Below are 56,735 nucleotides of genomic sequence, written 5' to 3' on the forward strand. Positions count from 1 at the left end.
CGATCCTCGCGGCGGTGCCGCCGTTCGGCGAGCGGATGCGCGTGCTGTCGCTGAAGGAGCGCTTCGAGCCGAGCGAACTCGGCATCGTCACGCGCCGCAGCAGCACGTTGAGCGACGCCGCGCGCTGCTTCATCGACTGCCTGCTGCAGACGATCCGGCGGCATGCGCGGTCGGCGCGGAAGGAGGATCTCGCGTTGTTCCGCACGCTCACGCTGCTGATCTGACCTGACGACGAATGGCGCCGGCGGGAATCGCGAGGACGCCATCAAAACCGTCACGCATTTTTCCGGCTGACTACCCTTCCCGTTCCCGGAGGCGGCCCGCCGCGCCGCGCCCCCGGGAATCATCCCGTATACCTCCGCATCACATTGTTCTATACTGCCCCCCAGTATCCGGAAACCACCTGCCCCATGCCGCATTCCCCCGAAGAAAAGAAACGCGTCCTGACCCGCGTGCGCCGCGTTCGCGGGCAACTGAACGCGCTCGAGCAGGCGCTCGAGGAGGGAGCAGACTGTGGTCCGATACTTCAGCAACTGGCTGCCATCCGAGGCGCGATCAACGGCGTGATGGCCGGCGTGCTCGAAAGCCATTTGCGCGAGGAATTCACCCAGCTCGCGGACGCCCCGCGGCCCTCGTCCGGATCGATCGACGATATCGTGACCCTCGTTCGGTCCTACTTGCGCTGACCGATGCAGGATCGTCGACGTCCGATCCATTCGATGATTTTTTTACTAGGAATGCCATGAAATCACGTGCCGCAGTTGCGTTCGAGGCGGGTAAGCCGCTGCAGATCGTCGAAATCGACGTCGAACCGCCCCGCAAGGGCGAAGTGCTCGTCAAGATCACCCATACCGGCGTCTGCCACACGGACGCCTTCACGCTGTCGGGCGACGATCCCGAAGGCCTCTTCCCCGCCGTGCTGGGCCATGAAGGCGCCGGCATCGTGGTGGAAGTCGGCGAAGGCGTGACCAGCGTGAAACCCGGCGACCACGTCATTCCGCTCTACACCGCCGAATGCGGCGAGTGCCTGTTCTGCAAGAGCGGCAAGACCAATCTGTGCGTGTCGGTGCGCGCCACCCAGGGCAAGGGCGTGATGCCCGACGGCACCACGCGTTTCAGCTACAACGGCCAGCCGATCTATCACTACATGGGCTGCTCGACGTTCAGCGAATACACGGTCGTCGCCGAAGTGTCGCTTGCGAAGATCAACCCGGACGCGAACCCGGAGCAGGTCTGCCTGCTGGGCTGCGGCGTCACGACCGGCCTCGGCGCGGTGAAGAACACGGCCAAGGTGCAGGAAGGCGACACCGTGGCCGTGTTCGGCCTCGGCGGCATCGGTCTCGCGGTGATCCAGGGTGCCAAGCTCGCGAAGGCTAGCCGCATCATCGCGATTGACACCAACCCCGGCAAGTTCGACCTCGCGCGCGTGTTCGGCGCCACCGACTGCGTGAACCCGAAGGATCACGAAAAACCCATCCAGCAGGTGATCGTCGAAATGACCGGCTGGGGCGTCGACCACAGCTTCGAGTGCATCGGCAACGTCAACGTGATGCGCGCCGCGCTCGAATGCGCGCACCGCGGCTGGGGCCAGTCCGTCATCATCGGCGTCGCGGGCGCCGGCCAGGAAATCTCCACGCGCCCGTTCCAGCTCGTCACCGGTCGCCGCTGGCTGGGCACGGCATTCGGTGGCGTCAAGGGCCGCTCCGAACTGCCGGGCATGGTCGAGGACGCGATGGCCGGCGCGATCCAGCTCGCACCGTTCGTCACGCACACGAAGCCGCTCACCGGCATCAACGAAGCGTTCGACCTGATGCACGAAGGCAAGTCCATCCGGACCGTCGTGCATTTCTGAACCACGCGCAACGAGACCGGCTGCAGCAACCGGTCTCGTTGCGTGAAGCCGCCGCCGGCAAGCAGCGATGCTTGCCGGCGGCGTCGCATGCGCCGAAAACATCGCCAGTCAGACCACGGTCACCGCCACATCATCCGCTGCCACGCGCGCAATGCGCGTCTGCCGCTGCGTCCTGCGCTCCCGCTACCGATCCGCCGACGCGCCAGCGTCAATCCTGTCGACCGTCCGCACGCGGCGAGATCAGGAACGGCGCATAGTGAACCGCGTACGCCACGAACGCGACGATCCAGCACGCGCCCGACATATCGAGCCAGACCGCGTACGGTACACGCGGCATGAGCGGCCCGAACACGCGAATGACGGCCGCACCGATCACCAGCCAGTAACACAGCTGCTCCCACGGGCCCGCGACGAGCATGCGCCCCGTGTGGCCGAGCGCCGTGCGCGTGATCATCGCGATGATCGCGCCGCCGATCGCGCCGACGGTCAACGCATGCACGGCGAGCGAGTGCACGACCACGCCGGCGAACGATAGCGCGAGCAGCACGAAGCCGACCGGAATCCACAGACAGGACACGTGCAGGATCCACACGATCGGCCGCTTGCCGACACGCCACGAATGCCATCCTGCGAGGCGCCACGCATGCAGCACGGCGGTGGCGAGCGCCGCGACGATCAGCAGCGTGGCGGGCGCACCGAGCGCATCCGCGAACAGCGTCAGCGCGACCGCCGGGGCCGCGAGCGCGTCCACGATCCTGAAGCGGCGAATCGTGAACCCGGGAATCGCGTTCATCGTGAACATCGGCACGATGCGTCCGGTGATCACCGCGACGAAGAACACGACCAGCCCCGTCGCCGCGTACGCGGTACGCAGCGCGAGATCGGCCCGCCCCGTCATCACGGCTGCATGGAACAGCACGTTCAACGCGCCGAACAGCAGCAGCGCGACCGGCAGGAACACGTTGTGCCGGTTCTTCGCCGAAATCAGCACGCGCAACAGCACGACGGCCGTCACCGGCAGGAACAGCGAATCGACGACGGCCGCAAGCGTCGCCGGCCCCGACCAGACGAGCACGCGTCCGGCCAGCCAAAGCAGCCACAGCGCCGCGAGCGCCGGGCCGCGCAGCGTTTCGCGCGACGTCCAGGCTCGCGTGGCGGTCAACAGGAAGCCGACGACGATCGCGGCGACGAAGCCGAAGATCATCTCGTGCACATGCCACATGAGCCCCGTCATCGCGCCGGCACGCCCGGCAACGGGGGCGCCGTGCCAGGCCGCGAGCCACACCGCGACGGCCATGCTCGCGAACAGCGCGCCGGTCAGATAGAAAGGTCGCAGGCCAAGCTGCAGCAACGGCGGCGTATCGGGCGCCGACGGGGCCCGCATCGGTTCGCTGATCTTCATGTGCGCTCCGGCTATCGAGGATGACGTCATTCATCCTAGCGCCGTGACGCGCGAGAAGGGGGCGTGCCCCTACGCGGCGCGGTGGCATCGTCCGCGTTCATGACATGCGTCAAGCTCGCGCTTCACGCCTGTGCCAGACTTGCACCCGCGAGCCTGCGTTGCGGCTGCCCCGTCAGCAGCGCACGCGCCGCATCCGGAGCGTGGCCGACGGCGATTCCCCGAACGCGCGCTTGTAGTCGATCGCGAACCGCCCGAGGTGCGCGAAGCCCCATTTCAGCGCGATGTCCGTCACCGACGCGAGCCCCGGTGTCGCATCGTCGCTCAGTTCGTCGCGCACATGTTGCAGACGCAACTGGCGCACGAATGCCATCGGCGTGATGCCATGGCGATTGCGGAATCCGGCGAACAGCGTGCTCGGGCTGACGCCGGCGAGTTCGGCGAGCCGTTCGATCGTCAGCGGCTCGTCGAGATGCGCGCGCACGTATTCCTCGACGCGCCGCACATAGAACGGCGCGAGCGGTGCCGGCGCGGGCCGTGTGCCGTTGCGTGCGCTGTTCGGCTGGCCGTACAGCAACAGGTTGAACAGCGTCGATTCGAGCTGTTCGAACGCGAGCGGATGGCGCAGCGGATGCCCGTCGGTTGCGATCGCGTCGGCCAGCATCGGCAGCATTTGCGCGAGGCACGCGCCCTGCTGCGACGACAGGCTGAATTCCGGCTCGAACTCCACCGGCACGCGCCGCTCGCCGCCGAAATGCCGCTGCGCATGCCGCTCCATCACCTCCCGCTCGATGCGCAGGATCACTTGCGGGCACGCCTCGCCCCACCGCATCCGGAGCGACAGCGTCGGCGACAGCAGCGACGCGGTGTCGGGCGACGACACGAAACGCGTCGCGCCGCATTCGATCTCGGCGTCGCCGCGCAGCGGAATCTGCAACAGATAGAAGTGCTCGAGCGGACCCGGTTCGATCGACACCTCGCCGCCGTAGTCGAGCAGATTCAGCGACAGATTGCCCCAGCGCGCATGGTGCATGCGGCTGTGCAGCGCGTGCGAAGCGCCGGTCAGCGTGAGCCGATGCGGCTTGAACACGTCCGCCACCCGCGCTCGCACCTCGTCGACGTCGTTCGACTGCAGCAGCAGCGTGTCGTGATTGAAACAGGCGGCCTCGCCCAGCCAGCCCGTTCCGGAAAATTGCCCCATCGAAGTTCTCCCGTCGTGCTTGATCGCACCTGCGCTGTGCACGCGTTCCCGATTCCGGGGAAGCCCGTCGCACGATCCGGATAGCGTCCGGAGTATCCGGACAGTCCGCCTCGTTACACTACGCAAGCCCTGCGCACCTGACGCAAGAAGCGGACCGCTCACGCATCGTAGAAAACTGCGCGGGCCTTCCGCATCCGCACATACCCGCAGTGCGCCGCGTTCCGGCCCCGGCGCGGCGGGCCGAACCGCAGGTTTCCGGAATTCGCGGATACCGGCCGAAGAAAGCGGATAGAAACGCGCGTTTCGTCCGCCAATACTGGGCCCATGCCAGTCACGAACAGAATGGAGGGACACATGCAAGGACGACACATCGAGATCCCGTCGCCGGACGGCGGGACGTTTCGCGCATACCTGAGCACGCCGGCCGGCGGCACGGGGCCGGGCATCGTGCTGTGTCACGAGATCTTCGGCGCGAACGCGACGATGCGCGACGTCGCCGATTATTACGCCGAGGAAGGCTACACGGTGCTCGTGCCCGACCTGTTCTGGCGCCAGGCGCCCGGTGTCGAACTCGGTTACTCGACGGCCGACTTCGAGCGCGCGATGGCGCTGTACCGCGAGTACGACGAAAACAAGGGCGTCGAGGACGTCGCCGCGGCGCTGGCCGTGCTGACGCAACGGCCGGAATGCACCGGCCAGGCCGGCGTGCTCGGCTACTGTCTCGGCGGCAAGCTCGCCTATCTCGCCGCATGCCGGCTGCCGAACGTGGCCGCCGCCGTCAGCTATTACGGCGTGGGGATCGAGCACGCGCTCGACGAGGCCGCGCATCTGCGCGGCCGGCTCGTGCTGCAGATCGCCGCGCAGGACCGCTTCTGCCCGCCCGACGCGCAGCAGCGCATCGCCGCCGCGCTGGCGGGGCGCGACGGCGTCGAGGTATACGTTTACCCGGGCGTCGATCATGCGTTCGCGCGCATCGGCGGCGATCATTTCGACAAGGCGGCCGCCGTCATGGCGCACCAGCGCGCGATCGCGGCGTTCCGCGCGGCGCTCGGCCCGCACTACGACCTGTCCACACTGTGGGAAGAACACCTCCGGCACGAATTCGACACGCGCAACGTCGACGCGACGATGGCCACGATGGTCCCGCAGCCTTACGTGAACCATATTCCGACGCTGACGGGCGGCGTCGGCTACGACGAGCTCAAGCGCTTCTACACGCATCACTTCGTGCATGCGAACCCGCCGGACACGACGATCACGCCGATCTCGCGCACGGTCGGCGCGAGCCAGATCGTCGACGAACTGCTGTTCTGCTTCACGCATACGACCGAGATCGACTGGATGCTGCCCGGCGTCGCGCCGACCGGCAAACGCGTCGAGATTCCGCTCGTCGCGATCGTCAAGTTCCGCGGCGACAAGCTGTATCACGAACACATCTATTGGGACCAGGCGAGCGTGCTCGTGCAGATCGGCCTGCTCGACGCGGCCGGGCTGCCCGTCGCCGGTGTCGAAACGGCGCGCAAGCTGCTCGACGAAACCGTGCCGTCGAACGGGCTGATGCAGCGCTGGCACGACAGCGCGTGATGGCCGACGGATCCGCAGGCGGCGCGCCGAACGCACGCCGCCTTCACACAATCATTCCAGGAGACACCCCATGACTGCCCTTGCTGGCAAAGTCGCGATCGTCACCGGCGGCGCCACGCTGATCGGCGCCGCCGTCGCGCAGGACCTGAGCCGCGCCGGCGCGTGCGTCGCGATCCTCGATCTCGATGCGGAAAACGGCGCGCGCGTCGCCGACACCCTCGGCGAACGCGGGACGTTCATCGCGACCGACATCACCGACGACCGCGCGATCGAACGTGCGGTGTCGGCCGTCGCCGAACGCTTCGGCTCGATCGACCTGCTGGTCAACCTGGCCTGCAGCTACGTCGACAACGGCATCCAGGCGTCGCGCCGCGACTGGCTTGCGGCAATGGACGTCAACGTCGTGTCGGCCGCGATGCTGGTCAAGGCCGTGCATCCGTACCTGACGCGGCGCGGCGGCGGCGCGATCGTGAACTTCAGTTCGATCTCCGCGCAATGCGCGCAGACCGGCCGCTGGCTCTACCCGACCTCGAAGGCCGCGATGCGCCAGCTCACGCGCAGCATGGCCATGGATCTCGCCACCGACCGGATTCGCGTCAACTCGGTGTCGCCGGGATGGACGTGGTCGCGCGTGATGGACGAGCTGACGCACGGCGACCGCGCGAAGACCGATCGCGTGGCCGCGCCGTTTCATCTGCTCGGCCGCGTCGGCGATCCGTCGGAAGTCGCGCAGGTCGTCACGTTCCTGTGCAGCGACGCGGCGAGCTTCGTGACGGGCGCCGACTACGCGGTGGACGGCGGCTATTCCGCGATGGGCCCCGAGCAGGCGGTGCCGGCGATTCCGCGGCTGGCCGAGTAGCCGAAAGTCGTTTCTCCCGGTTCATATTCCGGCTCAAGTAATTCGTTATACGAAGGATTTCATCATGAAACGCATCGCTATCGTCGGCGCCGGCCAGTCCGGCCTGCAACTCGCCTTCACGCTGCTCGACCAGGGTTATCACGTCACGCTCGCGACCAACCGCGACGCGGAACAGATCCGGGCCGGCAAGGTCATGTCGAGCCAGTGCATGTTCCATACCGCGCTGCAGATCGAGCGCGATCTCGGCCTGAACACCTGGGAAGAAGCGTGCCCGTCCATCGAAGGCATCGGCGTCGCGGTACCGCATCCCGAAGGCGGCGGCCGCAAGGCGATCGACTGGTCGTCGCGGTTGACCCGCTACGCGCAATCGGTCGACCAGCGCGTGAAGATGGCCGACTGGCTCGACGCGATCCGGCGCCGCGGCGCGGACGTGCGCATCTGCGACGTCGGCGTGCCGGAGCTCGAGGACCTCGCGCGCAGCCACGATCTCGTGCTGCTCGCGGCCGGCAAGGGCGAAATCGTGAACCTGCTGGGCCGCGACGACGCGCGCAGCGCGTTCGAGCGCCCGCAACGCGCGCTGGCCCTCACCTACGTGAAAGGCATGACGCCGAGCCAGCCGTATTCGCGTGTGCGCTTCAATCTGCTGCCCGGCATCGGCGAATACTTCGTGTTTCCCGCGCTGACCACGACCGGCCCGTGCGAAATCATGGTGTTCGAAGGGATCCCCGGCGGCCCGCTCGACTGCTGGGCCGACGTGAAGACGCCCGAGCAGCATCTCGACCGCAGCCTGTCGTTCCTGCAGCAGTACGTGCCGTGGGAATTCGAGCGCAGCCGCGACGTCGAGCTCACCGATCCGAACGGCACGCTGTCCGGGCGCTTCACGCCGACCGTGCGCAAGCCGTTCTTCCGCCTGCCGTCGGGCCGCACCGTGTTCGGCATGGCCGATGCGGTGGTCGTCAACGATCCGATCACCGGCCAGGGTTCGAACAATGCGGCGAAATGCGCGAAGGTGTACGGCGACGCGATCCTCGCACGCGAAGGCGAGCCGTTCGACGAAGGCTGGATGCACGACACGTTCGAACGCTACTGGGCGTATGCGCAGCACGTCGTGCGCTGGACCAACTCGCTGCTCACGCCGCCGCCGCCGCACATCCTCGAGCTGCTCGGCGCCGCCGGCCAGCTGCCTTCGCTCGCCGCGACGATCGTCGACGGTTTCGACGATCCGCGCCAGTTCGCGCCGTGGTGGTTCGACCCGTCGGCCTGCGCGGCGCTGATCCGCGAACACGCCGCACGTTCGGAGTAAACGCCATGGACACCACCGCTTCCTGCCATCCGGCCCTCGACCCGCAGCAATTGCGCGCCGCGTTCGGGCAGTTCCCGACCGGCGTCACCGTGATCACCACGCGTTCGCCGGACGGGCGCAAGGTCGGCCTCACCGCCAATTCGTTCTCCTCGCTGTCGCTCGACCCGCCGCTCGTGCTGTGGAGCCTGCGCAAGGTCGCGCCGAGCCGTCCGGATTTCGTCGCGGCCACGCACTTCGCGATCAATATCCTCGCGCACGACCAGATCGAGCTGTCGCGCCGTTTCGCGACCCCGAGCGCCGACAAGTTCGACGGCGTGCCGCACGTGGACGCCGATGCGGGCGGCGTGCCCTGCCTCGACGGCGCGAGCGCGCGTTTCGTGTGCCGCCATGTCGGCCATTACGAAGGCGGCGATCACCTGCTGTTCATCGGGCAGATCGAGGAATTCGCTGCGTTCGGCCACGCACCGCTCGTGTTCCATGCGGGCCAGTACCGCGCGATCTCGGCACACCCCGATCTTTCTCGCGCCGTTTGATTAGTTATACAAATAAACATTCAGGAGGTGGTGATGATGAAATGCGGCTCTCGCCTGCTTGCGATCGCAGGCCTCGTGTTCGCCGGCCTGACCGGGCACGCGCCGGCGCATGCGACCGACCTGCCGTCGGTCAACCTGGGGATGACCAGCTTCCTCGACGGGATGCCGCCGGCCGGCACCGGTTGGTACGGCACGCAGTATCTCGAGTACTACACGGCCGGACGCATCAACGACAACGCCGGCAACAAGGTCGGGCTGCCGAAGCAGGACATCGACCTGTTCGCGGGGCTGAGCCAGCTCGTGTACCAGTCGCCGCTGACGTTCGGCGGCATGCATCCGGGGCTCGACGTGATCCTGCCGTGGGTGGCGTCCGTGCATACGAACGACGGGATCGGCAACGTCGCGCTGAATTCGCGTGCCGGGTTCGGCGATCTGCTGGTCGGTCCGTTCATCCAGTTCGATCCGGTAATGGGCGCGCAGGGGCCACGCTTTGCGCAGCGGGTGGAATTCCAGTTCATCGCGCCGACCGGCGCATACGATCCGGCGCGCGCGATCAATCCGGGCAGCCATTTCTGGTCGTTCGATCCGTACTGGGCCGCGACGTTCTGGGTCACGCCGAAGTGGACCGTGTCGTGGCGCCTGCACTATCTGTGGAACGCGACCAATCACGAGCCGGCGACCGCGCTCGGACCCGACGTGACGTCGACGCAGGCCGGCCAGGCCGTTCATGCGAACTTCGCGACCGAGTATGAAGTGCGGCCCGGGCTGCGGCTGGGGCTCAACGGCTACTGGCTGCGCCAGACCACCGACATGAAGGTGAACGGGCAGGATGTGTCCGGCACGCGGGAAGCCGTGCTGGCGATCGGGCCGGGTGCGATGTACAGCTTCTCGCCGCAGGATCACCTGATGTTCAACGCGTACTTCGAGGTCTATGCGCGCAACCGCCCGCAGGGCACGCGAATGGTATTGCGGTACGTGCATCACTTTCAGTGACACGATGGCGGGCAACCCGGCCTGTCAGTCGCGCCGCAGGCCGATACCGCACGACGCATGAAACGCACGCCTGCGGCGAGGGGGCGGCCGTGACGGGCCGGCGCGCCAATCGCGGGCGGCCTATTTGGCCGCCTGCGCCGCCGGCGTGAAGCTGCACTTCGGATCGTTCCTGCCCCGTGCCGAACAGCATTCGAGCAGGTCGCTCACCGACTTCACGTTCGCCGCATTCCATTCGTAGAGGCTCTTGTTGTTGTCGATCGGCATCCAGTGCGTCAGCGGATACCGGCTCGCGCGCGCGTTGCTGCCTTTCGGCGGCGGCAGCAGCCCGGCGGCGAGCGGCACGTAGATCTTGCAGCTGTTCTGGTCGCCGATCCGGTGACAGCCGATGCAGGTGTTGCCGGGTGTGCTGATTGCATGCGATGTCCACGACGCGAAGTCGGCGCCGAGATTCACATACTTGCCCCACGGATCGGTCGGCACCTTGTTCCACACCTGCCCGATCCACGGGCTGTACATGACCGGGCTCGCATCGTGACACGACACGCAGCGCTTCGTCGCGGTCGCGGCCGGCTTCCACCAGAACTCGGCCGCGGACGGATGGCCGGGCGGCGGCGTCGTTTCGTTCGGCGGCGGCACCCGCGATGCGTTCATGCCGGCCGTGCCGCCCTTCTCCGCATGAAACCAGCAGGTCTTGCCGGTGCCTGCATGATGCAGCACGATGTCGACTTCGTCGTAGTACGTGCTGCGGTTCGCGCGGATCTGCTTGCGACGGCAAAACGCCGAGATCTGCGTGTCGCCGTGGGACAGGTCGAGAATCTTCGAATAAGGTGTGCACTGCCCGGACGTCGGCGCGTCATACGGCAGCAGCGCCGGGCGATCGCACGTCATGTGCGCCGCGTAGCGCGCGGGCACGCGGCCGTTGACGGTGATCGGCACATCGGTGCCGGCGTTGCAATCGAACGCGGGAATCTCGCCGATTTCGTCGGTGCACTGCTGCGCATACTCATGCAGCGAGGCATCGCCGTTTTCCGCCGCGAGCGCGACCGGCGCGACCTGCACGGCCAGCAGCGTCGCCAGCGCGGCGACGCAGTTTCTCGTCGTCATGCCGCCCCCTTCGTGTAGCGCAGCGCCACCTTGCGAATGGCCTCGATGTACTTGACGTAGCCGGTGCAACGACAGATATTGCCGCCAACCCAGGTTTCGATCATCGCGTCCAGATCGCGCTCGTGCACCGGTTGCGCGCGCAGATGATCGAGCATCGCGGTCGCGGCCATCAGGAAGCCCGACGCGCAGTAGCCGCACTGGAACGCGAACGACTCGAGAAAGCTCTGCTGCAGCGGCGACAGCGCACCGCCCTGCGCGAGCCCTTCGATCGTGTACACGTGCATGCCCGCCATCGCACTGACCGGCGTCGAGCACGACAGCGTCTTTTCCATCGGCGCATCGGGCGCGTTGCGCACGCCGACCGTGCACGCGCGGCACACGCCGATGCCACAGCACAGCTTCGTGCCCGTCAGGTCCCGCCGCTCGTGCAGGAAGTCGATGAGGTTCATGTCGCCGTCGGCGGCGTCCGCCTCGACGGGCTTGCCGTTGATGGTCATCCGGACCGGATTGCTCATTGCAGTGCCTCCCGAATCTTCTCCGGTGTCACGGGCGTCACCCGGAACCGTCGGCCCGTCGCCATCGCGAGCGCATTGAGCAGCGCCGGCGCGATCGGACACATCACCGCTTCCGCGATGCCGCGTGCATTCGCCGGATCGCCGGCCGGCGGCGGCAATGCGATCAGCTCCTGCACGGGGATGTCCGGCAGCCGCGTGACCTCGTAGCGATCGAGATTCCATCGGCCGCCGCCCGGTCCGTCGGGCCCGAGCGGACAGGTCTCGGTCAGCACGTTGCCGATCCCCATCGCGACCGCGCCCTGCGACTGCCCTTCGACAAGTTCCGGCGACAACTGCCGGCCGACGCTCACGGCCGTCACCACGCGTTCGACCTTCACGCGCCCGGTCGCCGGATCGACGGCCACCGCGACGAGCGTCGCCGACGGCGCATAGGTCGTGCGCCCGTAGAGCGTGGTATTGACTGGCGGCGGCTGCAGCACGCGCTGCAACGGCGCCAGGTGATACGGGTCGAGGCCGACCGCCACGTAGTCGTAGTCGATCTGCGCACTGCCGGACGCGAACGGATAGGTGCCCTTCCAGAAGTACCCGGCATAGCTCGCATGCACGGCCGCGACCGTCTGCAGGCCCAGCTTCCTGATCGTGCCGAGCAGCACCGGCCACGATATGGGTGCGAGGCCGTTCGCGACGAGCGTGCGATCGACCCAGCGCACGTCCGCGACCCCGACGGGCACGCCCCACCATGCGCGCGCGGCCGGCAGCACGCTTTGCAGAAACAGCGCCTGCGCGGCGCCCTTTACCGCGTGGTACTGATGGAATGCGCCGAGGCACGCGCTCGACGAACCATAGTTGTAGCGCACCCACTTCGGATCGCCCGGCTTGTCCTTCGGGTTGAGCCCGAGCGCGTTGAACGGTCCGATCTCGCTCATCGCAATCGTTTGCGCGTTTTGCCCGAGAAAATCGGCCGGCGCGAGACCGAGCGTCGTGGCCGCGCCGTTGCCCATGTCGGTATACGGCGTGACCACGCGCAGGCTGCTGTCGGGCAGGATCTGCACCATCCCGAACATCCCGTCGCCTGACGTGCCGTACGCCTCGTTCGCCATCGCGAGGCCGACGCCATAGCGAAGGTTGCGCGCGTTGCGCTCGGCACGCGTCTGCTCGCGCTCGAGCCATAGCGGATGACGCTCGAGCCGGTCGAGCAGCGCGTCGAGCTGCAGGTCGAACAGGATCGGCGCACCCGTGATCGCGCGCCCCTTGCCGAGACCGGGCGCCTTGCCGAGCAGATTGGCGCGCCGGATCTCGAACGGCGACAGCCCGAGCCGGCGCGCGGCCTCGTCCATCAGCGTCTCGATCGCCATGAACGCCTGCGGCCCGCCGAAGCCGCGCTGCGACCCGCCGAAGACTTCCCGCGTGTAGGTCGATGCGGCCTGCGCGCGTGCGCGCGGGATCTCGTAGCAGCTCATCGCGCTCAACGCGGCAAGCTGCGCGACGTACGGCGACAAGTTCTTCTTCCCGCCGCCGTTCATCAGGAAATCGCAGGTGATCGCCTCGAGCTTGCCGCGACGGTCGAACCACAGCGATTCGGAAAACTGCGTCTCGCAGCGTTTCAGGCCGACCTGGAATTGTTCGTAACGCGACTGCTGCCAGCGCAGCGCGCCCTTCGCGAACGGTGCCGCAAGCGCCAGATACAGCGGGAAATAGGACTTGTCGCGTCCGCCAAAGCCGCCACCCGGGTAACACGCGATGACATGCGCCTCCTTGACCGGGACGTCGCTGCCGTCGAACAGCGCGCACGCGCCGTTCGCGTCGTCGTTCGCCGACTGCGTGCCGAGCACGAGGCTGATTTTCGTGGCCGACGCGTCGTACCATGCGAGTCCCGCCTCGGGTTCCATGAACATCGGGTCCATCGCCGGCGTCTCGAAGCCATCGTCGCCGGTCGCCCGAACGCCGATCCACGCGCCGGCGGCCGCATTGCGCGCAACCGTCGCGTCGATGTTGGCGACCGCCGCCTCGCGTTCCTCCAGGTACTTCGCGGTCGGCTTGCCGCTGCTGTCGGTCTGGTAGTTGTCGACGTAGTTGAACCGTCGTTCGTCGTCTCGCACGTAGATGGTCACGGGCGAATACGGCACGACCGGTGCGGCCTTTCCCGGGCCGACCGGCGCGCCGTAGCGGATCACGCCGCGATTGAAGTCGAGCAGTTTCTTCGCGCGGCGATAGACGTCGAAGTTCTCGAAGATCAGCAGCGCGGCCGGCTGCCCGTAGCAGTCCGCCGGATAGCCGGCCCGCGCGAGCCAGTAGATGTCCTGGTTCGCGATCGGATCGGATTCCGGCGCAAGGGCGATCCGGCGCGCGCTCAGCAATGCGTTGTCGACGACGGCGATCGGTCGCAGTTCCTGCGGCAGCACCCCGAGGTCGTAGCCTTGGTACACGGCGTCGACCCGGTCGCAGCGCAGCGCATAGAGCCAGTTTTCCTGCTGCGGCCAGCCGACGAAGTCGCGGGACTTGAAGTCGCGCGCGTAGATCTTCTGTCCCGTTACCTTCGGCATGCCGTCGATTCGCCAGCGCGCCTTGCCGGGCACGGGCGCCCAGCTCGGGCCGTTCGCATCGGCCTGCGCCTCGCCCGCGGCGAGTACGACGGCCGGCAAATGGGTGACCGAAACGGCGACGACGGCGCCGCTACCGGCCAGCTTCAGAAACGTCCGGCGTGTCACAGGCACATGGATTGCCATGCTGCGTCCCTCGTTCGAATTGTTATATCGTCCTGCGATTGCGCGACGCGCGTCGCCACGCCGGCCGCGTGCGGGCCGATGCGCAGGGTATCGGTGAGAAAGCGGTGTTCCGGGCGCGGTCGGGTGCGCCGGCGGTCAGGAATCGGGGGGAAAGTGACGCGCAACGCCGCGCGGCGGGTGCCCGGGACCGTGCCGTGCGACCGAGCGCCTGCTCGACGAAGCATCGGGCCGCGTGCACATCGCTGCTTGCTTGTTCATGATTCCCCCGGACTTGATCGTGCATGACCGGCCTGTTTTCCTTATCGTCGGACAGTCGCTTGATTTTCAAGTGCTTTTCTGGATATCTCCGGGAGGCCGAATGCGCGTCCCGTTCCCGCCGTGATTCAGTTCTGATTTTGAATAATGCTAGGAATTCGAAGCGGGGATTTCAAGGAGATTTTCGGGTCACATGGCGCATGCGGAACATGGATCGATGTGTTCCCGCGCGTCGGCCGGAAGGACCGCCTCCAGCCGGCTGTTTCGGTGCCGACCGGGACTCGTCGCCGTCGTTACAATTCACTTTCGTAACAGGAGACGTTCTGACAAACGCGATTTGCCTGCGAGTGGGGAAAGAAGAACCCCAGGCAATTCCGGTCGACACTCCGGTAAACGATCACACCCATTGTTGATCCGGATTCATTCAGCTGTGCGGACTGATCCAGTCGGATTGCTTTTCGTTTCGGCCGGCGTGCCGCCGCTATGATCGACCCATCTCGCGGCGCCGCCCGGGGGGAGGATGACCTCCCATGAAGACCGTACCGTGCCGGCCGACCGGGGCTGCCTGGCCGGCACGCAAATCCGTTGCGTGCGCCAACCCGCACGGATGTTCACTGCCCGATACTGTTGAAGGTCGGCAGCAGCACCCGATACACGTGGATCATCGCCGGCCCGAGCAACACGCACATCAGCGCCGGGAAGATACAGAAGATCAGCGGGAACAGCAGCTTCAGCGCGATCTTCGCGGCCCGCTCCTCGGCGCGCATCCGCCGCCGCGTGCGCAGCATGTCCGAGAGCACGCGCAGCGATTCGGCGATGCTCGTGCCGAAGCGATCGGCCTGGATCAGCATCGCGCAGAACGATTCGATGTCCTCGACGCCGGTCCGCAGTGCGAAATTGCGCAGCGCGGTTTCCTTCGTGAACCCGGAACGCATCTCGAGCAGCAGCAAGTCGAGCTCGCCCGCGACCACTTCGCTGCGAAAGCGCAGTTCCTCGCTCACCCGCATCAGCGCCGCATCGAGCCCGAGCCCTGCCTCGACGCATACGGTCAGCAGGTCGAGCGCATCCGGGAAGTCCTCGAAGATCACGCGCTGACGCGTCGCGATCCGCCTCGACAGGATCACGTTCGGCACGTAGTAACCGAGCCCGGCGAGCGCGACGAGGATGATCGACAGCAGCATGCGTTGCTCCGCGAGCCGGGTCGTGGCGAGCGCCAGCAGCGCAGCGCCGGGCAGCGCCAGCGCGAGCACCGTCTTCGCCGCGAAGTAAAGCGCGCCCGCGTTCGCATCGCGCCAGCCGGCATTCATCAGCCGGATCCGCAGCGGCGAATTCTCCCAGCCCTCCTGCGGCAGCGACAGCCGGGAAATCGGTTGCGACAGCTCGACGAGTTTCGCGACCCAGCGCGATGTTTGCCCGCCGCCGTCGTCCGCGCCGGCGCCGACGCCCACACTTGCCCCGCTCGCCTGCTGGATTCGGCGCTCCATGTTGCGCGGCGCGAACAGCAGCATCGCAATCAGCACGCCGCCGGCGACGAAAATGAACAAGCCGGCCAGCATCACGGTATGTATTACGCTCAGGTTTTGCATGACAGCCTCGAATCGGTTCGTGAAGCCTGAGACACGCGTCAGACGCGGATCCGGATGATGCGGCGAATCCACAGCAGGCCGAATGCCATCGACCCCAGCATCACGCCAACCATCTTGATGCCGGCCGGATCCTGCCAGAGCACCGACAGAAACTCCCGGTTCAACGCCGCCATCATGCCTGCGGTGCCGAACGGCAGCAGCCCGAGGATCCAGGCCGACAGCCGCCCTTCCGCCGACAGCACGCGGACCTTGTCGAACAGCTTGAAGCGCTCGCGCACCAGCGCCGAGATGCTGTCGAGCAGTTCGGCCAGGTTGCCGCCGGTCTCGCGCTGGATCAGCACCGCGATCACGAAGTAGCGCAGATCATGGGCCGGCACGCGCGTCGCGAGGTTCACCAGCGCATCGTGCAGCGATACGCCGTAATTGATCTCGTCGAACGTGACCCGGAATTCACCGCCCATCGGATCGGGAAACTCCTCGCCGACCATCCCGAGCGCGCTCGTAAACGAGTGGCCGGAGCGTAGCGCGCGCGCGATCATGTCGCAGACGTCCGGCAGCTGGCGCTCAAGCTTGAGCATCCGCCGGTTGCGGTGCCGCATCACGTACATGGTCGGCAGGCATGCGGTCACGAGCGCAATCGGCACCACGGCGATCAGCGGCAACGCGGTGACGATCAGGCCCAGCGTCGCGACCACCGGAAATGCGGCGCTGATCACGGCCAGTTTCGCGACCGTCCAGTCGAGCCCCGATTGCTGCAGCAGCAGGTCCAGCGACTGCACGCGCGGCATGCGCAGCAACAGCCGGTCGAACGGTTTCGACTCGTCGAGCATCCGCTTCTTGAGAATCGACAGTCGCTCCTGCTGCACGCTGCCGCCGGCCGACATCGCGCGCAGGCGCGACTCGATCCGGCGCGCCGCGGCACCGTGGCGCGTGTTCCACCATTGATAGACACCTTCGATCGCGAGCACGACCGCGACGAAGGTGAGAATCACAAAACCGTAAAAGATCGAGTCCATGAGACCCTCCCCGGATTCAGACGACCGCGCGTCGTCACTTCGTCTCGTAGCGCTGCGCCGGGTCGTACAGCGAATCCGGCAGGTTGATGCCGAACGCCTGCAGCCGTTCGGCGAATTTCGGCCGCACGCCGGTCGCGCAGAAGTGTCCGCGCACCGTGCCGTCGGGATCCATGCCGGTGCGCTTGAACGTGAAGATCTCCTGCATGTTGATGATGTCGCCTTCCATCCCGGTCAGCTCCTGGATGCTGACGATCTTGCGCTTGCCGTCGGTGAGCCGCGTCGCCTGGACCACCACCGAGATCGCCGACGCGATCTGCTGGCGCATCGTCTTCGGCGGCAGCGTCAGGCCGCCGACGCTGATCATGTTCTCGAGCCGCGTGAGCGCATCGCGCGGCGTGTTTGCGTGGATCGTCGCGAGCGAGCCTTCGTGGCCGGTGTTCATCGCATTGAGCATGTCGAGCGCTTCCGCGCCGCGCACTTCGCCGAGAATGATCCGGTCCGGCCGCATCCGCAGCGCGTTGCGCACGAGCGTGCGCTGCGTGATCTCGCCCTTGCCCTCGATGTTCGGCGGCCGCGTTTCGAGCCGCAGTACGTGCGGTTGCTGCAGCTGCAGCTCGGCCGCGTCCTCGATCGTCACGATCCGCTCCGATCTCGGAATGAAGCCCGACAGGATGTTGAGCAGCGTCGTCTTGCCGCTGCCGGTACCACCCGACACGAGCACGTTCACCTTTGCCTTGGCCAGCGAGTCGAGCAGTTCCGCCATCGGCGGCGTGAGACTCTTGTAATTCACCAGGTCGTCCATCTTCAGCGGATTGACCGCGAAGCGCCGAATCGACATCAACGGTCCGTCGATCGCCGACGGCGGGATGATCGCGTTCACGCGCGAGCCGTCCGGCAGCCGCGCGTCGACCATCGGGGTCGATTCGTCGATGCGGCGCCCGACGCGCGAGACGATCTTCTCGATCACCTTCATCAGGTGCGCGTCGTCGTAGAACGTCACGTCGGTCAGCTCCAGCTGGCCGCTGCGCTCGACGTAGACCTGACGGTACGTGTTCACGAGGATGTCGGAGATGCCGGGGTCGCGCAGCAGCGACTCGAGCGGGCCGAAGCCGAACATCTCGTCGTACACGTCGATCGCGAGCTGACGCCGTTCGATGTCGTTTGCGGGCGTGCGCTCCTCGTCGAGAATGCGCGAGATCAGCGCCGAAATTTCCTGCCGGACCTGTTCCTGCGGCAGGCGCGACAGGCGCTCCAGCTCGACACGCTCGAGCACCGCCAGGTGAATTTCACGGCGCAGCTTCTGGTACGCGTCGCGGACCGACGAATGTGTCGCACCTGCCGGTTCGGTGCCCGCCGCCTGCGGCTGCGTCCGGTATAAGGACATCTGATCGCGCAATGACATGATGGTTTCCCCGAAAGATTCACATGGACTTGAGCTTCGGCGTGGCCTTGCGGCCGAACAGCCGGGACATCAACGGTTCGCTGCTGGACGTGTCGTGCTTCGTGCGCACGTCCCCTTCGACGATCTGCTTCGCACAGGCCTGCAACGCACGCGTCACCGCGGCGCCGCGTGCGACGCGCGAGGCCGGATGCCCCTGGTCGAGCGCTTCGCGCACCGTGTCGACGTCGTCCGGTATCGTGCTGCTGGCGTGCAGGCCGAGCACTTCCTCGAGCGCGGCGCGGGACCGTTCGCTCGCGCGCGTCATCCGGTTCACCACCAGCCGCAACTGGTCGGTCGGGTAGCCGAGCGACACGAGAATCTCCAGCAGCCGGCGGCCCGCGCGCACGTGCGGCATCGCGGGCTGCAGCACGAGCTGGATCTGGTCGCTGCGATCCAGCGCGATCATCGACAGCGGATTGATGCTGACGCCGATGTCGAAGATCACGAAGTCGTAGCGCGGCGCAGCGACGCCGAGGATCCATTCGAGCGCGTCCTCGCGCATCTCGGCGGCCTTGACCGGGTCGCCCGCGCCCGCGAGCACGTGGAACGTCGACGTGACGTGCGCGACGCTCGCGTCGAGAAACGCGCCGTCGAGCCGTTCGATCTGCGCGCACAGCTGCGGCAGCGTCGACGGCGGCGTCTCGTCGCTGACGAGGAACGCGGCATCCGCGAACTGCTGGTTCAGATCGACCAGCAGCACGCGGCGCTTGTAGCCTTCGGCGATCTCGTACGCGACGTTGCTCGCGGCGAAGCTCGTGCCCGCCCCCCCCTTGCACGACATGAACGACACGAAGCGCGTATCGTCGCTGTCGCGCCGCGTGCTTTGCGCGGCGGCGCGTTCGAGCGCACGGGCGAGCGCCGCGGGGTCGATCGGCCACTGCAGCACGTCGCGCGCGCCGGCGCGCATCGCGTCCAGCAGCACGTGCGGCGCGGCATCCGCGGTCACCAGGATGCTGGTCAGGCCCGGGTGCAGCCGGCAAATCCGCTCGATCGCCGACAGCTCGGCCCCATCCGTCGTCGCGCTGTCGATCAGCAGGATGTCGAATGAATCGAGGCCGTCGGTGCGATGCTCGATCTGGGACGGCCGCCCGGCCGCGCGCGTCACGCGGTAGCGTCCGCTGTCGGTGACCAGGCGCGCGATCTGCGTGAGGCGGGCCGTATCGTCTGCAGCTACGAGGATATTGATCATGACTGTGCCTCGTCGGTTCGATTATTGACAGGCGCTGCCGCCCGTCGAGGAATTCAGGCTTTCCCGCGACAGCGTCGTGGTGAACGGCGGCATCGTGATCGCGACGTTCGCGATCGGAATCATCATGCTGACGGTGACGTTGGTGATGCTGACCGTCACGAACGAGCAGGAACTCACGTCGCAGCCTGACGGCGCGTAGGTCACCGACACGTTCGAGTTCGCCAGGAGCGGCATCAGCGACTTCACGCGCTTCACGACGCCGGTTGCGTTGACGTCGCAGACGATCGCCGTGCGTGCGCCCAGCCGGAGGGCCTCGGTCGCGGTGTTCCAGTAAAACAGCACGCGCCCGAATTCGAAGATGCCGATCAGCAGCATGATCAGGATCGATGCGATCAGCGCGAACTCGACGATCGTCGCGCCACGTTGGACGCGGCGGCGCGACAGCGGAAAGGGGCGCGCGTTCATGACACTTGCCTCATCACGGTGATGATGTTGCCGAAGGTGATCGAGGACAGCCCCGGGTAGGCCGGAATCGGCTGGTACTGGTAGCCCTTCACCTTCACCTCGACGACGTTGATGCTGCCCGTCGCCGTGCCGCTTGCCGCGTTGTTGGTCGAGTCGTACGTCGGCAGGCTCGCGAACTGCGGCGGGTCGGACGCGTCGGCACAATCGGTCGAATGCGCGGCGTCGCAGACGATCACCATCGACGTCGTGAGCCCCGGCACCAGCTCGGTGCCGGCAGCCCCGCAGGTCGTGTTGCCGTACACGACGAGGCACTGTGCCGCCGCCAGCGGATACGCGCTGTCGGCGGGCAGATACACCGACAGGTAGCGCGCGGCGTCGCGCGTCCCCTTGGTGATGGTCTCGTACTGGTAGATCGCGCGGCCGAACTCGGCCACGCCGGTCGCGAGCACGATCATCGGCATCAGCACGAGCGCGAATTCGACCGCGGCGACACCGCGCATGCGTGACCGGCGAATCGGGAGCCTTTTCATGATCGCGTCTCCTCTATTGAACGAGCATCGGGACCTTGATGCCGGCCGAACTGCCGTTGCCAGGCAAGCCGTGCGTCGCGCAGGGCGTCGTGCCCGACGCTGTCGTGCCGAGGTATTCGAGGTGCGCCACGACCCCGCCGGCGCCCGGGCTGAACGGCAGCGGATCGAGCATCAGCACGCAGTCCCACTGCGTGACGTGCAGCTTGCTGCTGGCCCCGGTCAGCGTCGAGCAGTCGCCCTCGGGGGCAAGCGCGACCCGGCGGTCGCCGCCGAACGTCTGGTAGTTGCTTGCCGTCGCCGTCCCGTTGGTCGCGATGCCGCTGCCGGTGGGCGGCGCGCCGTCGCCCTGGTAGGACTTGAAGCTCGCGCGATCGAGCACGAACTGCGTGTATGCGTCGCCGACGATGCCCGCCGTTCCCGGCGGCCCGTAGTTGGGGCCGACGTACGCGTAGCCGGTGAAGTCCGGCTGGCCGCTCGAGCCGTTGGCGCCGTTCGTGTAGATGCCGAAGCGGGTATTCCAGGCCCGCAGTGCCGCGGACTTCAGGCCCGTCGACCCGAGGTCGGGCGGCGACACGATGTTGCAGGTATTGCCGGACAGTTCGCTGGCGATGGTCGGCTCGCTCGTCGAGCCGTCGAGCGCCGCCCAGCCGAAGTTGCCGGGCCCGTACGTCGTCGACGAACCGGACGGCGACGAGATCCAGTCGCCGACCTTGTACGGCGCGGCGGCCGCCGCACGGCACACGAATACCGGAATCGCACAGGTGGTCTGCCCGGAGCCGACCGTCGCGATCGCGCTCGCCGAGACCTGCGCCGCGTTCGCGACCGTCACGCCCGGGATCGTGTTGAGTATCTCGATGAACCAGTGCGCGATGTTGGTCAACTGCGCCGTGCACTTCACGTACTTGATGTTCGCCGGCGTGGCGACCGCCGTCTTCGTCAGGAACGGATTGGTCAGCGAATCGCTGAACGTGACGTTCGAATCCGTCTGCATCTGTACCGCGTTCTGCTGAAAGAACGCGAAGTTCGAGTGCCCGGCGGCGATGCCGTTCGCTTCCGAGACCTGCAGGCTGATGGCCGACGTAAGATCACGCGCGGCGGACAGCGCGCACGCATCGGCGCTGTTCTGCAGTTCGCTGCGCGTGACGTACAACTTGCCGAGGTCCAGCGCGAGACCGACGAACCCGATCATCACCGCCAGTGCGAGACCGACGATGATCGCGACGGCGCCTCGCTGGCGATGCAGACCGCGACGCGTGAGTTTCGGATGACGAGCTGCGCTGGACATGGCGTTCTCCCTGAGCGTGCCTGTGTTATTGCGCCGACTTGCCGATCCCGATCACGAAGGCATTGGCTTTCGGCTCGGGTTGCTTGAACGACTTGTCGTAGCTGTCGAGCGCGGCCGCGGCGGCGCTGCCGTCGACCCCCGGCCGCGATGCCGCGTGTTCGGCGGCATGCGGATCGATGATCTGGGCTTGCATGACGGCGCGGACCGAGTCGCCGAAGCGGCTGTCCCACACCGGGGTCGACGACATGCAGCCGGCGAGCGCGAACGCGAGCGGGACTGCGAGCGCCGCGCGGCGCGCGAATACGAGGTAGGCGGATTTCATGAGCTTCCCCTTGGATGGCTTCAACGATCGGTGGACGCGGGTTCCGCATTCGCCCGCGCGATCTGCGCATGGGCGGCGGCCGGCAAGCTGTGCTTCGAACGCGACTCGGGTTTTGCCGGCGTGGCGGAGCCAGCGGCCGCGAGACGCGCGGCAGCCGCTTCGATGCGCGCGATCCGCGCCGCACTGGCCGCATCGGCCTGCGGTTGCGGTTGCTGTTGCTGTTGCGGCTGCGGCTGCGCGACAGGCACCGCCTCGACGCTCACCGCCCCTGCCGCGTCGACCGCCGCGGCCGCGGCCTTCTCCGGCTGTGCCGGCACCGGCGCCGGTGCATCGGCATGCTGCGGCGCACGCGGTGCGGGCAGTGCGGCGGCCGGTACGGCCGGTGCAGCCGATTGCGGTGCGGGAGCCGGCGTCTGCGGTGCGTCCATCGCGCCGCTCGCCGGTTGCGCGCCCGTCTTGCGGACACCCTTGCGGCCTTCCATGTTGCCGGTCGCATACACGTCGACTTCGTTCGGCTTCGAGAAGCTGTCCGTCGGCAGCGGCACGTCGGCGGTCTGCAGCGGCCTCACCAGGTGCGGCGTGATCACGAAGATCAGCTCGGTGCGGTCCTGCTGGAACGACGTGCTGCGGAACAGCGCGCCGAGCACCGGCACCTCTCCGACGCCGGGGATCGCTTTCAGTGCGCCGCTCGCGTTGTCCTTGATCAGCCCGCCGATCGCGAACGATTCGCCGTCGCTCATCTGGACCGTCGTGGACGCGCGCCGTGTCGTGATCAGCGGCAGGATCGACGTGCCGCCGATGTTGGTCGCGCTCAGCGTGACGCCCGTCTGCGACAGTTCCGACACTTCCGGCGCGACCTTCAGGCTGATCCGGCCGTTCCCGAGCACGGTCGGCGTGAACTTCAGCGCGACGCCGAACTCCTCTTCCTGCAGCGTGATCGACGATGTGCCGTTGCCGCTGCTCTGCGGGATCGGGATGAAGATCTTGCCGCCGGCGAGGAAGGTCGCTTCCTGGCCGCTGATCGTCACGAGATTCGGCTCCGCGAGGATCTTGACGAGGTTGTCGGTATTCTGCGCATCGGCCGCGATGCTGAACGGCTTGTTGTTCGCCTTGTTGAACACCGCGCCGCTTGCGACGCCCGCGAGCAGGTTGCTGACGAGCGCGCCGCTCCACGAGCCGAAGCCGCCCTGGATGTTGAACGCGCTGCCCATCTGGTTGATCAGCGTCTTCGACACTTCGGCGACCTTCACCTCGAGCATCACCTGTTGCGGCGACGTGACGGCCAGCATGTTCAGCACGCCGCCGCCCTTGCCGCCGCCGTCACTGGCGCTGTCGCTGTACGCGCGGGCGATCTGCACGGCCTGCTGCGCGGCCTGCGAGTTCGACACGTTGCCTGCCAGCACGATCGTGCCGGCGGCGGTCGACACGTGAATGTCGCGCTCGTTCGGCATCAGTTGCAGCAGCGACGCCTGCAGGCCGCCGGCGTCGGCGCCGACCGCCACGTCGATCACGCGGCATGCACCGCTTTTGCCCTGCACGATCATGTTGGTCGTGCCGACGGTCAGCCCGAGGATGTACAGCGTCTGCGGCGACACCATCGTCGCCTGCGCGACGGCCGGGTTGCCGATGGTCCGGTTGCGGACGGGCTCCGGCATCGGCACCAGCAGCGACTTGCCGAGCGGCACGCTGACGCTGGTCGACTCGCGTATCGCGCCCACGCAGTTCGGCCCGCGCAGCGGCCCCGCCGACGCGGCAGGCGCGGCGGCCGGCGTCGGCCCCATGCTGATCGTCATCTGCATGGGTCCCTTGGCGACGGCGGCCGGCGCGGCGGCACCGCCCTTCATCAGCGCGGCCGATTCGGCGCCTTCCTGGGCCAGTGCGCTGTAGACGGTCAGCGTTCCGATACAGAGGATCGCGACCATCATCGCGCCCCGTGCGATGCGCGCGCGCACCGGGCTGGTACCTGAATGTTGCGGATTGATCTTCATTTCGTCTGATCCCCCGAGTGACCGGCGAGATGCCGGTTGTCGACTTTCAAGGCCGCCGTGCCGTGACGGCGGCCGATCTGGTTAATCTGTTTATCTGGTGTGTGTTCTACCGTTTCAGAAACATTCGACGCTGCCCCGCACCCCGGTCAGCACGCCGACGCAATCGCGGCGAGCTTCCGGTGCCGCGTGCGACGCGACGTGCACGCGCACGGTCTTCACGCGTGCGGGTGCGGGTGCCGGTGCGTCAGGTACCGGCGCCTTGCCGAGCAGCGTGAGCTTGGTCGCGCCGTCGGTGGTCAGCGTCTTCTGGTCGACCTGGTTGCGCAGCACGAGCGACAGCGTGCCGACGCTGCGCGCGAGGTCGAGGCGTTCGGCCTGGTCGGGCGTGACTTCGAGCGTCACCGCGTTGACGACCTTCGGTGCGGTGTCGTCGCGGCTGACCTGCTGCGCGACGGCCAGCACGAGGATGTGCTCGAGCACGATCTTGGAGATGCTCTGTCCGTCGGTCTTGCCCTGCTGTTCCTGCGTGTTGACGATCACGTCGACGTAGTTGCCCGGCAGCGCGAAGCCTGCGACGCCGACCACGTCGTTCACGCGCACGGTGATCGCGCGGCTGCCGTCGGCGATCACCGCGGACAGTCCGCCCTTCGTGCCGACCGGTGCGAGCTTCGACTCGATCACCGGCTCGCCGCGGGCGAGGCTCGTGCGCACGACGCGCCCTTCGAGTTCCTTCGTGTCGGTGAACGCGCCGGTCGGCACGCTGCCCGACGGCCAGCTCACCATGCGGATCTGGTTCGGCCCCAGCGGCTCGCCCAGGTTCAGGTCGGTGGTCGCCACCGCGACCGTCGTGACCGAGCTGCTGGAGGTATTCATCAACCAGCGGGACGCGAACACGACCGCGGCAAGCCCCGCGACCATCGCGACGATCAGCATCATGAGCGCTCGACTGTTTTTCATGGCAATGCTCCTCAACGAATCGTGAAAGAAACGGCTCAACCGGTTACGTGCGTGTGACCGCCTTGCTCGGCCGACGGCAGATACCCGGCGTCGCGCTCGGGCGCCGAGCCGAAATAGCTGGCCCAGGCGTCGTGCAGCGCGTCGTGCGTCACTTCGAGCGGATCGCCGCGATACCGTGCGCCAGCGGCGACGAGGCGCAGCAGATCCATCGGGAAGCAGGCGAGATAAGCCTTGCCGGTCGGCAGGTGCAGCCGGTGCAGCAGATAGTCGAATGCGTCCTGCGTCGATACCAGGCCGAGCGACTCGCATGCGGCGTCGAACAACGCCCGGTAGTGGTCGATCGACAATGCGCCGACGTGAAGCTTGGAACCGAGCCGGCGCAGGAACGCGTCGTCGGCGAACTGCTCCGGCGCCAGGTTGCTCGAGAACACCGGCCATACGTCGAACGGCAGCACGAAGCGATTGCCGGACTCGAGCGTCAGGAAATCGACGCCGCGATCGAGCGGACGCAGCCAGCGATTCAGCAGGTCGCGCGGCGCGACACGCTGGCGGCCCAGATCGTCGATGATGTACATGCCCATGTTCGCCTTCATGTGCGGCGGCGCCTGGTAGAAGCCCGCGGCCTCATCGCGGCGCAGGTCGAGCTCGTCGAGCGTCAGCTCGCCGCCGGACATCACGACCGGCCGCTCGCAGAGGCGCCAGCGGCGATCGATCGATTGGCCGTCCGTTTGAGACTCCGCGTCGACATGCACGAGCGGGTCGTAGATCTGGATCACTTCGCCTGCGGCGTAGATGGCGTGCGGCACCGGCACGTGGCCGCCCATCAGCGCGCCGAGCCGCTCCGCGAGGAAGGTCTTGCCGCTGCCGGCAGGGCCGTAGATCAGAAGCGGACGGCCGGAGTTCAGCGCGGCGGCCGCCGAATCGAGGATCGCCGTATCCATGACGACGCCTTCGAATATGGCCCACACGTCGTTCTGGGCCACGCGCAACTTGCGCACCGAATGGGTGGACAAGCAGTCGAGATACGCGTCGAGCGTCACCGGCGCGGGCCCGCTGTAACTGCTGCGCGCACGCTCTTCGAGCGCGGCCACGCGGCCCGCATCGGTCAGGCGGAACGTCACGTCGAGGTCCGTCTTGCCGCGATGCGTCAGTTCGACCAGGTGCTCGCGCACCAGGAACGCGAAGATGTCGTCGAGCACCGCGAGCGGCAGGCAGTGGCGCTCGATCAGGTCGCCGTAGGACGGGCGGCCGAGCACCAGCGTCGACTTCAGCACGAGCCCTGCGACGAACGCCTGGCTGAGTCCGGTTTCCTCGAGCGAGCGCGGCGCGGCGGGCAACTGCGTGCCCGGCTTCGCATGCGCCTCCCGCGACGGCGACGGAAGCGGCAGGTGTGCAACCTGCGCGTCGTGCCTCGGTTCGGTGGTGATCGTGTTCATGTGCGTTTCATCCTAGTTGCGGGTTCGTCGCGCTATACGCACGAAACGAACAGCATGCCCAGCGTGCCGGCGGCAATCGCCACGCCATACGGCAACGCGCCGACCGACGAGACTTCCACGGGGCCGTCGGTTGCCCCTGCATACGCGCGGGTCGAGCGATGCGCGATCAGCGCCCAGACGTTCGCGCACATCTGGCGCATGCGCCCGCGCAGCAGTACAAGGCCGATCGCGCCGACCCCGCCGGCCAGAAAGGTGGCCAGCACGATGTAGAACGTCATCTGCGCGCCGACCCATGCGCCGATCGCAAGCATCAGCTTCACGTCGCCCGCGGCCATCCCGCGCAGCAGATAGAACGGCAGCAGCAGGCCGAAGCCGGTCGCGGCGCCGGCAAGCCATGCGAGTGCGCCCGCCTGGACGCCGTGCAGCGCGCACTGGGCAATCAGCGCACCGGCCAGCCCGATCGCGACGAGCCGGTTCGGGATGCGGCGGCTCGTGATATCCGTGCTGGCCGCGACGACGACGAGCAGCGTCACGCACAACGGAACCGGATAAGGCAAGGCGGCAGGCAACATGGCGAACCTCGATTGGATGGTCTCGTCGGAATCACTGACCCAGCGCGGTATTGACCGCCGCGGTCACGATCGACGCGATCATGTTGTACGCATCTTCAACCGAACCTTTCAGCACGACCACGCTTCCCAGCACGATGGTGGCGAACACTGCCGCGATCAGCGCATATTCGATCGACGTCACCCCCTGCTCGTCGTCGATCCATCGCGATACCGCTACCGCATGTCCCCTGGCCCGCATGACGGCCTCCGATTCGGTTGTTCACGAGAGCGGGGGAGACTCGAGCAGTGCACCGGCCGAGTCATCCGCCGTTCGGTCCATTCGACATCTGTTGGTTGAGTGTCCGGCCCTGCTCGAGCGACGGGATGGCGACGAACGGGCCGGACCCGCCGTTCGCCGCCCCGCCATTCAGATCGCCGCGTTGAGGTCGTCTGCAATCGTGTTGAAGACGGTCTTGAGATCGTTTCCGACCAGCGTCAGTGCTGCAACGAGGCCGACTGCGATCAGCGCGGCAATCAGGCCGTATTCGATGGCCGTCACGCCTTGTTCGTCTTGAACGAAACCGCGGACTTTCTGGATGAACGTGGACATGGCTATTCTCCTTTCGCACTACTATAAAAATCCCTTTGTCGGGGATCGACGCGGGGAGCGGGTACCACCGGCACAACAAATGAATTCGGGTGCGGCGCTCAACGACGCACACGGCAGGGTACGAGCCTGGCCGCGGGAACGATCGTCGGTGAGCTGATGCGTGTGATGTGCATGCGCGCTGCGATCAGGCGAATGGCGCGATCGAGCAGAACGGCGTAACGACCGTCCCGGGCATGAATACAGATTGAACGTACGACGCTGACGCGTCGATGTTGCTGCAGGTTTTCTTCGCGGCATGCAAGCCGCGACGTGCTTTGGTCTTTCATTTTTATTCCCCAAATGCTGTCATGTGATTCTTGTTGCGCGGACAATGCCGTCGCCTATTCGCTCGGTCGACGTTTCCGGCGGTTTTCAAGGTCTGGGCGGCGTATTCCCCGACGCGCCCTCGATCCGTTGCTTTCCGCAGGTGATTGAGTCCGGTTTTGTCCGTCTGTTGCTTCAACCGGTCGTTCATCACGTCGTCGACTGTCGTGCGGACCTTGACGCAAAGAGCAGGCCAGCCGGAAGAAAATCCAGACGCAGCAAGGGTTTCGGCGATTCACCCGTCAGTCGGGTTTGGGCGCGATGCGCGAAATGTTTCAGATTTGATATACACATGCGGTCCGGCGCGGCGGGCCGGCGGGGCGCCGTCGCGCTGTGCAAGGGCCCAAAAAAAATTTCTCGGGATTTTCCCGAATCCGTGTAGCCCGTCGCCCGACACAAATTCCGCGCGCCGCCGGACCGGCAAAAAACTCGGAATGTTTCAAGCGAGAAACATCATTTGCGCCGGCGCGGTTTTCTCAGACCTGAAAACCCGGTTTTCTGCCATATCGCCGCCGAATCGAGGTCTCGCGATTCAGCCCGCGGTTTGCGTCACACGATTTTTTCTCCAACAATGCATTCACCGGACAGCGCCATTGAATGCGATTCGATCCGGATACACGACAACACAAAGGGGCTGCGGCAGACCAGGCAGCCTTCACTGCAGACGGGGCATCATGTACACAGCCAATCGTGGAGTGCGCTATCGCGCCAAACGCTGTGCTCAATGGCTAACAGCGGACAGGATCATTCCGTACAGCTGCATCATGCTGTTGCTCTGTGTTGGATTCCTGATCACCTGGGGCTTCGTAACGGATGCCTTTACGTCACAGACCACCGCCCGGCCGGGCGTCGACTTTTCCGTCTTCTGGACCGCATCGCAGCTCGTACTGCAAGGCCATGCCGCAGCGATCTACGATCCGGTCTTCTTCTCTCATGCCGAGGTGGCGCGGTTCGGTGCCTATCTAGGTCACCAATCGCTACCCTGGCTCTATCCGCCGACGATGCTGCTGTTCATCGCGCCGGTTGCCCTCGTGCCTTTCCTGCCCGCGTATTTCCTCTTTTTTGCGGGCAGTCTTTTATGCTATGCGTACGCTGTCCTGAGACTGTCGGGTCTGCGTGCGCACCTGCCCGTTCCGCGCGCCGCCGCGCTCGTCGTGCTCGCCTACTCGGGCGTGTTCGCGTCCATCCTCTACGGGCAGAACAGTATCCTGACCGCCGGCATCGCCGCACTCGCGCTGCATTTCCTCGGCCGACGCCCGATCGTCGCCGGCGTGCTGATCGGGCTGCTCGCCATCAAGCCGCAGATGGCGGTGGTGTTTCCGTTCGTGCTGATCGCGACGCGCTCGTGGCGCACCTTCGTATCGGCAGCGATCACGACCATCCTGTTCACGGTGGTCGGCATCGCGCTGACCGGCACCAGTTCCCTGACCGGACTGGTTCAGGCGATGTCGATCGTGCGCGGCATGCATTTCACCCTGCCGGCCTACTGGTTCGTTTCGCCAACGACGTTCGCGGCGCTGCGGCTCGCGGGCGCATCGATTCCGGTCTCGCTCGCCGCCCAGGTCGCCGTGGGGCTGCTCGCGATCGCCGCCGCCGTTCAAGTCTGGCGTCGCACGTCCGACATGCGGCTGCGCGGCGCGGCGCTGGCGATCGCCACGCTGTTGACGACACCCTATCTGTGGCATTACGAACTGGCCTGGCTCGGCATCGCGATCTTCTGCGTGGTCGCCTACGGACTCGACGAAGGCTGGCTGCCGGGAGACCAGATCGTGATCGTGCTCGCGTGGCTGCTGCCGATATTCGAGGTATTCAACCGGATAACGACGCTGCCGCAGATCGGCCCGGTCGTGCTGCTCGCCGTCCTGTTCGTCGTCGTGCGTCGCTCGACCCCTGCGTCGAGGAATGCGCAATGAAATCGCCGCGCGCCCTTCTGCACGTCGATTCGGCGATCGACGCGCATCCGGAACTGCCGATCGCCGGCCCGCGCCGATTCCCGCATTGGCTCAATCGTGATCGGGTGCGCCTCTATGCGGCCACGGTCCTGCTGACCGAGTTGCTGTTCATCTGCGTCTACCTCGCACGCGTGCATGGGTCGCATACGTCCGTGCCCGAGCCGCTCGCGCAGGATCTCGCGCCGATCTGGAGCGCCGCACGGCTCGCCGCGCACGGCCATGCGATCGACGCGTGGCATTTCTCGTCGCTCTTCGCGCTCGAGAAACTCGTGATCCCGACGATGAACGCCGCGGACGGCTCGCTGCTTTGGCTCTATCCGCCCACGATGCTGCTGTTCGTGCTGCCGCTCGGCTGGCTGCCGTACACGCTCGCTCTCGTGCTGTGGCTCGGCGTCACCTACATGCTGTTCGCGGTAACGATCCGCGCGACCGTGCAGCGCGATGCGGCACTGCTCTGCGCGCTCGCGTTCCCCGGCGCGTTTCTCACGGTGATCGTCGGGCAGACGAGCCTGCTTACCGCGATGCTCGCCGGCTGCGGGCTGCTGACACTGAACCGCCGCCCCGTCGTCGCCGGCATCTGCTTCGGGTTGCTGACGATGAAGCCGCAAATGGCGATCCTGTTCCCGCTCGCGCTGCTGTGCGCCGGACAATGGCGTGCGCTGGCCGCGTGGGCCGCGACGATCGCCGGCGGCGTCGCACTGACGACGCTCGCGTTCGGCATCGGTTCGTGGGTCGCATTCATGCACGGGATCACCGATGCGTATCAGACCGTCGGCGCCGGCCACGTCAAGCTCGCGCGCATGCCGACCGTGTTCGCGCTCGCCACGCTTGCCGGCTGGCCCGTCTACGTCGCACGCGCCCTGCAGCTGCTGTCGGCCGCGGCCGCCGCGATCACCGTCGTATATGCATGGCGCGGCGCGTGTTCGTACGCGCTGCGCGCCGCGACCCTCGCCTGCGCGTGCCTGATCGTCAGTCCCTATCTGTACGACTACGACCTGACCTGGTACGGGCTCGTGATCGCCTGGTACGCACGCTATGCGTGGACGCACGGCTGGCGGCGCTTCGACCGCGAATGGCTGCTGCTGATGTGGGTGATGCCGCTCGCCGGCCTCGTGCTGGTCTCGCATCTGTCGTTCCAGTTCATGCCGCTCGTCACGCTGGCGTCGCTGGCGCTGCTCGTCAGCCGGATTGCACAAGAAAGACACGACGTGCCGTCGATGCCCGACGCACGCGACAACTCGACCGAGACCGACTTCCCGCATCCGGTCCGCTCACACCATCGCCCGGCGCACGGACTGCGCCGCGCCGGCCGCCCGACCTTCGGCGTCGACCGCTGATACGTCACCACAGGGGAACCCATCATGCGCGAACCACTCTACACGCCGCTCGTCTCGCTGGTCGTACCGTTCTACAACGAAGGCGAAGCCGTCGAACGCTTCTTCGACGTCGTGATTCCGCTGATGGCCGGCATCGAGGCGATCCGCTTCGAGATCGTCTGCGTCAACGACGGCAGCCGCGACGACACGCTCGAACGCCTGATCCGGGTCAGCATGGGCGACCGCCGCGTGCGCGTCATCGATCTCACCCGCAACTTCGGCAAGGAAGCAGCGCTGACGGCCGGCCTCGACGAAGCCGACGGCGACGCGGTGATCCCACTCGACGCCGACCTGCAGGATCCGCCGAGCCTGATTCCGGTCATGCTCGAGCACTGGCGAGACGGCGCGGAAGTCGTCGCCGCGAAGCGCAGCAGCCGCGCGTGCGATTCGTTCGCGAAGCGCACCGCCGCCGCGATCTACTACCGCGTGCACAATCTGCTGTCGGACGTGAAGCTGCCGGAGAACGTCGGCGACTTCCGGCTGATGGACCGCAAGGTCGTGAACGCACTGCGGAGCCTGCCCGAGCGGCACCGCTTCATGAAGGGGCTGTTCGCGTGGGTCGGCTACCGGACCGTGATCGTCGAATACCAGCGCGATCCGCGCAGCGCCGGACACTCGAAGTTCTCGGGATGGAAGCTGTGGAACTTCGCGCTCGAGGGGATCACGAGCTTCAGCACCGTGCCGCTGCGCAGCTGGACCTACATCGGCCTCAGCATTGCCGCGCTCGCGTTCCTGTACGGTGCGTTCATCGTGGCTCGCACACTGCTGTTCGGCAACCCGGTGCTCGGCTATGCGTCGCTGCTGTCGGTGACGCTGTTCATCGGCGGGATCGAGCTCATCGGCATCGGCGTGGTCGGCGAGTACATCGGTCGCATCTACGACGAATCGAAGCAACGCCCCGTCTATCTGATTCGCCGCCGCTACCAGACGCACGCCAAGGTGATCGAGCTGCCGGTCGCGCGCGATGCGCGCCGCACGGCCGCACGCCGCCGCTTGCAACCGGCCCGCGTCCAGCCGGCCCGCGTGCGGGTCGGCGAGCGCTGACCGGCGGAGGCGGCGATGTTCGAACTGCTCTATGCCGAGCGCGTCCGGCTGGCGCGCTTCGGCCTGTCCGGACTCTGCTCGACCGCGCTGCATGTGCTGATCGCGTCCGCGATGTACGCGCTGATCGACGCGACGCAGGTGATCGCGAACGCCGTCGCGTTCGTCGGCGCGACGGCGTTCTCGTATCTCGCGAATACGCTGTGGAGCTTCTCGTCGACCGTGCATTCGCGCAACCTGCTGCGCTACCTGACCGTCGCGCTGGCCGGCTTCGTCGAGACGATGCTGCTCGCGCGCGCCGCCGAACGGCTCGACGTGCCGCGCGGCTGGGCCATCGTCGCGATCGCGCTGCTGATCCCGCCGACGATGTTCGTGTTGCACCGGTCGTGGACGTATCGGTGAGGTGTACGGCACCGGCAGTCACACGCTTCCCTTCCACGTCCGATCGGAAACCCGAATCCGGACTCAAGGATCGATCACGGTCGCACACGCATCCGTCGGCGCCGCGGCCACGTGCCCCACGACCGGCACGATCTTGATCCCCGCAGACGCGATACGACACGGTGCTGCAGCCAGGCCGCATCCGCCGAGCACGATACAGCCGGCGACACAAACGGCACGGACGAACCACTTCATATCCACCTCCTGGTAGCAATCGATACATCTTCCGGACAGACCCGACTGACGGAACCTGCCCGCCGTAAGATCATGCTAGCATACAAACCGTCTAGACGGTTTGTATGCTAGCATGACTCATCTGTCGAATCCGTCCATGCGACGACCTCTCCCGCTCGTTCGATTGCTCAACGCGTAACGACCGCGCCGGAGCCCGATGTGCCTGCCGTTGCCTTGGCGTCAACCAACGCTCAAGCGGCGGTCTCCGTCGAGCGAGCGCAGCAGACCCGATTCCCTTCCGTCACCCATCGAACAGCGATCATGCGCCACCCGACCACACTCACCCCGAGCCCCGGATCTTCAACCATCAAGCTGCTGTTTCTTGCGGCCCCGCTTGTGGCTGCGCTCGTAAGCGTCCTCATCATCGTGACGGTATTTTCAACCGACGTTCCTTACCTGACGAACGGCTTCCAGAACGGCCCAAAATGAAAATCTCCTACTTCATGCCGATCGTGTCGTGCATCGCGGCGATCGGTTTCATGTCGACGGCACATGCCCAGTTTCGCGGCCTCGACGATCTGAATCGATTCGGCGAGAAGCGCACGCTTTGCCGTCAAGCGCTCAGGTCGTCCGGTGTGGAAGACGACATGGACCAACGTATCCGGGATCTCGTCAGGAAATCGTACGATGGCGCCGGTCGCAAGCATGGGCCGGCCGGATCGGCCGATGCCAGCACCTATCGCGAGCGGGTCGAAGACGCCGTCAACGATCTCAGGGATCCGGTACTCAAGCAGTTGATCAATTACTGCGCAGGAAATTTCACGGTAAGCGAACTCCGTGGCGTCAACGACTTCTATATGAGTCAGGCCGGACAAGCATGGCTTCGCAAAGGTCGAACCACGCTCATGCCGGAGATGGACAGAGCGATCTCCAGCATTCAACCCCGGATCAATGAAAACTGAGGAAGGGTCGTTGAAGGGCGCGCTTCCTATCGGCGGGCATCCACGCCCGCACCAGTAGGGCGCATCGAGATGCGGCCCCGCATGCCCACGCGCGAGGTTCCCTTCGGCAGTCGACGCGTGTCTTTTCCTGATGCACGTCGCTCAATCAATGCAACTCTGGCGGGTTCACTGCGTCGCCTGCAGTCGACGCAATTCCCTGCGCGATCATCGAGACAGGTCCTGGATGTCGGTCTGGAAGCCCAGCACGAGCGTCAGATAGAAGAGCGCCGCAAAGACACCGGCCATCGTACCGAAAATGTCCCGCGCAAGCGCGCCGCGGATCATGTGAGCCGGAATCCCGATCGCCAGATAAGCGATCAGGAACACGATCGAAACCATCAGCGGCGGCGGCGTGCCGAGAATCAGATAGGCAATTTCGCGCATCTTCCGTGCTCCTCGTCGATTTCGGTTGGCGCATCCCGCGTGTCTCGGCATCGATCCGCCGCTTCGCGGCGAGCGCATGCCGCCAACGTCAGCACCGTGACGCCGGAAAAAATGAAAGCGCCCAATTTGGGTATGAGCATGTCGGATTCCATGGAAGGCGCTCGACCGGCACCGGCGGTGAAATGGCGAAAGGGTTGACGCGAGGCAAGCGTAGCACCGCCACCACCCTATGTAAACCGTCTGCCCGGTTTGTTTTATGACAAGTCATCGCCAAGGTACAATGCCGGGCTTGCGGCCGGGAGTATCATCCCGCGCTCGCCTCGCCCTACCGCCCCATCACCGCGCGAAAGCGCGACGCCATCGCGACGATCCAATGGACAATCAGACCCGCTCGGAAATTTCCCGCAAGAAGGCCATCGATGCAGCACTCGGCATCCTGACACGCGATGGCGTCGGAGGCTTGACGTTCGACGCGCTCTCGCGTGAAAGCGGCATCAGCAAGGGCGGGTTGCTGCATCAGTTCCGTACCAAGCAGGGCGTGCTCGAGGCGCTGCTCGAATTCCAGCAGCAGCAATTCGAACAGTTCGGACGCGATTACCTCGTGAAGGAGGGGGCGTCGAAGGCCGAGCCGACCCTCGCGGCCCAGATCGCGATTTTTCGGGAAGCCATCAATCAACCGAACTCGGTCGCACGCGCGGTACTGGCGGCAATCATCGAAAGCCCGGAACTGCTCGAGGGCCGAGACAGCACCGATGCCGACAAGCTGAAAACCATGGACAAGGAGTCCGGTGATTTCGAACTCTCGCTGCTGCGTTACTTCGCGGCGAGCGGCATTGCGTTCAACGTGCTGCTTGGCCTGACGCCGCTGACCGGCGCGATGCGGAATCGACTATTCGCCCGCCTGCTCGATGAGGAAAGCTGGCAAGCCAGGACGGTCAAGCCGAAACGGAAGTGATCGGTTGATCCGTCGCCGCCAACGCGTTTGGGCGAATGCGTCAACGGTTCAATTCCTCGAGCCGCAAGCCGTTGGTCCTCGGCCCGAAGAAACCGATCGATACCGCGACCGCCAGCATGCACGCCGTGATGCCGGCAAATACCCCGGGCAACCCGAAATCCCGGAGCAGGAACGCGATCGAAAAGCCCGACATCATCGCGCCGACCCGGCTGGCCGAGTACACGATGCCGTTGGCCCGGCACCGCACCGCCGTCGGGAACAGCTCGGCCTGGTACGCGTGGTAGCAGACCGAGATGATCTGGCCGGCGAAGCTGATCAGCACGCCGAGCAGGATGAGCGGCACCACCGCCTTGACCTGCGCGAACGCCGTCCCGCACACGATCACGACCAGCGCGCCGCCGACGATCAGGTGCTTGCGCTGGATCCTGTCGGCGACGGCCATCGCCAGCAGCGGCCCGAGCGGCAACGCGAACGCGATGATGAACGAATACAGCAGGCTCTTCGTGACCGTGATGCCCTGGCTGATCAACAGCGTCGGCACCCAGTTCGCAAAACCGTAGTAACCGATCGCCTGGCAGAAGTTGAAGACGATCAGCATCACGAGACGCGATCGATACGGCGGCTGCCACAACGCCGCGAGCGACGCGCGTCGATGCCGCGGCTGCTCGACGACCGGCGACGGCGGCGGCAGCGAGTGCCCCGCCTGACGTTCGACGATCGCCTCGATGTTCCGCACGATCGCGTCGCCCTTGTCGACCTGTCCGTGCATCGCGAGCCAGCGCGGACTCTCCGGCACGCCGCGCCGGATGAACCACACCAGCAGCGCGCCGAGCGCGCCCGCGAGCACCACGACGCGCCATCCGTCGATACCGAGCACCGTGGTCGGCACGAGCCAGTACGACAGGATCGCGGCGACCGGCGCCGCCGCGAACATCACGCTCTGGTTGAACGCCATCGCACGGCCGCGCATCTGCTGCGGGACGAGCTCCGTCACGTAGCTGTCGATCGTGATGATCTCGACCCCGACGCCGATCCCGGTGATGAAGCGCCAGAGGATCATGCCTTCGGCGGTCGTCTGGCATGCCATGATCACCGACCCGATCGAATACCAGAGCAGCGATATCGTGAACACCGCGCGCCGGCCGTAGCGATCGGGCATCCAGCCCAGCCCGAACGTCCCGACGAACAGGCCCGCAAACGTCGCGGCGATGAAGCCGGCGATCCCGGTGAAGCCGAAGAACGCGTGCGTGGTCGTTTGCAGCACCCCGCTCTTCGCCATGCCCGGCGCGATATAGCCGGTGAAGATCAGGTCGTAGACCTCGAAAAAACCGCCCAGCGAAATCAGCAGCACCAGCATCCACAGATGGCGGGTGATCGGCAGACGATCCATGCGCGCGGCGATCGCGGCGCCCGGCGTGACGTCGACATCGATGAAGGGCGAATCGTGCGGACGGGAATCCGCGGTGACGGTGGGTTGCATGCATGTCTCCTGAATACGGCGAATGTCGGCGGCCTTGTTGTTGGATCGTGGTCCGCCTGCCGGTGTTGCGCGCCGCGCACGTCATGCACGGCGCGCGGTTCTCGACGATTGTTTGCTGCAGCACCTCGACCAACCGCATCGCGGCCGAGGCGCTGGCGGGTCATGCGGCCGCGCGGCCGGTCAGCCGTGAAAGAATCTCGTGCGTGTGTTCGCCGACCCGGGCCAACGCCTGCCGGACACCCGGCCGGCGACCGCCCATCGTCAGCGGCAACAGGACGACGTCGGTCGTCGTGCCGTCATCGGTCTCCATCGGCACGAGACCGCCGCTGGCCTTGAGATGCGGATCGTCGAGCAGTTGCTCCGGGCGCACGATCGGTGCGTACGGAATGCCCGCGGCCTCGAGCTTCGGCATCAGTTCGTCGATGCGGTGGTCCTTCAGGATGTCGCCGAGGACATCGAGCAACGCCGGCCGGACCGCCACACGCAATGCGTTGCTCGCGAAGCGCGGCTCGGCGGGCAGGTCCGGGCGGCCGAGCACGTCGCACAGCGTGGCGAACTGCTTGTCGCTGACCGCGCCGATGAACAGCTGTTCGTTGCCGGCAAGCATGAACACGTCGTACACGCTCCAAGCGGACACGCGCGCGGGCATCGGCGGCGGCGCTTCATGCGTCATCGCATACTGCTGCATGTGCTGCGCGGAGAGGAACACGCAGTTCTCGAAGAGTGCGCTTTGCACTTCCTGGCCGCGTCCGGTGACATCCCGTTCGCGCAACGCGGCGAGCACGCCGATCGCGCCGAACATGCCGCCCATGATGTCGTTGACCGACGTTCCCGCGCGCAACGGCCGACCCACCGGCCCCGTCATGTACGACAGCCCGCCCATCATCTGCACGACTTCGTCGAGCGCGAGACGCTTCTCATACGGACCGGGCAGGAAGCCCTTGTGCGACACGTAGACGAGCCGTGGGAATGCCTTCGAAAGCGTGTCGTAGTCCAGACCGAGCTTCGTCATCAGGCCCGGGCGGAAATTCTCGAGCATCACGTCGCAGGTGCCGATCAGTTCGACCGCGGCATCCCTGCCCTCCGGCGTGTTGATGTCGAGCACGACGCTCTTCTTGTTGCGGTTGAAGGTCCGGAAGAAGCCGATGCCGAGGCCCGGCAGCCTGCGCGTCTTGTCGCCGCCGGGCGGCTCGATCTTGATGACCTCCGCGCCGAGATCCGCGAGGATCATCCCGCACGTCGGCCCCATGACCATGTGCGTGAACTCGATCACGCGCACGCCGTCGAGCGGGAGTCTTGCGTTGGTTTCCATGATGTCCTCAGGCAGTGCGCGCAGTCGACGCGCGATGTGTTTTCGGCAAGCCGGCGCGCCATAGCGCGCCGTGCAACGTTTCGCCGTCGAGCCAGCGCGCGACCTTGGCGCGCAGCGCCAGCAGCGCCGGCAGGTCGATGCCCGTGTCGATGCCCATGTCGGCGAGCATGAACGCCAGGTCCTCGCTCGACGCATTGCCGCTGGCACCCGGCGCATGCGGACACCCGCCGATGCCGGCGAGTGTCGCGTCGAAACGCGCGACGCCGGTTTCCAGCGCGGCATAGACATTGGCGAGCGCGAGGCCGCGCGTGTCGTGAAAGTGGCCGCAATGGAACCGGTCGCCGGCAATGCGGCGGGCGCGCTCGAACAGATCGCGCACGGCCGCCGGCCCAGCGTAGCCGACCGTGTCGGCGATGCTGACGCGATCCGCCCCCGCGTCGAGCAACGCCTGCATGCAACGCAGGACTTCGTCCGGTTCAACGCGCCCCTGGATCGTGCAGCCGAACGCCGTGCCGATGCCGCCTTCGATCAGCGTCGCCGACCCGGCGGCATCGCGCTCCGCACGGATGCGCGCGACTTCGGCGACCACTTCGTCGGGCGTCTTGCGCAGGTTCGCGAGGCTGTGTTCGCGGCTCGCGGACAACGGCACGAGCAGCAGGTCGGCGCCGGTCTCGATGGCGCGCTGCGCACCTTTCAGGTTCGGCACCAGCACCGACACGGTGAGGCCCGGCAGCGTTTTCGCGTAGGCGACGAGTTCGGCCGTATCCGCCAGTTGCGGCAGAAGCCGCGCCGGCACGAAGGAACCGACTTCGATCTCGCGCTGGCCGGCCGCGTACGCGTCGGCGATCCATTCGATCTTGCGCGCGGTCGGCAGGATGGCCTCGATGCTCTGCAGGCCGTCACGCAATCCAACCTCGCGAATCACGACATGGGTGGGAAAAGAAGGCATGGGGTTGCTGTCTCCGCAATCTGGGGCCGGTCATTGCGCGCCGGCGATAGCCCTACTTTAGAGATTCCCGAAAAAACGTAAAGAATCGATTTGGAACCGAAAACGTTCCGAAACGGAATCCCAGGAATCGGGCGGCCGCCGCATCGCGGCGGGGCCGGCCATCGCCATGCAGGCATGTCGACAGGCACGTCCGCGGCGCGCCGCACCCGCGTCGTCGTGGTAACTTCTGACATTCCCGGAAGACCCGGAAACCTGCCGAATCGAGCCGAAACCTTCCGGCCCGGAACGTTTCGACACGCGGAGACTGCACCGATGCGCGACATCGACCTCAAGACACTGCGGCTGTTCGTGGCCGTGTGCGACCACGGCAACATCGCGCGTGCCGCGAAGGAAGCGCACATCGAGCCTTCGGCGATCAGCAAGCGCATCGCGCAGCTCGAGAGCGATCTCGGCGTGCCGGCGCTGACGCGGTCGCGACGCGGCGTCACGCCGACGCCTGCCGGCATCGCGCTGCTCGAGCATGCGCGCAGCATGCTGTTCACGATGGACCGGATCGCGGCCGACGTCACCGCGATCGGCGACGGGCTGCAAGGGCGCGTGAGCATCTGCGCGTCGGCGTCGGCGATCGCGGAAGTGTTGCTGGACGACATCGCGTCGTTCATGCGCGATCCCGCCAACCGGAACATCAAGGTCGACGTGGAAGAGCGGCTGTCGCGCGACCTCGTCCGGCAGGTGCGGGAAGGGGCATCCGCGGTCGGCGTGTGCTGGGACAACGTCGACTTGCAAGGGCTGCAGGCGCGTTCATATCGTCATGACCGGCTGGCGCTCGCCGTGCATCCCGAGCATCCGCTGGCTGGCCGTCAATCGGTCGGCTTCGACGACACGCTCGAATTCGAACATGTCGGCCTGCCGCCGGCCACGGCCGTTCACACGATGCTCAAGCGGGCGGCCGCGGACCGAGGCCGGACCGTGTCATACCGCGTGATCGTGTCGAGTTTCGACGCGGCGTTCCGCGTCGTGGCCGCCGGCCTGGGGATCAGCGTGATTCCGGTCGAAGTCGCGGCGGCTTACCGGCAGTCGCTCGGCGTGCAGGTGATCCCGCTCACCGATGCATGGGCGCGGCGTCGTTTCATCGTGTGTTTCCAGCGCTTCGATACGCTGCAGCCCGCCGCGCAGCGGATGGTCGACCATCTCGCGAGTCGCGCGGCGCGGGACGACCACGGCCAGTAGCGAATTCCGGCTCGTCGGCATGCGCGGCAGTACCCATTGAACCGGACGGGCGACAACCTGAGCATTCACCGATTCGTCACGGAACCATCGCACTCGAGACGAGCGGTGCCTGCTAGCATGCCGTGTGGCCTGTCCGAATCGCGACGACGGCTGTAAAGATGTCGCGCGGCGTGGTGGTGTTCGGCCGGCCGCCTCCGTGCTGGTCACGCCGGCGCGCTTCGACGCGGACGCTTCCCGCAGCACGAATCGTGCTGTGCCCGCATTCGACTTCCATCCGACGGCCGGCCGCGCCGCATGCTGTTGCGCGCGCCGCCGGCACGAGATTCGTCCATGCCCAGGAAAAAATCCAGCCTCTGGCTACGGCCTTTCGACCTGTTGACCGCCGCGTCGAGCACGCGGCCCAAAAGGAAGACCACCCAGCCGGCGACGCCTGCCAAGCGCCCCGCCGACACACGGACCACGCGTCGCACGCGGCCCGTGCCCACCGCCCGGACATCGCCCCGCCAGGCACCCGGCACGTGGCTACGCTCGTTTCATTCCGCGCGCCCCGCCGCCGGCCGCCTCGTCAACCATCTTGCCTACGCGCTTTACCTGCCCGCCGCACCGGCGACGACCGCGGGCATGCCCGTCGTCGTCATGCTGCACGGCTGCAAGCAGACGGCCGAGTCGTTCGCCGCGGGCACCCGCATTTGCCGCGTCGCCGAGCGCGCCGGGTTTGCCGTGCTGTTCCCCGAACAGGCGAAGACCGCCCACTCGCATCGCTGCTGGAACTGGCATGGCGATGCGTCGCAGTCGGAGGCTCCGGCGATCGCGTCGCTGATCGACGCGATCGTGCAAGAGCACGGGTTTGATCGCGACCGGGTCTATCTGGCCGGCATGTCGGCCGGTGCCGGGCTGGCCGTGCGTCTGGCGCTCGAATTCCCCGATCGCTTCGCGGCCGTCGGCCTGCACTCCGGTCCGGCCATCGCGCCGCCGTTGTCGACGATGGCCGCGATGAGCCTGATGCGCCGCGGTCTCCGCGACGATCCGATACGCGTCGTCGACGCATGCGTCGACGCGCACGCCTATCCGGGCATGCCCGCGCTCGTCGTGCATGGCGGACTCGATACGGTCGTCGCCGAGCACAACGCGCGGCAGCTCGGCGTTGCGTTTGCGCGGCTCAATCGGCTCGTCGACGAACAGGGTGAACCGCGCGTCGGCGAGCAACGTACGTACGCGCTCGACGACGCGGCGTACACGGACTATCTGCGCGGCGGCACGCTGATCGTCCGGGTCTGCATCGTGCGCCGCCTCGCGCACGCATGGAGCGGCGGCGATCCGCGCGAGGCATTCCACGCCGCGACGGGGCCGGACGCGACCGCGATGTTCTGGCATTTCTTTCGACGGCGGCGGCGCAAGCGAGCGCGGTGACGACGCATCACCGCGCGCTCATGCCCGTTGCTCGACTGCCGCCGCGTCCACGTGGCCTTCCGCGCGCCGGATCGGCAGTCGAACGCAGAACGTCGTGCCGTGTCCCGGCGCGCTCGTCACGTCGATCGCGCCGCGATGGCGCTCGACGATGCCGTGCGACACCGACAAGCCGAGCCCCGTTCCCTGCCCGACCGGCTTCGTCGTGAAGAACGGATCGAAGATCCGTCGAACGATGTCGGGCGCCATGCCGGTTCCGGTGTCGCTGATCGCGATCGACACCTGCTCGCCGTCGCTCGACGTGCGGATCGTGATCACGCCGCGCTCGGGAATCGCGTGCGCCGCGTTGACGAGCAGGTTCATGAATACCTGGTTCAACTGCGACGGAATACATTCGACGTGCGGCACGTCGCCGTATTCGCGCACGATGTCGGCCTTGTACTTGAGTTCGTTATGGACGACGTTGAGCGTGCTTTCGAGACCCGAGTGGATGTCGACCACGCTCCACTCGCCGCTGCCCGGCCGCGAGAAATCGCGCAGGTCCTGCACGATGCGCCGCACCCGCACCGCCCCATCGATCGATTCGTCGATCAGCGTCACGATCTCGTCGCGCACGTAGTCCAGATCGGCCGCGCAGCGCAGCGCCGTCAGCGCGTCGCGCGCCGGGGGCGCCAGCTGCGGCAGCGCGGCTTCATGCGCGGCGATCACGTCCAGCAGGCTGCGCACCCACGTCCTCAGCGTATTGAGGTTCGCGCTGATGAAGCCGATCGGATTGTTGATTTCGTGCGCGACGCCGGCCGCGAGCTGGCCGATCGACGCAAGTTTTTCCGATTGCAGCAATTGCACGTGGGTTTCCTCGAGCGCCCGCAACAGGCGCCGCTGTTCGTCCTTCTCCTGTTCGAGCCGGATCTGCGCCGCCCGGCGCTCTACGATCTCGGTCGCCATGTTCTCGCGCGTGCGTTGCAGCATCGCCGTCGTCTGCTCGTAGCGCCGCAACGCCGTTTCGAGTTCCGCGGTCCGCAATCGCACCAGCCGTTCGAGCGTGTCCGTCATGCCGCGCAGAAAGGTCGTGCGTGCATCGAAGCGGCAGACGAGCAGCGTGACGATCAGCGTGGCCGTCGTGAACAGCGCAATGGTCGTCGCGAGCCACGGCGCATCGATGCCGTTCGCGGCACCGCATCGCGCATCCGGCGCGAAATGCGCGGCCGCCATCGCGGTGTAGTGCATGCCCGTGATGGCGATGCCCATGATCAGCGCGGCGCCGATGCGTTGCGCGGTCGCATGGTGCGCCTGTTGCGCGCGCAACGTCTGCGCCATCCAGAGCGCAACGGTCGACGCGATCACCGCCACGCCGATCGACGCCGCGAACAGCGCGGGATCGTAGCGTATGCCCGGCGCCATGCGCATCGCGGCCATGCCCGTGTAATGCATCCCGACGATCCCGGCGCCCATCAGCATGCCGCCTGCCAGCAGGTGCCGGCGGCTCAACCGCGCGCGCGTGACGACGTTCAGCGCGAAATACGACACGAGCACCGCGATCGCCAGCGACGCGCCGGTATCCGGCAGCGCATACCCGAGCGGAATCGGCAGCGACAGCGCCAGCATCCCGACGAAATGCATCGACCAGATCCCGGTGCCCATCGCGGCCGCGCCGCCGGCCAGCCACGCGCGCTTGAGCTTCGGGTCGTCGAGCAGCGAAATGAACGCGGCCAGGTCGAGCGCCGTATAGGCGGCCAGCGTCGCGATGACGAGCGACAGCAGGACAAGCAGCAGGTTGTAGGTGCCATGCATGATCGAGCGCCCCGGTCGAATTGAACGCGTTGCCGCGACGCGCGGTCGATCGCGCGCCACGGCCGTGCGGTCGTGCTGGATGTCACGCAGGCGGTGTGCCGGCCGGCGCCTGCGTCGACGCGGCAGCGCCGGTCAGCACGAGAATGTCGAACGCCGTGCCTTCGCGTGCCTCGAAGCGGCGCACGAGATCGATCTGGTGCGCCGACATCACGCTGCCCTTCGTCATCAACAGCACGCCGCGATGCGTGCGCAGATCGTCGGCGAGCTGCATGCCTTCGCGCAGCTGCGCGGACTGGATCTCCGCGACGGACGCCGCGATGCCCAGGCTCGCCGGATCCCGCGTCAGCTCGATGAAGCGCGCGACGAGCAGCGGGTCGTAACGCACGCCCGCCTGCGAGTGCAGCACGTCGATCGCCTGCTCGACCGAATGCGGCGAACCGATCTCGCCGTTGCGCAGCCCTTCGAAGTCGCGCGCGATCGCGACGATCCGCGAGCCGAGCGGAATCGCGTCGCCCGCGAGCCCGTCCGGCGTGCCGCGCCCGTTGAATCGCTCGTACTGGTGCAGCACGATCGACGCGACCTTGTGCAACTGCGCGACCGGCGTGAGCACCATCTGCGCGCGCAGCGGATGTTGCTGGAACAGGCTGTGTTCGTCCGTCGTCATCTTGACGATCGGCTTGTGCAGCAGTTCGTCGGGCAGCGACAGCTTGCCGATGCCGTGCAGCAGTCCCGCGAAATACACGTCCTGCGCGTGCAGGCTGCTCATCCCGGCCGACAGCGCGAGACGGCGCGCGATCTCGCCGACGCGCATCGCATGGCCGCTCGCCGACCCGCAGCGCATCTCGATCATGCTCGCGCAGACCTGGACCATCGCGGTAAAGCTGCTTTTCAGGTCGTGCTGCGCCGCTTCGAGGAACATCACGGTTTGCCCGAGTTCCTCGGTGCGCGCGCGAACCTGTGTTTCAAGTTCCGTGTTGAAACGGCGCAGCGTTTCGTTCTGCGCTTCGGTCAGCGCGGCCAGCCGCGCGGCTTCGCCGCGCAGGCGCCGCTGCTCGAGCGCCTGCTCGATGGTCATCAGCAGGTCGTGATCGTCCCACGGCTTGTTCAGGTAGCGATACACGCCGCCTTCGTTGACGGCCTCCACGATCGACGCGATGTCGGAATAGCCGGTCAGCAGGATCCGCATCGTGTCCGGGTACAGCGAGCGGGCGCGTGCGAGAAACGCCGCGCCGCTCATGTTCGGCATCCGCATGTCGGACACGATCAGGTCGACTTCGGTCGACGCCAGGATGTCGAGCGCGGCCTCCCCGCTTTCGGCGGTCAGGATGTCGTAGTGCGCGGGCCGCAACACGCGCTTGAGCGCGGACAGCACACTGGGTTCGTCGTCGACCAGCAGGATCGACGGGGTCACTGTGGCGTTGCCGGGTGCGGCTTCGGCGCTCGTTTCGGGTGGTGCTTCGTTGGTTCCGTCTATTGCGGATATCGTCATGGCTGGCCTCGGATGGATTTATCTTCACCACCTCTGTGACATCGGCCGGGTTGGGAACTTTCCGTATCAGGGAAAACGCTGACAAGCACGATGCAGACGCCGGCGTCATGAAGGCCGCATGCAACCACCCCGCAGCCGACTTCCGGTATCGTTGCCGGATGCGCCGTCCACGGCGCGCGTCGCATCACGATCCGTTCGCAACATTCAAACCCTATTGGAGCAACAATGATTCTGGAAATGGCATCGCTCGAAATCGATCCGTCGCAGGCCGAGCCATTCGAGGCGGCGGTTCGCCAGGCACTCCCGCTGTTCGCCCGCGCGCGTGGCTGCGGCGGCGCCGAGCTGCACCGCGTGATCGAGCGCAGTGGCGGCTACCTGCTCGTCGTCAAGTGGGACACCGTGGACGACCACATGGTGCATTTCCGGCAATCGGACGATTTCCAGGCGTGGCGGCAACTGGCGGGGCCGTTCTTCAAGAGCCCGCCGCAAGTCGTGCATACGGAAGTCGCGGTCAGGTAATCTCCTCAATAGAAACGGGTCGGGCAACCGCCCGGCCCGTGTCACGGGCGCGCTGCCGAAACCCGGCGTTACGCGCGCCACGCCAGTTTCCCCCTCCTTCAAAACCTGTGCCGCATTCCGATCCGCAATGAAACCTGCTTGTCGGTCGCGGACGGCGTCAACCCGGTGATCTGCGCAACCGCCGGCTGCCCGAGCGAATCCGTCCCGCTTGCCTTCTCGAACACGGCAACCGTATAAACGTCCGTGCGCTTCGACAGGAAATAATCGACCCCCGCGCTGAACAGGTTGTAGTTCGCGCCGCCCTTGCCGCCGGCACCGCCGTTCCTCGTGTAGTCGTAGGCGACACCGGCCTGCAACGACGGCGTGAACTGGTATTTCGCGTTGATCTCGACATTGTTGAACGCCGCGGTGCCCGCGTAACGCAGCGCATTCGGCCCCGACGCGGAGCCCAGCCCCTCGAAGCGCGTATTCGAATACGCGAGGTTGACGCTGAGTGCGGCCAGCGTCACGCCCGCTCCGACGCCGGCGATTTCGAGCCGGTTCGCGGACGCATAGCCGGCAAACACCGGGTTGCTCTCAGGCGCACTCGCGCTGCCGGCGCTGCCGAGGTTGTTGCTCGTCGCCGGGCCGGCATTCGGATTCGCGCCGAAGAACGACGTGTTCGGGTTGCGGACGTTCAGGTAGCCCGCGCCGATCGAAAACGGCCCCGCCGCATACGACGCGCCGGCGCCCCAGATCCAGTTGGTCGAGAACGATCCGGCGGTGCCGCCGAGATTCATCAACGCTCCGACCGTCAGCCCGCGGTAGCTGGCGCTGCGGAACTTGATCGCATTGTTGATGCGTCGCGTGTTCAACGCGTTGTCGAGGTCGCCCGGATGCGAGGTCATGTAGCCGCCCCACTGCGGCGCGGCGAGGAACGGCCCGTAGAAGTCGACGACGGGATCGTACTGGCGCCCGAGCGTGACCGTCCCGACCGGATGGGTCAGGCCGACATACGCCTGCCGCCCGAACATCGCGCCGCCCTGGTTCAGCACGCCGTTGTTGCTGTAGAAGCCGCTCTCCAGCACGAACAGCGCCTTGAGACCGCCGCCGAGATCCTCGCTGCCCTTGAGCCCCCAGCGGCTCCCCTGCAGGCCGGCCGACCCGCCTTCGATCATCGCGATCTGATGACCGCCGACCGGGCCGGCCGCCGTTCGCGCCGTCTGCACATTGCTGGTGTAGTTAATGCCGCTGTCGATGATCCCGTATAGCGTCACGCTGCTTTGCGCCAGTGCGATTACCGGCATTGAATTCAGTACAACCAAGCAAAATGAAAGCTTCTTCATCAATCGATCTCCTCCTTCGGTTATATGTCCCGGCTCGCCGCCGGATTGCGCGTCATCGTGTCAATGGGTCTGGTTCACCACGTTCGACGGCGTGTCGGCGGCCGGCTGTTCGTGAACGCGAATGAAGAACGTCATCAGGAACGACACGACGAGCAGCGCCGCGAGAAACAGCAGCCCAGGCGTCGCGCTCTGCCCCGTTCCCTTGACGAAGCCGATCATGAACGGCCCGACGAAACCGCCGAGGTTGCCGATCGAGTTGATCACCGCGATCGACACGGCCGCGGTCGAGCGGCTGAGAAACAGCGTCGGCAGCGCCCAGAACGGCGACTTGAACGCGTACAGGCCCGCGAGGCTCAGGCTGATCATCGCGATCGACACGTACGGGTTCGTCGAAAGACCCGCGCCGAGCAGCGCCGCGGCGGCCACCGCCAGCGGAATCGCCGAGTGCAGGCGCCGTTCGCTGCGCCGGTCCGAACGACGCGACCACATCACCATCGCGATCGTCGCGACCACGTAGGGCACCGTCGCGATGAGCCCGATCTCGGTATGCGAGAGCTTCGACGAGAAGCCCTTGATGATCTGCGGCATCCAGTAACCGACGCCGAGGCTGCCGCACTGGTACACGAAGTAGATGAACGACAGGTACAGCACCTTCGGGTTCGTCATCGTCTTCAGCGAACCGAGGTGCTGCGCACGCGGCCGCGCCTTGCGGTCGTTGTCGAGTTCGTTCAGCAGCCACGTGCGCTCGGCAGGCGTGAGCCACTTCGCGTCGCCGGGACGGTCCGTCAGGTACAGGAAGCACAGGATCCCGCCGACCAGCGCGGGGGCGCCTTCGAGCACGAGCATCCAGCGCCAGCCGCTCCACTGGAACCAGTGGACGTGATCCATGATCCACGTCGAAAGCGGCGCGCCGATGATGTACGACACCGGGATCGCGGCCGTGAACAGCGCGACGGTCGTCGCGAGTTCCTTCGCGCGGAACCAGTAGGTCAGGTACACGATGATGCCGGGGAAGAAGCCCGCTTCCGCCACGCCGAGCAGGAACCGCAGCACGTAGAGCTGCGTCGCGTCCTGCACGAATGCGGAGATCACCGACACGACGCCCCACGTCACCAGGATCCGCGCGATCCACACGCGTGCGCCGAACTTGTTGAGCATGACGTTGCTGGGTACTTCGAACAGGAAATACCCGATGAAGAAGATGCCCGACGCGAAGCCGAACGCCTCGCTCGACAGCGCGAGCTCCTTGTTCATCTGCAACGCGGCATAGCCGATGTTCGCGCGGTCGAGATACGAAATGATGTAGAGGACGAACACGAACGGGATGATGCGCCACGCGATCTTGCGCACCAGCGCGCGTTCGTCGATAGGGGTTGCTTGATTCATGAATGTGCACCGGCGGACCTGCCGCCGGCTGTCTCCTGATGGGGCGGGAAGGATTACGCGCGGTGTCCGGAGAACACCATGCAGACGGGGCTGCCCGACGCGACCGAGAAGCCGGTCGGCGCGAGGCGGCCGGTCGCGGCATCGATCGCGAACGCGACGATGCTGTCGCTGTCTTCGTTCAGCGCGTACATGAAGCGCCCGTCCGGCGTGCCTGTCATGAAGCGCGGCGTGCGGCCGCCGGTCGGTTCGGCCGCGACAAACGCGAGATGGCCGCTGGCCGGGTCGATGCGGAACACGGCAATGCTGTCGTCGCCGCGGTTCGATGCGTAGACGAAGCGCCCGGCCGGATCGACCTCGATCTCCGACGCGCGGCTGTTGCCGGTGTACGTGTCCGGCAGCGACGACACGATCTGCACCGGCGTCAGCGCGCCGTTCGACGACGTGTATCGATAGGTCGTGACGGTCGAGTCGAGTTCGTTGACGACGTACGCGAGCGCGCCGTTCGGATGGAAGGCGACGTGACGCGGGCCGGCCGTCTCGCGCGTGACGACGAATGCCGGATCGGCCGGCGCGAGCCGCCCTTCCTTGAACCGGAACGTGAACACGCGGTCGAGCCCCTTGTCCGGCACGATCACGAATTGCCCGGTCGGGTCGAACGGATTGAAGTGCGGCTTCGCCTGTTTCTGCTCGACGCGGTGCGGACCGATCGGGCCTTCGAGCGTGACGAGCTGCGCGACCGCCTGCAGCGTCCCGTCGGCCGCGATCGGCAACACCGCGATACTCGCGCCGATGTGGTTGGACACAACGACGTAGCGGCCGGTCGGATCGATCGCGAGATGCACGGGGTTCTTGCCTTGCGTGCTCTGGCGATTCAGGAACGTGAGCTTGCCGCTGGCCTTGTCGACCTTGAATGCGCTGATGTCGCTCAGGTCGCCGTGGACCGTATACAGGTGTTCGCCATTCGTGCTCAACGCGAGGAACGACGGATTCACCAGATCGTTGACGAGCTGCACGCGCTCGAGCGCCCCCGTCCCGGTGTCGACGCGGTAGACGCTGATCCCGTCGCCGCGGGCGTTTCGTTCGCGCGTGGTGCGCGATCCGACATAAGCAAACATGGGTGTTTTTCCTTTCAAAGCCTTGTGTGATTCGTCTGCAGAAACCGGCCCGGCGGCCGCGCCGAGGATCGCGAGCGCACCGAGCGCGGCCGCGTGCCCCATCACGCGGCGGCGCAGCGGATCCGGGCCGTGTTCGCCCGGGTCGTTGCCTGTTTTCGTCACGGTCGTCTCCTGAATTGTTGTATGTCGGGTTAGCACTAGATTGCATTTTTACTTGTTAAAGTGCAAAAATACAGTCATGGAAAACACCAACTCCCCCTCGGAAGCCCGGTTGACGGTCGATGGCGCGACGTTTCGCTTCGTCGATCTTCCCGGCCAGTTCGGCGCCACGTTGCGCGAACTGCCCGTTGTGCTGCGCCTGCTGCTCGAAAACGTGATCCGCAATACCGATGGCGACGAGCGGCGGCAAGCGGTCGACGCGATCGTCGACTGGACGCGCCGCGCGACGAGCGAAGCCGAGATCGCGTTCCAGCCGAACCGTGTGCTGATGCACGACACGACCAGCACGCCGGCGCTCGTCGATATCGCCGGGATGCGCGACGCGCTCGCCGAAGCCGGCGCGGATCCGGCGTCGCTGAACCCGGTGCTGCCGGTCGATTCGTCGGTCGACCACTCGCTGGCCGTCGAATATTTCGCGCGGCCGGACGCCGCGCCGGAGAACCTGAAGCTCGAACTGCGCCGCAACGCGGAGCGCTACCGGTTCCTGCGCTGGGCATCGAAGTCGCTGACGGGCGTGCGCATCCATCCGCCGGGCACGGGGATCATGCATACGATCAACCTCGAGCAACTGGCGACGGTGGTCACGACGATCGAGCGCGACGGCGAGCGCTGGGCCGTGCCCGACACGCTGATCGGCACCGACAGCCACACGCCGATGATCAACGGCATCGGCGTGCTCGGCTGGGGCGTCGGCGGGCTGGAGGCGCAGACGGTGATGTTCGGGATGCCCGTGATGCAGCGCATTCCCGACGTGATCGGCGTGCGGCTGACCGGCGTGTTGCGCGCGGGCGTGCTGGCGACCGATCTCGCGCTGACCGTCACGCAGCGGCTGCGTGCAATCGGCGTATCGGGCGAGTTCGTCGAGTTCTTCGGCCCGGGCGTCGCGACGCTCGGTGCCGGCGAGCGCGCGGTCGTCGCGAACATGGCGCCCGAGTACGGCGCGACGACCGGCTTCTTCCCGGTCGACGGCAACACGCTCGACTACCTGCGCGCGACCCACCGATCCGAATCGGCGATCCGGCTCGTCGAAGCGTTCACGCGGCAAGCCGGCCTGTGGTTCGATCCCGATGCCGAGCCGCGCTACACGCGCACGATCGATATCGACCTCGCGTCGATCGGCATGCACGTCGCCGGGCCGCGCCGCCCGCAGGACCTGCTCGATCATTCGCAGACGGCCGCCGCGCTCGCGCCGCTCGCGTTCCATCCCGCGCATCCGCATCCGTCGATGCCGAAGCATCCGGTCGCGATCGCCGCGATCACGAGCTGCACGAACACGTCCGATCCCGCGCTGCTGATCGCCGCAGGCCTCGTCGCACGCAACGCGCGCGCGCTCGGGCTGACGGTGCCGACATGGGTCAAGACATCGCTCGGCCCCGGTTCGCCCGCTGCCGCCGCGTATCTCGCACGGGCCGGGCTCGTCGACGACCTGTCGGCGGTCGGTTTCGATATCGTCGGGTACGGCTGCACGACCTGCATCGGCAACTCCGGGCCGCTGACCGAGCCGATCCGCGCGGCGCTTGCCGGCGCGTCGATCCGGCCGGTCGCGATGCTGTCCGGGAACCGCAATTTCCCGGGGCGCATCCACCCGGATCTCGACCTCGGCTTCATCATGTCGCCGCCGCTCGTGATCGCGTTCGCGCTGGCCGGCGACGCCGAAATCGACGTGAGCCGCGACCCGCTCCAGCACACGGCCGACGGCCGGCCCGTGTACCTGCGCGACCTGTGGCCGACACGCGAAGCCGTCGCCGAACTGACGGCGGCGGCCGCCGATCCGCACGACTACCCGCGCGCATTCGCGCACGCCAGTGCGAACCCGGCATGGCACGACCTCGACGCGCCGGACGGCGCGCAATTTCCGTGGGATCCGGCCTCGACCGCGCTGCGCCGTCCGCCGTTCGCGTCCGCGACGCAGCGCAGCCAGCTCGGCACGTACAGGGCGTATCCGCTGCTGGTGCTCGGCGACGACGTGACGACCGATCACATCTCGCCCGCCAGCGCGATCCCGAAGGACAGCTTCGTCGCCGATTTCCTCGTGTCGCGCGGCGACGATCGCGACGACCTGAACGTGTTCGCATCGCGGCGCGGCAACTGGGAAGTGATGATGCGGGCCGCGTTCTACAACCGGACCCTCGTCAACCGGCTGCGCGACGGCATGCCGGTCGCGCATACGCTGCACGTGCCGAGCGGCGACGTGTTGCCGATCTTCGAGGCGGCCGCGCGCTACCGAGAGGAAGGCAATCCGGTCGTGCTCGTCGCCGGCGAGCGCTACGGCACCGGGTCGTCGCGCGACTGGGCCGCGAAAGGCCAGCGGCTGCTCGGCATCCGCGCGGTGCTGGCGGCGAGCTTCGAGCGCATTCACCGCTCGAACCTGATCGGGATGGGCATCCTGCCGCTGCGCTTCGCCGCGGGCATCCACCCCGACACGCTGGACCTCCGGCCAGGTGATAAGCTCGAGGTCGACGCGCCGGCCGATGCGCTGTTGCCGCGCTGCACGGTGCCCGTGCGCATCGTGCGCGCCGACGGCCGCGTCGAGCCCGTCGACGCGACGGCCGCGGTCGAGACCCGTCTCGAATGCGAGTTGCTGCGCTCGGGCGGCGTCATCCCGCTGATATTGCAAAAGAACCTGGCGATGCAGGAGGCTTGAGACCGAAGCCGCCCGCGGCGCCCCGAATGCTCACTCACATGATCGACCGCTCCATCGCGACCCAGATTGTCGAACTGATCAAGACGGAAGGACTGGACGTCGGCGCGCACCTGCCCGCGCAGATGCTCGCCGACCGCCTGCGCGTGTCCCGCTCACCCGTCAACGAGGCACTCGCGCTGCTGCACGAGAAAGGCATCCTGACGCGCGAGCGCAATCGCGGCTTCTTCGTCGCGAAACCTGTGATCGAGCCGCTGTCGGACGTCGTCGACGAACTCGGTCTCGGCGAAGCCGACGTGATCACGAGCGTGTATTTCCGGATCGCGGACGATCGCCTGAAGGGCGAGCTGCCCGACGAATTTTCGGAGCAGCTGATCCGCACCCGCTACGGGCTGACGAACGCGCAGCTCACGGCCGTGCTCGGGCGTATCGCGCAGGAAGGCTGGGCCGAGCGCAAGCCGGGCTACGGCTGGCAGTTCTCGCCGATGCTGACGACCCCCGACAGCCTGCTGAAATCGTACCGGCTGCGTCTCGCGCTCGAGCCGGCCGCGCTGCTCGAGCCCGGCTACCGGCTCGACCCGCGCGTGCTGGAACGGTGTCGCGAGGTCGAGAAGCACCTGCTCGCCGGCGGCATCGAGACCGATACCGCCGATCAACTGCACGATCGCGGCGTGCGGTTCCACGAATCGCTCGTCGAAGCATCGGGCAACAGCTTCTTCATCGACACGATCCGGCGCGTGAATCGCGTGCGCCGGCTGCTGTCGTACCGCTCGATGCAGGATCGCGAGCGCTACGTCGAACATGCGAAGCAGCATCTGCACGTGCTCGAGCTGCTCGAGCGCGAGCGCAACGAAGAAGCGTCGGAAGCCTTGCGTCAACACCTGTTGCATACGCTCGATGCGCTGTCGCGCATCAGCGCCATTCTCAAACCCTGAGCGCCCGCGCAACCCGCGCATCCGATTCCCCCACGAGCCCTTTCATGCCCATCGATCCTTCCGTCCTCTCCGCGTTCACCCCGACCGGCAAGCTGCGCGCGTCGATCAATCTCGGCAATCCGATTCTCGCGAACCGCGACCCGGCCACCGGCGAGCCGTTCGGCGTGTCGATCGACCTCGCGCGCGCGTTCGCCGAGCGGCTGTCGGCCGAGCTGGAGCTCGTCGTGTTCGATGCGGCCGGCAAGTCGGTGCAGGCGCTGACCGAAGAGCGCGCCGACTTCGGCTTCTTCGCGGTCGATCCGCTGCGCGGCGAAACGGTCGCGTTCACCGAACCGTATGTGCTGATCGAAGGCTTCTACCTGGTGCGCGACGATTCGCCGATCCGCGGCAATGCGGACGTCGACCAGCCGCACAACCGCGTGGCCGTCGGCAAGGGCAGCGCGTACGACCTGTTCCTCACGCGCGAGCTGAAAGCCGCGCAGATCGTGCGCGCGCCGACGTCGCCGGCCGTCGTGCCGACGTTCGTCGAACAGCAGCTCGAAGTCGCAGCCGGCGTGAAGCAGCAGCTCGAAGCCGATGCGGCGAAGACGCCGGGCCTGCGCCTGCTCGACGAGCGCTTCATGGTGATCCGCCAGGCGATGGGTGTGCCGAAAAGCCGCGGCGAAGCGGCCGCCGCGTTGCTCGGTGCGTTCGTCGAGGAGATGAAGGCGTCAGGCTTCGTCGCGGATGCGCTGAAGCGCCATGGGATCGCGGGCGCGTCGGTTGCACCCCTGGCGTGACCAGGATCGGACTCGGGCTGACGCGACGACGGCGCCGGGCTCTGCGCCGACGCCAGCCCTTGAAGGTTGCGAAATGCTGCCGCGCACCGCGCGGTCGCGACGGCACGGCCGCCGGTGTGCGCGGTCATGACGCTGCGCGGTGTCCCGCTGTCGTTGCGCCCGCAGGCGATCGCGGTGCGGCCGTCGCGGGATGCGCGGGCGGCGGGGACGCTGCGGCGCTTGGCCCGGAAGTCGGCTGCGGCTGCGGCGCGGGTCCTGCTCCTGCTCCGGTTGTGGCTCCGGTCGCAGGTCTGGGCGTAGACGCCGGATTCGGCGACGACGAGGCCGGTTGACTGGCGCTGGCGCCCGCTGCCGAGCCTGACGCCGCGGAACCCGAAGCGGCAGGAGCGGCAACCGGCGGCGCACGCAGCCCGCCGTCCAGCGAGGTCCGGCGCGCGGCCATGTCGGCCTGTTCGGCGCTGCGCTGCGCGGTGCGATCGGCGGACAGGCGCGCCGCTTCGGCATCCGGATTGATGGTATTGACGCGGATGCGTTCGATGTCGCCCACGCCCGCCAGCCGAGTTAACGGTACGTAATCCGTACGAAACACCAGTTCCACGCCGCTGCTCAGGTTGACGTCGGCATGCGAACTCTCGGTCGTCTGCGTCCGGTCGGTCGACACGTAGCCGATCGTGCTCTGCACATTGGCCTCCGCGCCCCAGGGCCCGAAGCGGGCGCCCCCGCTCACCCCCACCGTGTTGCGCGTGTCGAATTGCGAGCCGCGGTCGTTGGCGGCGGCGCTGCTCGCGTCGATATGGAAATTCATCGCGGCGTTGAGCCGCCCGCTCTCGATGACGATGCGCTGCAAACCCATCTGCACCATCGTCGCGAGCAACTGCTGGCGGTTGCGGGCCAGCACCTGTTGCGCGAGCGGCACCAGGCGCTCGGGATCGGAGGCCGACACCGTATCGCCGGGGCCCATTCCCAACGCACTGCGCAGCGCCGCTTCGGTCGGCGGCGTCGCGCCCGGGCGCAACGCCAGCCGGGTCGAGGCATCGCGCTCGGCCTGCAGTTCCTGCTGGCGCTGGCGGCGCTCGTCCGGCGGCAGGCCCGCCAGTTCGTCGGCGTCGTCCGCGGCCTCGTCGTCGCCGGTGACCTGGTAGGCGGTCGGGAAATGCTCGGCCAGCCACTGCCGCGCGCCGGCGATGCCGACGTTGCTGTCCGCGAAGCCTTCGGTGGTCTGCGCGACATTGCGGATCAGGTCGACGAACGCGGTCAGCTGCTGCTGGTTCGAATCGTTCATCGCCTTGAAGACACCCGTGATCAGCTCGGTGACGAAGCGCGGGAACGACACCGCGTCGAGCACCGCCCGGGTGGTGCCGGCCATCCGGTCGATGGCCGTGCCCGAATAGTCCGAGCCCGCGTTCTGCGCGACAGCCAGCGCCGTGCCGGGACGCGCCGCGAGCGCGTCGTGGTCGAGCGCGAGCGAGCCGATCCGCACCAGCCCGGACGCGAGATCGCGGCGCGTGGCCGGATCGAGCGTGTCGAAGCCCTGCTGCGCGGACAGCAGTTCGCGGACACGATGACGAACGTCGGGCCGCGGCACCGGCGAACGCGCAAGGTGCGCGGTTGCCGTCATGTCAGCGGCTCCGCCGCGCGGCGAGTATCTCGCGACGCTTGAAGTCCGGCCGCGAGGGCGACGGCACGCGAGCCGCCTTCGGCACCCGGGTGGTGCCGCCCGTATCGCGACGGCCTGAGCGACGCGGTTTCATGTCAGCGTCCGAGTGCTGCCCACGCGTTCGGCGGCGCTCCCGGCCGCGAAGCCGGCGGCCCGGCGCGGCCGTCGTCCGGAACGGCAGGCGCCTGGCCGTCGGGCTTCTCGCCGAGGCTGAGCGTCGCCTCGATCCAGTCGGCGGCGGAGGCGATCACCGGGTTGTCGGTGGCCACCAGTGGCGACGCGCCGCCCAACGCATCCGCGACGTCCGCCAGCCACGCGATCACGGTCATCCCGGCCTTGCCGCGCCGGACATGGGCGGCAGGCTGGCTTGGCGGCTGCCGCGAGAGCCGGCCGATGCCGGCGACCACGCCCCAGATGTCGCGCGCGGCGAAGCCTTGACGCAGGTCGGCCTGGCCGAGGATCGCGAACGCGTCCCTGAGCATGCCGACGATCTCGCCGGCCATGAACGCGGTCACGCCGGTACAGGCGGCGCCGAGGTTCTCCGCGAGCGCGCGCGCGGCGTCGCGGACCCGCGCCTGCTGCCCGAGCGCCCCGCTCGGGTCGGCGCCCGGCGTCTCGTCGAGCTTGTAGAGCGCCTCGCACAGCACGAGCATGCACTCCTCGAACGGGGCGTTGCGCTCGGCATCCGCCGCCGCCGGGCCGTACGCGGTGCCGAACAACCGCGAATAGAACGCCGCGCGCTCGCCGGCCGCCAGCTTCTCGGCGCGGTGGCGCCACCAGTTGGCGACCAGCGGCGCCGAGCCGCCGAGATCGACGCCGACGGCGCCGCTCGCGGACAGGCCGGCGAGCGCCTCGACCGCGGGGATCACGCCCGCGGGCTCGAGGTCGGCCGCCAGATAGAGCGACGCGAGCGCCCGCAGTTGCGCCTTGTCGACGCGCGCGGCAACGGGATCGGGGATCGCGATGTCGCCGAGTTCGTCGAGCGCGAAGGCCAGGCCGTGCGCGGTCGCGCGCTCGACCAGCCGCTCCCCCGACCGGATCGCGGCCGCGAGCCCGGCATCCGCCGGCGGGGCGATGAGCATGCGCGCCATGATTCAGTGCTGCCCGGCGGGCA

Annotated in this window: 54 protein-coding genes (2 of these 54 cut by a window edge); 21 read left to right on the top strand and 33 right to left on the bottom strand. The window is 66.9% G+C overall.

The features are described from left to right. The 3 genes from DIE23_RS14415 to DIE23_RS14425 form a co-directional block, all read left to right on the top strand. A protein-coding gene (locus DIE23_RS14415; RefSeq protein WP_124612734.1) for a LysR substrate-binding domain-containing protein crosses the window boundary here: on the top strand, nt 1-224 show its end. Its footprint begins 739 nt before the window's first position; only the last 224 of its 963 coding nucleotides appear in the window; its start codon lies off the left edge, out of view; it ends in the stop codon at nt 222-224. A 186-nt stretch (nt 225-410) separates the two neighbouring features. Next, a complete protein-coding gene (frmR, locus tag DIE23_RS14420; protein ID WP_006753040.1) occupies nt 411-686 on the top strand; it encodes a formaldehyde-responsive transcriptional repressor FrmR in 276 nt (91 codons plus the stop codon). Between the two features lie 56 nt (nt 687-742). Continuing rightward, nucleotides 743-1,852, top strand: a complete 1,110-nt coding sequence (locus DIE23_RS14425; protein ID WP_124612735.1) for an S-(hydroxymethyl)glutathione dehydrogenase/class III alcohol dehydrogenase — start codon at nt 743-745, stop codon at nt 1,850-1,852. Between the two features lie 208 nt (nt 1,853-2,060). On the opposite strand, the gene DIE23_RS14430 is transcribed toward DIE23_RS14425, so the two are convergent. Then, a complete protein-coding gene (locus DIE23_RS14430; protein WP_124612736.1) occupies nt 2,061-3,254 on the bottom strand; it encodes an NnrS family protein in 1,194 nt (397 codons plus the stop codon). Between the two features lie 172 nt (nt 3,255-3,426). Next, the gene (locus tag DIE23_RS14435) at nt 3,427-4,452 is read right to left on the bottom strand and encodes an AraC family transcriptional regulator (protein WP_124612737.1); all 1,026 of its coding nucleotides are present in this window, start codon (nt 4,450-4,452) and stop codon (nt 3,427-3,429) included. Nucleotides 4,453-4,806: 354 nt separating this feature from the next. On the opposite strand from DIE23_RS14435, the gene DIE23_RS14440 reads away from it, so the two are divergent. The 5 genes from DIE23_RS14440 to DIE23_RS14460 all read left to right on the top strand — a co-directional run bounded on the left by DIE23_RS14440 (nt 4,807) and on the right by DIE23_RS14460 (nt 9,724). Beyond that, nucleotides 4,807-6,036, top strand: coding sequence for a dienelactone hydrolase family protein (locus DIE23_RS14440; protein WP_124612738.1), 1,230 nt, complete (start codon nt 4,807-4,809; stop codon nt 6,034-6,036). A gap of 70 nt (nt 6,037-6,106) precedes the next feature. Then, the gene (locus DIE23_RS14445; protein WP_124612739.1) at nt 6,107-6,895 is read left to right on the top strand and encodes an SDR family oxidoreductase; all 789 of its coding nucleotides are present in this window, start codon (nt 6,107-6,109) and stop codon (nt 6,893-6,895) included. Nucleotides 6,896-6,959: 64 nt separating this feature from the next. Continuing rightward, on the top strand, nt 6,960-8,198 hold the full coding sequence (locus tag DIE23_RS14450; protein ID WP_124612740.1) for a styrene monooxygenase/indole monooxygenase family protein: 1,239 nt from the start codon (nt 6,960-6,962) through the stop codon (nt 8,196-8,198). A 5-nt stretch (nt 8,199-8,203) separates the two neighbouring features. Then, nucleotides 8,204-8,731: a flavin reductase family protein gene (locus tag DIE23_RS14455; RefSeq protein ID WP_124612741.1), complete on the top strand. Its 528-nt coding sequence runs from the start codon at nt 8,204-8,206 to the stop codon at nt 8,729-8,731. Between the two features lie 33 nt (nt 8,732-8,764). Next, nucleotides 8,765-9,724: a transporter gene (locus DIE23_RS14460; RefSeq protein ID WP_124612742.1), complete on the top strand. Its 960-nt coding sequence runs from the start codon at nt 8,765-8,767 to the stop codon at nt 9,722-9,724. A gap of 120 nt (nt 9,725-9,844) precedes the next feature. Here DIE23_RS14460 and DIE23_RS14465 read toward each other — a convergent pair whose 3' ends face one another. The 18 genes from DIE23_RS14465 to DIE23_RS14550 all read right to left on the bottom strand — a co-directional run bounded on the left by DIE23_RS14465 (nt 9,845) and on the right by DIE23_RS14550 (nt 28,026). Continuing rightward, complete coding sequence (locus DIE23_RS14465) at nt 9,845-10,828, bottom strand: hypothetical protein (protein WP_124612743.1); 984 nt, start codon at nt 10,826-10,828, stop codon at nt 9,845-9,847. Beyond that, the gene (locus DIE23_RS14470) at nt 10,825-11,343 is read right to left on the bottom strand and encodes a (2Fe-2S)-binding protein (RefSeq protein WP_124612744.1); all 519 of its coding nucleotides are present in this window, start codon (nt 11,341-11,343) and stop codon (nt 10,825-10,827) included. The genes DIE23_RS14465 and DIE23_RS14470 overlap by 4 nt, the downstream gene beginning before the upstream one ends. After that, the gene (locus tag DIE23_RS14475) at nt 11,340-14,069 is read right to left on the bottom strand and encodes a xanthine dehydrogenase family protein molybdopterin-binding subunit (protein ID WP_124612745.1); all 2,730 of its coding nucleotides are present in this window, start codon (nt 14,067-14,069) and stop codon (nt 11,340-11,342) included. Before DIE23_RS14475 ends, DIE23_RS14470 begins: the two co-directional genes overlap by 4 nt. An 866-nt stretch (nt 14,070-14,935) precedes the next feature. Continuing rightward, nucleotides 14,936-15,910, bottom strand: a complete 975-nt coding sequence (locus tag DIE23_RS14480; protein WP_124612746.1) for a type II secretion system F family protein — start codon at nt 15,908-15,910, stop codon at nt 14,936-14,938. A gap of 38 nt (nt 15,911-15,948) precedes the next feature. Further along, nucleotides 15,949-16,926, bottom strand: coding sequence for a type II secretion system F family protein (locus DIE23_RS14485; RefSeq protein ID WP_124612747.1), 978 nt, complete (start codon nt 16,924-16,926; stop codon nt 15,949-15,951). A 34-nt stretch (nt 16,927-16,960) separates the two neighbouring features. After that, nucleotides 16,961-18,328, bottom strand: coding sequence for a CpaF family protein (locus DIE23_RS14490; protein ID WP_124612748.1), 1,368 nt, complete (start codon nt 18,326-18,328; stop codon nt 16,961-16,963). Nucleotides 18,329-18,347: 19 nt separating this feature from the next. After that, on the bottom strand, nt 18,348-19,556 hold the full coding sequence (locus tag DIE23_RS14495; RefSeq protein WP_124612749.1) for an AAA family ATPase: 1,209 nt from the start codon (nt 19,554-19,556) through the stop codon (nt 18,348-18,350). A gap of 21 nt (nt 19,557-19,577) precedes the next feature. Then, nucleotides 19,578-20,021 (bottom strand): TadE/TadG family type IV pilus assembly protein, encoded by a 444-nt coding sequence (locus DIE23_RS14500; protein ID WP_124612750.1) that lies wholly within the window; start codon nt 20,019-20,021, stop codon nt 19,578-19,580. Continuing rightward, nucleotides 20,018-20,551: a TadE/TadG family type IV pilus assembly protein gene (locus DIE23_RS14505; RefSeq protein WP_124612751.1), complete on the bottom strand. Its 534-nt coding sequence runs from the start codon at nt 20,549-20,551 to the stop codon at nt 20,018-20,020. The genes DIE23_RS14500 and DIE23_RS14505 overlap by 4 nt, the downstream gene beginning before the upstream one ends. A 13-nt stretch (nt 20,552-20,564) precedes the next feature. Continuing rightward, on the bottom strand, nt 20,565-21,836 hold the full coding sequence (locus DIE23_RS14510) for a pilus assembly protein TadG-related protein (protein ID WP_124612752.1): 1,272 nt from the start codon (nt 21,834-21,836) through the stop codon (nt 20,565-20,567). A gap of 25 nt (nt 21,837-21,861) precedes the next feature. Next, entirely contained in the window at nt 21,862-22,158 is a 297-nt protein-coding gene (locus tag DIE23_RS14515) for a hypothetical protein (protein WP_124612753.1), read from the bottom strand. A gap of 20 nt (nt 22,159-22,178) precedes the next feature. Beyond that, nucleotides 22,179-24,146, bottom strand: coding sequence for a type II and III secretion system protein family protein (locus DIE23_RS14520; RefSeq protein WP_124612754.1), 1,968 nt, complete (start codon nt 24,144-24,146; stop codon nt 22,179-22,181). Between the two features lie 114 nt (nt 24,147-24,260). Continuing rightward, complete coding sequence (cpaB, locus tag DIE23_RS14525) at nt 24,261-25,103, bottom strand: Flp pilus assembly protein CpaB (RefSeq protein ID WP_124612755.1); 843 nt, start codon at nt 25,101-25,103, stop codon at nt 24,261-24,263. Nucleotides 25,104-25,138: 35 nt separating this feature from the next. Continuing rightward, nucleotides 25,139-26,539 carry an ATP-binding protein gene (locus DIE23_RS14530; RefSeq protein WP_124612756.1) on the bottom strand — a complete coding sequence of 467 codons (1,401 nt, stop codon included), beginning with the start codon at nt 26,537-26,539 and terminating at the stop codon, nt 25,139-25,141. A 32-nt stretch (nt 26,540-26,571) separates the two neighbouring features. Then, entirely contained in the window at nt 26,572-27,111 is a 540-nt protein-coding gene (locus DIE23_RS14535; RefSeq protein ID WP_124612757.1) for a prepilin peptidase, read from the bottom strand. A 31-nt stretch (nt 27,112-27,142) separates the two neighbouring features. Then, a complete protein-coding gene (locus tag DIE23_RS14540) occupies nt 27,143-27,349 on the bottom strand; it encodes a Flp family type IVb pilin (protein ID WP_124612758.1) in 207 nt (68 codons plus the stop codon). A 168-nt stretch (nt 27,350-27,517) separates the two neighbouring features. Beyond that, nucleotides 27,518-27,700, bottom strand: coding sequence for a Flp family type IVb pilin (locus tag DIE23_RS14545; protein WP_011880534.1), 183 nt, complete (start codon nt 27,698-27,700; stop codon nt 27,518-27,520). Nucleotides 27,701-27,798: 98 nt separating this feature from the next. Continuing rightward, nucleotides 27,799-28,026 (bottom strand): hypothetical protein, encoded by a 228-nt coding sequence (locus tag DIE23_RS14550; RefSeq protein WP_124612759.1) that lies wholly within the window; start codon nt 28,024-28,026, stop codon nt 27,799-27,801. Between the two features lie 711 nt (nt 28,027-28,737). Here DIE23_RS14550 and DIE23_RS14555 point away from each other — a divergent pair. Genes DIE23_RS14555 through DIE23_RS14570 form a run of 4 tightly spaced genes read left to right on the top strand, consistent with a single transcriptional unit; the run spans nt 28,738 to nt 32,834 of the window. After that, entirely contained in the window at nt 28,738-29,976 is a 1,239-nt protein-coding gene (locus tag DIE23_RS14555; RefSeq protein ID WP_124612818.1) for a glycosyltransferase family 87 protein, read from the top strand. Further along, complete coding sequence (locus tag DIE23_RS14560; RefSeq protein WP_124612760.1) at nt 29,973-31,352, top strand: glycosyltransferase family 87 protein; 1,380 nt, start codon at nt 29,973-29,975, stop codon at nt 31,350-31,352. The genes DIE23_RS14555 and DIE23_RS14560 overlap by 4 nt, the downstream gene beginning before the upstream one ends. A gap of 24 nt (nt 31,353-31,376) precedes the next feature. Beyond that, complete coding sequence (locus DIE23_RS14565; RefSeq protein ID WP_124612761.1) at nt 31,377-32,435, top strand: glycosyltransferase family 2 protein; 1,059 nt, start codon at nt 31,377-31,379, stop codon at nt 32,433-32,435. A 15-nt stretch (nt 32,436-32,450) separates the two neighbouring features. Next, nucleotides 32,451-32,834, top strand: coding sequence for a GtrA family protein (locus tag DIE23_RS14570; RefSeq protein WP_124612762.1), 384 nt, complete (start codon nt 32,451-32,453; stop codon nt 32,832-32,834). A gap of 63 nt (nt 32,835-32,897) precedes the next feature. Here DIE23_RS14570 and DIE23_RS40715 read toward each other — a convergent pair whose 3' ends face one another. Then, nucleotides 32,898-33,068 (bottom strand): DUF6726 family protein, encoded by a 171-nt coding sequence (locus tag DIE23_RS40715; RefSeq protein ID WP_311767439.1) that lies wholly within the window; start codon nt 33,066-33,068, stop codon nt 32,898-32,900. A gap of 198 nt (nt 33,069-33,266) precedes the next feature. Here DIE23_RS40715 and DIE23_RS14575 point away from each other — a divergent pair, with 198 nt between their 5' ends. Together DIE23_RS14575 and DIE23_RS14580 are read left to right on the top strand one after the other, a co-directional pair. Continuing rightward, on the top strand, nt 33,267-33,536 hold the full coding sequence (locus tag DIE23_RS14575; protein ID WP_124612763.1) for a hypothetical protein: 270 nt from the start codon (nt 33,267-33,269) through the stop codon (nt 33,534-33,536). Then, the gene (locus tag DIE23_RS14580; protein ID WP_124612764.1) at nt 33,533-34,009 is read left to right on the top strand and encodes a DUF2059 domain-containing protein; all 477 of its coding nucleotides are present in this window, start codon (nt 33,533-33,535) and stop codon (nt 34,007-34,009) included. The genes DIE23_RS14575 and DIE23_RS14580 overlap by 4 nt, the downstream gene beginning before the upstream one ends. A 204-nt stretch (nt 34,010-34,213) precedes the next feature. Here DIE23_RS14580 and DIE23_RS14585 read toward each other — a convergent pair whose 3' ends face one another. Then, nucleotides 34,214-34,432, bottom strand: a complete 219-nt coding sequence (locus tag DIE23_RS14585; RefSeq protein ID WP_124612765.1) for a hypothetical protein — start codon at nt 34,430-34,432, stop codon at nt 34,214-34,216. Nucleotides 34,433-34,805: 373 nt separating this feature from the next. On the opposite strand from DIE23_RS14585, the gene DIE23_RS14590 reads away from it, so the two are divergent. Beyond that, nucleotides 34,806-35,387 (top strand): TetR/AcrR family transcriptional regulator, encoded by a 582-nt coding sequence (locus DIE23_RS14590; RefSeq protein ID WP_124612766.1) that lies wholly within the window; start codon nt 34,806-34,808, stop codon nt 35,385-35,387. A gap of 40 nt (nt 35,388-35,427) precedes the next feature. Here DIE23_RS14590 and DIE23_RS14595 read toward each other — a convergent pair whose 3' ends face one another. The 3 genes from DIE23_RS14595 to DIE23_RS14605 all read right to left on the bottom strand — a co-directional run bounded on the left by DIE23_RS14595 (nt 35,428) and on the right by DIE23_RS14605 (nt 39,128). Beyond that, the gene (locus tag DIE23_RS14595; RefSeq protein WP_124612767.1) at nt 35,428-36,867 is read right to left on the bottom strand and encodes an MFS transporter; all 1,440 of its coding nucleotides are present in this window, start codon (nt 36,865-36,867) and stop codon (nt 35,428-35,430) included. A gap of 160 nt (nt 36,868-37,027) precedes the next feature. Next, a complete protein-coding gene (locus DIE23_RS14600) occupies nt 37,028-38,179 on the bottom strand; it encodes a CaiB/BaiF CoA-transferase family protein (protein WP_124612768.1) in 1,152 nt (383 codons plus the stop codon). A 7-nt stretch (nt 38,180-38,186) separates the two neighbouring features. Next, nucleotides 38,187-39,128 (bottom strand): hydroxymethylglutaryl-CoA lyase, encoded by a 942-nt coding sequence (locus DIE23_RS14605; RefSeq protein WP_124612769.1) that lies wholly within the window; start codon nt 39,126-39,128, stop codon nt 38,187-38,189. A gap of 312 nt (nt 39,129-39,440) precedes the next feature. On the opposite strand from DIE23_RS14605, the gene DIE23_RS14610 reads away from it, so the two are divergent. Both DIE23_RS14610 and DIE23_RS14615 read left to right on the top strand, forming a co-directional pair. Further along, nucleotides 39,441-40,358, top strand: coding sequence for a LysR family transcriptional regulator (locus tag DIE23_RS14610; RefSeq protein WP_124612770.1), 918 nt, complete (start codon nt 39,441-39,443; stop codon nt 40,356-40,358). Between the two features lie 330 nt (nt 40,359-40,688). Then, complete coding sequence (locus DIE23_RS14615; protein ID WP_124612771.1) at nt 40,689-41,768, top strand: alpha/beta fold hydrolase; 1,080 nt, start codon at nt 40,689-40,691, stop codon at nt 41,766-41,768. Between the two features lie 18 nt (nt 41,769-41,786). Here the strand turns inward: DIE23_RS14615 and DIE23_RS14620 are convergent, their stop codons facing one another. Both DIE23_RS14620 and DIE23_RS14625 read right to left on the bottom strand, forming a co-directional pair. Next, complete coding sequence (locus DIE23_RS14620) at nt 41,787-43,556, bottom strand: histidine kinase (RefSeq protein ID WP_124612772.1); 1,770 nt, start codon at nt 43,554-43,556, stop codon at nt 41,787-41,789. 82 nt (nt 43,557-43,638) lie between these two features. Continuing rightward, nucleotides 43,639-45,045 (bottom strand): HD domain-containing phosphohydrolase, encoded by a 1,407-nt coding sequence (locus DIE23_RS14625; protein ID WP_124612773.1) that lies wholly within the window; start codon nt 45,043-45,045, stop codon nt 43,639-43,641. A gap of 225 nt (nt 45,046-45,270) precedes the next feature. On the opposite strand from DIE23_RS14625, the gene DIE23_RS14630 reads away from it, so the two are divergent. Continuing rightward, complete coding sequence (locus DIE23_RS14630) at nt 45,271-45,564, top strand: antibiotic biosynthesis monooxygenase (RefSeq protein WP_124612774.1); 294 nt, start codon at nt 45,271-45,273, stop codon at nt 45,562-45,564. 98 nt (nt 45,565-45,662) lie between these two features. On the opposite strand, the gene DIE23_RS14635 is transcribed toward DIE23_RS14630, so the two are convergent. From DIE23_RS14635 to DIE23_RS14645, 3 genes are read right to left on the bottom strand one after another with little or no spacing between them, the layout of a single operon-like run. Continuing rightward, complete coding sequence (locus DIE23_RS14635) at nt 45,663-46,889, bottom strand: porin (RefSeq protein ID WP_124612775.1); 1,227 nt, start codon at nt 46,887-46,889, stop codon at nt 45,663-45,665. A gap of 60 nt (nt 46,890-46,949) precedes the next feature. Further along, nucleotides 46,950-48,275 (bottom strand): MFS transporter, encoded by a 1,326-nt coding sequence (locus tag DIE23_RS14640; protein ID WP_124612776.1) that lies wholly within the window; start codon nt 48,273-48,275, stop codon nt 46,950-46,952. 53 nt (nt 48,276-48,328) lie between these two features. After that, entirely contained in the window at nt 48,329-49,552 is a 1,224-nt protein-coding gene (locus tag DIE23_RS14645; RefSeq protein ID WP_409364233.1) for a lactonase family protein, read from the bottom strand. A gap of 76 nt (nt 49,553-49,628) precedes the next feature. On the opposite strand from DIE23_RS14645, the gene acnA reads away from it, so the two are divergent. From acnA to DIE23_RS14660, 3 genes are read left to right on the top strand one after another with little or no spacing between them, the layout of a single operon-like run. After that, entirely contained in the window at nt 49,629-52,253 is a 2,625-nt protein-coding gene (acnA, locus tag DIE23_RS14650; protein WP_124612778.1) for an aconitate hydratase AcnA, read from the top strand. 38 nt (nt 52,254-52,291) lie between these two features. Continuing rightward, complete coding sequence (locus tag DIE23_RS14655) at nt 52,292-53,185, top strand: GntR family transcriptional regulator (RefSeq protein WP_124612779.1); 894 nt, start codon at nt 52,292-52,294, stop codon at nt 53,183-53,185. A 44-nt stretch (nt 53,186-53,229) separates the two neighbouring features. Continuing rightward, a complete protein-coding gene (locus tag DIE23_RS14660; protein ID WP_124612780.1) occupies nt 53,230-53,964 on the top strand; it encodes an ABC transporter substrate-binding protein in 735 nt (244 codons plus the stop codon). Nucleotides 53,965-54,088: 124 nt separating this feature from the next. On the opposite strand, the gene DIE23_RS14665 is transcribed toward DIE23_RS14660, so the two are convergent. The 3 genes from DIE23_RS14665 to DIE23_RS14675 all read right to left on the bottom strand — a co-directional run. Beyond that, complete coding sequence (locus tag DIE23_RS14665; RefSeq protein WP_124612781.1) at nt 54,089-55,582, bottom strand: hypothetical protein; 1,494 nt, start codon at nt 55,580-55,582, stop codon at nt 54,089-54,091. A 134-nt stretch (nt 55,583-55,716) separates the two neighbouring features. Continuing rightward, nucleotides 55,717-56,712: a hypothetical protein gene (locus DIE23_RS14670; protein ID WP_124612782.1), complete on the bottom strand. Its 996-nt coding sequence runs from the start codon at nt 56,710-56,712 to the stop codon at nt 55,717-55,719. A gap of 3 nt (nt 56,713-56,715) precedes the next feature. Further along, nucleotides 56,716-56,735, bottom strand: partial view of a hypothetical protein gene (locus DIE23_RS14675; protein WP_124612783.1) — the final stretch only. 1,288 nt of this gene lie beyond the right edge of the window; the window shows 20 of its 1,308 coding nt (coding positions 1,289-1,308); its start codon lies off the right edge, out of view; its stop codon occupies nt 56,716-56,718.

It is taken from the genome of Burkholderia sp. Bp9143 (assembly GCF_003853645.1).
GTDB lineage: Bacteria > Pseudomonadota > Gammaproteobacteria > Burkholderiales > Burkholderiaceae > Burkholderia.

Coding starts and splice junctions, on each gene's coding strand:
- DIE23_RS14530 (WP_124612756.1), bottom strand. CDS start 26,539: ATGAACACGATCACCACCGAACCGAGGCACGACGCGCAGGTTGCACAC.
- DIE23_RS14515 (WP_124612753.1), bottom strand. CDS start 22,158: ATGAAATCCGCCTACCTCGTATTCGCGCGCCGCGCGGCGCTCGCAGTC.
- DIE23_RS14490 (WP_124612748.1), bottom strand. CDS start 18,328: ATGTCATTGCGCGATCAGATGTCCTTATACCGGACGCAGCCGCAGGCG.
- DIE23_RS14425 (WP_124612735.1), top strand. CDS start 743: ATGAAATCACGTGCCGCAGTTGCGTTCGAGGCGGGTAAGCCGCTGCAG.
- DIE23_RS14635 (WP_124612775.1), bottom strand. CDS start 46,889: ATGAAGAAGCTTTCATTTTGCTTGGTTGTACTGAATTCAATGCCGGTA.
- DIE23_RS14540 (WP_124612758.1), bottom strand. CDS start 27,349: ATGCGGGCCAGGGGACATGCGGTAGCGGTATCGCGATGGATCGACGAC.
- DIE23_RS14565 (WP_124612761.1), top strand. CDS start 31,377: ATGCGCGAACCACTCTACACGCCGCTCGTCTCGCTGGTCGTACCGTTC.
- DIE23_RS14665 (WP_124612781.1), bottom strand. CDS start 55,582: ATGACGGCAACCGCGCACCTTGCGCGTTCGCCGGTGCCGCGGCCCGAC.
- DIE23_RS14440 (WP_124612738.1), top strand. CDS start 4,807: ATGCAAGGACGACACATCGAGATCCCGTCGCCGGACGGCGGGACGTTT.
- cpaB (WP_124612755.1), bottom strand. CDS start 25,103: ATGAAAAACAGTCGAGCGCTCATGATGCTGATCGTCGCGATGGTCGCG.
- DIE23_RS14555 (WP_124612818.1), top strand. CDS start 28,738: ATGTACACAGCCAATCGTGGAGTGCGCTATCGCGCCAAACGCTGTGCT.
- DIE23_RS40715 (WP_311767439.1), bottom strand. CDS start 33,068: ATGAAGTGGTTCGTCCGTGCCGTTTGTGTCGCCGGCTGTATCGTGCTC.
- acnA (WP_124612778.1), top strand. CDS start 49,629: ATGGAAAACACCAACTCCCCCTCGGAAGCCCGGTTGACGGTCGATGGC.
- DIE23_RS14455 (WP_124612741.1), top strand. CDS start 8,204: ATGGACACCACCGCTTCCTGCCATCCGGCCCTCGACCCGCAGCAATTG.
- DIE23_RS14620 (WP_124612772.1), bottom strand. CDS start 43,556: ATGCATGGCACCTACAACCTGCTGCTTGTCCTGCTGTCGCTCGTCATC.
- DIE23_RS14435 (WP_124612737.1), bottom strand. CDS start 4,452: ATGGGGCAATTTTCCGGAACGGGCTGGCTGGGCGAGGCCGCCTGTTTC.
- DIE23_RS14605 (WP_124612769.1), bottom strand. CDS start 39,128: ATGCCTTCTTTTCCCACCCATGTCGTGATTCGCGAGGTTGGATTGCGT.
- DIE23_RS14460 (WP_124612742.1), top strand. CDS start 8,765: ATGATGAAATGCGGCTCTCGCCTGCTTGCGATCGCAGGCCTCGTGTTC.
- DIE23_RS14535 (WP_124612757.1), bottom strand. CDS start 27,111: ATGTTGCCTGCCGCCTTGCCTTATCCGGTTCCGTTGTGCGTGACGCTG.
- DIE23_RS14510 (WP_124612752.1), bottom strand. CDS start 21,836: ATGTCCAGCGCAGCTCGTCATCCGAAACTCACGCGTCGCGGTCTGCAT.
- DIE23_RS14640 (WP_124612776.1), bottom strand. CDS start 48,275: ATGAATCAAGCAACCCCTATCGACGAACGCGCGCTGGTGCGCAAGATC.
- DIE23_RS14670 (WP_124612782.1), bottom strand. CDS start 56,712: ATGGCGCGCATGCTCATCGCCCCGCCGGCGGATGCCGGGCTCGCGGCC.
- DIE23_RS14545 (WP_011880534.1), bottom strand. CDS start 27,700: ATGTCCACGTTCATCCAGAAAGTCCGCGGTTTCGTTCAAGACGAACAA.
- DIE23_RS14445 (WP_124612739.1), top strand. CDS start 6,107: ATGACTGCCCTTGCTGGCAAAGTCGCGATCGTCACCGGCGGCGCCACG.
- DIE23_RS14585 (WP_124612765.1), bottom strand. CDS start 34,432: ATGCGCGAAATTGCCTATCTGATTCTCGGCACGCCGCCGCCGCTGATG.
- DIE23_RS14470 (WP_124612744.1), bottom strand. CDS start 11,343: ATGAGCAATCCGGTCCGGATGACCATCAACGGCAAGCCCGTCGAGGCG.
- DIE23_RS14430 (WP_124612736.1), bottom strand. CDS start 3,254: ATGAAGATCAGCGAACCGATGCGGGCCCCGTCGGCGCCCGATACGCCG.
- DIE23_RS14495 (WP_124612749.1), bottom strand. CDS start 19,556: ATGATCAATATCCTCGTAGCTGCAGACGATACGGCCCGCCTCACGCAG.
- DIE23_RS14580 (WP_124612764.1), top strand. CDS start 33,533: ATGAAAATCTCCTACTTCATGCCGATCGTGTCGTGCATCGCGGCGATC.
- DIE23_RS14590 (WP_124612766.1), top strand. CDS start 34,806: ATGGACAATCAGACCCGCTCGGAAATTTCCCGCAAGAAGGCCATCGAT.
- DIE23_RS14570 (WP_124612762.1), top strand. CDS start 32,451: ATGTTCGAACTGCTCTATGCCGAGCGCGTCCGGCTGGCGCGCTTCGGC.
- DIE23_RS14500 (WP_124612750.1), bottom strand. CDS start 20,021: ATGAACGCGCGCCCCTTTCCGCTGTCGCGCCGCCGCGTCCAACGTGGC.
- DIE23_RS14600 (WP_124612768.1), bottom strand. CDS start 38,179: ATGGAAACCAACGCAAGACTCCCGCTCGACGGCGTGCGCGTGATCGAG.
- DIE23_RS14505 (WP_124612751.1), bottom strand. CDS start 20,551: ATGAAAAGGCTCCCGATTCGCCGGTCACGCATGCGCGGTGTCGCCGCG.
- DIE23_RS14655 (WP_124612779.1), top strand. CDS start 52,292: ATGATCGACCGCTCCATCGCGACCCAGATTGTCGAACTGATCAAGACG.
- DIE23_RS14630 (WP_124612774.1), top strand. CDS start 45,271: ATGATTCTGGAAATGGCATCGCTCGAAATCGATCCGTCGCAGGCCGAG.
- DIE23_RS14615 (WP_124612771.1), top strand. CDS start 40,689: ATGCCCAGGAAAAAATCCAGCCTCTGGCTACGGCCTTTCGACCTGTTG.
- DIE23_RS14595 (WP_124612767.1), bottom strand. CDS start 36,867: ATGCAACCCACCGTCACCGCGGATTCCCGTCCGCACGATTCGCCCTTC.
- DIE23_RS14475 (WP_124612745.1), bottom strand. CDS start 14,069: ATGGCAATCCATGTGCCTGTGACACGCCGGACGTTTCTGAAGCTGGCC.
- DIE23_RS14660 (WP_124612780.1), top strand. CDS start 53,230: ATGCCCATCGATCCTTCCGTCCTCTCCGCGTTCACCCCGACCGGCAAG.
- DIE23_RS14610 (WP_124612770.1), top strand. CDS start 39,441: ATGCGCGACATCGACCTCAAGACACTGCGGCTGTTCGTGGCCGTGTGC.
- DIE23_RS14520 (WP_124612754.1), bottom strand. CDS start 24,146: ATGAAGATCAATCCGCAACATTCAGGTACCAGCCCGGTGCGCGCGCGC.
- DIE23_RS14550 (WP_124612759.1), bottom strand. CDS start 28,026: ATGAAAGACCAAAGCACGTCGCGGCTTGCATGCCGCGAAGAAAACCTG.
- DIE23_RS14465 (WP_124612743.1), bottom strand. CDS start 10,828: ATGACGACGAGAAACTGCGTCGCCGCGCTGGCGACGCTGCTGGCCGTG.
- frmR (WP_006753040.1), top strand. CDS start 411: ATGCCGCATTCCCCCGAAGAAAAGAAACGCGTCCTGACCCGCGTGCGC.
- DIE23_RS14450 (WP_124612740.1), top strand. CDS start 6,960: ATGAAACGCATCGCTATCGTCGGCGCCGGCCAGTCCGGCCTGCAACTC.
- DIE23_RS14625 (WP_124612773.1), bottom strand. CDS start 45,045: ATGACGATATCCGCAATAGACGGAACCAACGAAGCACCACCCGAAACG.
- DIE23_RS14480 (WP_124612746.1), bottom strand. CDS start 15,910: ATGCAAAACCTGAGCGTAATACATACCGTGATGCTGGCCGGCTTGTTC.
- DIE23_RS14560 (WP_124612760.1), top strand. CDS start 29,973: ATGAAATCGCCGCGCGCCCTTCTGCACGTCGATTCGGCGATCGACGCG.
- DIE23_RS14485 (WP_124612747.1), bottom strand. CDS start 16,926: ATGGACTCGATCTTTTACGGTTTTGTGATTCTCACCTTCGTCGCGGTC.